We start from the raw sequence: 56,487 nt of genomic DNA on the forward strand, positions 1-56,487 counted from the left end.
GCGAGACCGGGGCCGGGACGCCAGGCCGGACGCGAGACCGGGGCCGGGACGCCAGGCCGGACGCGAGACCGGGGCCGGGACGCCAGGCCGGACGCGAGACCGGGGCCGGGACGCCAGGCCGGACGCGAGGCCGGGGCCGGGACGCCAGGCCGGACGCCAGGCCGGGGCCGGGACGCCAGGCCGGCGGCATCGCTGCGAGGCTGGTTTCGCCAAAGAGTTCGGGACTACGGGCCCGATGGCGGCTGCAGGCCGTGCATGGCTGGTCGCGCAGTTCCCCGCGCCCCTGAGGGGGCTGCAGCACCGGCATGGCAGCCGCTCCCTAGCCGACGTACACCCGCATCGTCCCGTCCTCCAAAGCCTCGACCCGCACCTCGCGCAAGTCCGGGACCAGCGCATCCGGTCCGTGGAACCCGGCACGGGGCCCCACCCCGACGACCCGCATCCCCGCGGCGCGCCCCGCCTCGATCCCCGCGCCCGAGTCCTCGAAGACGATGCAGTCCTGCGGCGCGATCCCGAGCTCGGCGGCGCCCTTCAGGAAGCCCTCCGGATCGGGCTTGCTGGCGCCCACCGACTCCGCGGTGACCCGCACGTCCGGCTGCTCCAGCCCGGCGGCAGCCATCCGCGCCGTGGAGAGCGGCACATCGGCAGACGTCACGAGCGCATGCGGAAGCCCCCGCAGGGAGGCCAGGAACTCCGGCGCCCCGGGAATCGGCACCACGCCCGCCACGTCCGCCGTCTCCTCGGCGAGCATGCGGGCGTTGTCGGCGTGGTTCTGCTCCATCGGCCGGTCGGGCAGCAGCAGGGCCATCGAGGCGTACCCCTGCCGCCCGTGGACGACCTTCATCACCTCGTCGCCGTCCAGCCCGTTGCGCTCGGCCCAGCGACGCCAGATCCGTTCCACGACGGCGTCGGAGTTCACGAGGGTGCCGTCCATGTCGAGCAGGAGGGCACGGGCGGTGAGCACGGTGGGCGTGGTGGGCGTGGTGGTGGCCGACATCGGCAGCTCCAGGGCGAGGGGCGCGGGGAACAGGGGTGGCCCCCGGAGGGACAAGGTGGTCCCCGGAGGGACAAGGTGGTCCCGCCCGCCGGTCAGGGAAAACAGGCGGGAACCACTTTGTTCCCCCACGGTACAAAACGTGACCCCCTCCGCGCCACCGCCTCCGTGAACCATTCACCGACAGTTCAGCCGGCGATCGCCTCCCACAGGCTCCACAGGCCCAGCCCGAGCATCAGCAGCGCCGCCACCTTGGTGATCAGCTTCAGCGGCACGCGCCGCATCAGGGCCTTCCCGCCGACGATGCCGATCGCCGCCACGCTCCACAGCGCCAGCACCGCACCGATCCCGACCGACAGCGGATCGTCGTAGCGGGCGGCCAGGTTCGCCGTCATGATCTGCGTCAGATCACCGAACTCGGCGACCAGGATGAGCATGAACCCGGCGCCGGACACCTTCCAGAAGGACTGGTTCTCCGGCTTGCGGACCTCCGTCTCGTCCTCGTCCTTCTTCATCAGCAGCACCGCGGCGCCACCGAGGAAGAGCACACCGGTGAGCGCCTGCACGAGCTGGTGCGGCAGCAGCGTCAGTACACTGCCGGCCGCCACGGCCAGCGCGACATGCACGGCGAACGCGGCGGCGACGCCGGCGAAGACGTACGAGGCGCGGTAGCGGGTGCCGAGGACGAGCCCGGCGAGCGCGGTCTTGTCGGGCAGTTCGGCGAGGAAGACGACGCCGAAGACGACCGCCGTCACGGTAAAGCTGATCAAGGTTCCTCAATCGGTCGGGCTGCCCCACCGAGAGCACTGTCACTGCGCTGCGACACCTCGGCACGGCAGCACACTCGGCACCCGTACCGAACGGCACGGGCGTGCACTGCTTGCCGAAGGTCTCGCTGGCCGACCTCGGATACGAGGTCCGCCTCCGGGCGCCGGCTCAGACGAGCTGAGCAGTATGTCGACGGTCCGGCGAAGAGCTACTCCCCTTCTGCGCCGCCCATCCTACGCGAGGCCGCTCACCGATTCAGAGAAAGAAAGTCCGGCACTCAACCTTGTCGTGTCATGAACGCGTCACTAACTTCTCACTCAACGCACACCTCCCCGAAATGTGGCGCGGCGAGCATTCCTTCGCTCGCACGCCAACACCCCCACCTCCCAAGGGAGTTAGCATGTCGAAGTTCTACGCGCGTCGACGGGTCAGCATACTCGCGGCCCTCAGCGGCCTCATAGCCTCCGTCGCGCTTTTCAACGCTCCGACCGCCTCTGCCGCGCTCCCCACCCCCGTCAGCGGCGCCACCGCCCGCAGCTACCTCGCCCAGCTCACCGTGGCCACCGAGGACCGCACCGGCTACGACCGCGACCTCTTCCCGCACTGGATCACCCAGTCCGGCGCCTGCAACACCCGTGAGACCGTCCTCAAGCGCGACGGCTCGGGCGTCGTCACCGACTCCTCCTGCGCCGCCACCAGCGGCAGCTGGTACTCCCCCTACGACGGCGCCACCTGGACCGCCGCCTCCGACGTCGACATCGACCACCTGGTCCCGCTGGCCGAGGCCTGGGACTCCGGCGCCGACAGCTGGACCACCTCGCGGCGCCAGTCCTTCGCCAACGACCTGACCCGCCCGCAGCTGATCGCCGTCACCGACAACGTCAACCAGGCCAAGGGCGACCAGGACCCGGCCACCTGGATGCCGTCGCGCACGGCCTACCGCTGCACCTACGTGCGCGCCTGGGTGCAGGTGAAGTACTACTACGGCCTGTCGGTCGACTCGGCCGAGAAGTCCGCCCTGACGAACTACCTCGCCGGCTGCTGACGGAGCACTGAGGCAGCACCGACGCGGTACCGCCGGAGTTCGGCAAACCGTGATCTGCGGAACCTCCCCGTTCCCCTCCGTCGTTCCGTACCGTACGGGGCGACGGAGGAGGGCGATCACGTGGCCGAACTGCAGCTTGGTCCACTGCTGAGGTACGCCGACGGCTCGTCCGCGACCGTGTGGGTCGAGGCGAGCCGTCCGTGCACGGCCGAGGTGCGCGGCGTGGACGGCGCACACGGCGCGTCCCACACCTTCCAGGTCGCAGGCCATCACTACGCCCTGATCCCGGTGACGGGCCTCACGCCCGGCACAGCGCAGTCCTACGAGGTCCTCCTCGACGGCGCCCGGGTGTGGCCGCTGCCCGACTCCCCCTTCCCGCCCTCCCTCATCCGCACCCCCGCCGACGGCGACCCCGTCCGCCTCGCCTTCGGCTCCTGCCGCTGGGCCGCGCCGCCCGCCGGTGAGCCGGACCCGGTCGGACCGGACGCCCTGGACACGCTGGCCGCGCGGATCGCCGCCGAGCCGGACGGTGAGCGGCCGGATGTGCTGGTGCTGCTGGGCGACCAGGTGTACGCCGACGAGACCTCCAAGGCGACCAGTCGCTGGCTGGCCGCGCGCCGCGACCTGAGCGAGCCGCCGGGCGACGAGGTCGCGGACTACGAGGAGTACACCCGGCTGTACTACGAGTCCTGGCTCGACCCCGAGGTGCGCTGGCTGCTGTCCACCGTGCCCAGCTGCATGATCTTCGACGACCACGACGTCATCGACGACTGGAACACCTCGGCCGCCTGGCTCGCCGACATGCGGGAGACGAGCTGGTGGCGTGAGCGGCTGCTCAGCGGTCTGATGTCGTACTGGGTCCATCAGCACCTCGGAAACCTGTCGCCGCACGAGCTGGCCACCGACCCGCTCTACGCCGCCGTACGCGAAACCGCCGACGGCACCGACCTGTTGCGTTCCTTCGCCTGCAAGGCGGACGCCGATCCTGCCTCCGTCCGCTGGAGCTACCGGCGCGACTTCGGCCGCGTCCGGCTGCTGATGGTGGACACCCGGGCGGCTCGTGTCCTCGACGAGGGTGCGCGCTCCATGCTCAATCCGGGCGAGGCGCGGTGGCTGCGGGAGCAGGCGCTCGACGACCGCGGTTCGTACGACCACCTCCTCATCGGTACGTCCCTGCCGTGGCTGCTCCCGCACCTGGTGCACGACGCCGAGGCGTGGAACGCCTCGCTGTGCCGGGGCGAGCGCGGCGAGCGCTGGGCGCGCTTCGGGGAGGATCTGCGGCGGCGGGCCGATCTGGAGCACTGGGCGGCCTTCCCGTCGTCCTTCGACGCGCTGACGGAGCTGATCGCCGAGGCGGGGTCGGGGGCACAGGCGCCGGCGACGGTGTGCGTGCTGTCGGGCGACGTGCACCACGCGTACGTCGCCGAGCCGACCTGGCCGGACGGCCGCGGGCCCGAAGCCCGTGTCCTGCAGCTGACCTGCTCGCCCGTGCACAACGCCATCCATGCGGCGATCCGGCTCGGCTTCCGCTTCGGCTGGAGCGGTGCGGGCCGCTGGCTCGGACGGAGGTTCGCGGGCCACGGCGGTTGTCCCCAGCCGCCGATCGACTGGCGCCGGACGGGCGGGCCCTGGTTCGGCAACCAGCTCATGACGCTGACCCTGCGGGGGCGTTCGGCCCGGCTGCGGCTGGAGCAGGCGCGGGCGGTGCGTGGGGCGGCGGGGGCCGAGGGTGCCGGGGCACCGGCGGGGGCGCAGGGTGCGCGGGCACGACTGCGGACGGTCTCGGAGTCCGAACTCGCCCCTTGAACAGCCGGTTTCACCGCATAGGGACCCTCACGTGACGTGACGCACGTGATGTTCGTGATGCATCCCACACTCACCCGCCCCAAGGCGCGGTTCACCCCGCTCCCGACGGCATGATGAGCCGGACCGTCCGCTTCCACCCGGCGGTTCGCTCCAATGCGCCCCACACGCCCGGGAGTCACCCTTTTGTCCGCACCGCCCTCCGCGCCGACCCCGGACTCCCCGACGGTCTCCGTCGCCCTGGTCGGCGCCGGCCCCCGCGGCACCAGCGTCCTGGAACGCCTGTGCGCCTCCGCTCCCGAACTCCTTTTGCCCGGGGCGCGTCTCACGGTCCATGTGATCGACCCGGCACCGCCCGGCCCGGGGCGGGTCTGGCGCACCGCCCAGTCGCCCGAGCTGCTGATGAACACGGTGTCCTCGCAGGTCACGCTGTTCACCGACGAGAGCGTGGACTGCTCGGGCCCGATCCGGCCCGGCCCAAGCCTGTACGACTGGGCGGCCGGCGCACTGGGCCCGGACGAGTACCCGACCCGCGCCCACTACGGCCGGTACCTGGAGTGGGTGTTCGCGACGGTCGTCCGCGAGGCGCCACCCACGGTGCACATCGAGACGTACGCGACCCGTGCCGTACGTCTCGACGACGCCCCTGACGGCAGCCAGGCCCTCACCCTCGACGACGGCCGTGTACTGGCCGGCCTGTCCGCCGTGGTCCTCGCCCAGGGGCACCTGCCGACGGCCGCCGACGCAACCCAGCACCACCTCGCCGGGTACGCCGAACGCCACGGCCTGCACTACGTGCCGCCCGCGAACCCGGCCGACGTCGACCTGTCCTGCGTATCGCCCGGCGAACCGGTGCTGTTGCGCGGGCTGGGCCTCAACTTCTTCGATCACATGGCCCTGTTGACGACAGGCCGTGGCGGCAGCTTCGTCCACGCCGAGGGTGGCCGGGGTCTGCGCTACGTCTCTTCCGGCAACGAGCCGCGCCTGTACGCCGGTTCGCGGCGCGGCATCCCGTACCAGGCACGCGGCGACAACGCGAAGGGGGCGTACGGCCGCCACCTCCCGCTCGTCCTGACGCCCGACGTGATCGCCGGCTTCCGCAAGCGGGCGGACTCGGGCGAGGCGCCGGACTTCCTCGCGGAGATATGGCCGCTGGTGGCGAAGGAGGTGGAGACCGTGTACTACGCGGCGCTGATAACGGAGACGCGGCAGCGGGCGGCCTTCACCGAACGCTTCCTCTCCGTCCCGCACCGAGACCCCCAGGAGGCTTTGCTGCTCGACGAGTTCGGCGTCCCGGAGCGTGAGCGCTGGAGCTGGGACCGGGTGTCCAGGCCGTACGCGGGATGCGGCTTCGCGGATCCTGGGCAGTGGCGCGACTGGCTGCTGGCGTATCTGCACGAGGACGCGGCCCAGGCCGCGCGGGGCAATGTGCACGGCCCGCTGAAGTCGGCCCTCGACGTGCTGCGCGACCTGCGCAACGAACTGCGGCTCGTCGTCGACCACGGCGGCCTCACCGGCACCTCCCGCCGGGACCACCTGGACCGCTGGTACACCCCGCTCAACGCCTTCCTCTCCATCGGCCCACCTCGGCGGCGCGTGGAGGAGCTGGCGGCCCTGATCGAGGCGGGTGTGGTGGAAGTGCTCGGCCCGCGGCTGGAGGTGCGGGAGGAGCAGGGTGCGTGGCTGGCGCACTCCCCCGAGGTGCCGGGCTCGGCGGTGCGGGTGACGACCCTCGTCGAGGCGCGGCTGCCGGAACCGGACCTGCGCCGCAGCGCCGACGAACTGCTGGCGCGGCTGCTGAAGACCGGGCAGTGCCGACCGCACGCCGTCGATGGTTACGAAACGGGTGGACTGGACGTAACAGAGCGGCCGTACTGTCTGATTGACCGTCAGGGCCGCGCGCACGAACGGCGGTTCGCGTTCGGGGTGCCCACGGAGGGCGTGCACTGGGTGACGGCGGCCGGGGCGCGGCCGGGTGTGGATTCGGTCACTCTTTCGGACGCGGATGCGGTGGCGAGAGCGGTGCTACGTGCGGCTGCTCCTGGGCCTGGAGGGGACGCCGAGGCTGCGGGATGGCCGAATGTTGAACTTGCAAGTGTTGATTAGGTCAACCTAACGTGGGGCCTACCGATCAGTATCCGTCCCCACACCGTCCGTCCCTCATCGGACCGGTAGACCTCAGACCGAGGGAGTCCCCCACATGACCGGACGCCTCAACCGCGCCCAGCCTTATGCCATCGGCCTGTTCCGCATCGTCGTCGGCCTGCTCTTCTCCTGCCACGGCGCCATGTCCCTCTTCGGCGCCTTCGGCGGCGTCGACGGCAAGGGCGGCACCGCCGCGACGGGCGCCTGGCCCAACTGGTACGCGGCCGTCATCGAGCTCGTCGGCGGCAGCCTGGTCCTGCTCGGCCTCGGCACCCGCATAGCCGCGTTGATCGCCTCCGGCGCCATGGCCTACGCGTACTTCAAGGTCCACCAGCCCGAGGGGCTGTGGCCCATCGAGAACAGCGGCGAGGGTGCCGCGATGTACTGCTGGGCCATGTTCCTGCTGATCTTCACCGGCTCCGGCGCTTTCGGCCTGGACCGCCTGTTCGCCAAGCGCTCCGGCACGCAGCGCAGGACGGCGCCGGACCAGACGCCGGTCACGGCCTGACAGCCCGACGGCCCGACGGTCACCGCTCGCGCGCTACGGCGCCTGCCCCGCGGCTCACGCGGCAGGCGCCGTCCGCTTCAGGCGCCGTCCGCTTCAGGCGCCGTCCGCTTCAGGCGCCGTTCGCTTCGGCCGCTCGGCTGCGATATCCGCTTCGCCGCAGCCGTGTGAACATGCTGTGCCGAACACACGCGCCCCCGATGAACCTCCCGTCACAGCCCCGGCGTACGCTGTATGGCTGTCATAGGCCGCCCCTGCCGCTCCCCCGCGACGTCGCGGCACGGTCTGGCCACGGGGGGAAACACGGGGAGTTGCGGTGCTCGAGGGTCTCGAGGACGTGGGTTCGCTGACAGCGAGCCCTTGGATCTATGCGGTGGTGGGCCTGTCGGTCCTGCTGGACGTGTTCGTACCGGTGCTGCCCAGCGGCGTGCTGGTGATCACGGCGGCGACGGCGGCGGCCGCCGGTTCGGGGGCGGCGACCGGCCAGGTCCCCGGCGAGGTCCCCGACATCCTGGCCCTGACGCTCTGCGCGGCGACGGCCTCCGTCCTTGGCGACCTGGTCGCCTACCGCCTCGCCTGGCGCGGCGGCGCCCGCCTCGACCGGGCGATCGCCCGCTCCAGCCGCCTGACATCGGCGCAGGAACGTCTCGGCACAGCCCTCGCCCGAGGCGGCGGCGCCCTGGTGGTACTGGCCCGCTTCGCCCCCGCCGGCCGCTCGGTCGTCTCGTTCGGCGCCGGCGCCACCCACCGCAGCCCGCGCGACTTCCTCCCCTGGTCCGCCCTGGCCGGCCTCGCCTGGGCCGTCTACAGCGTGGCCCTCGGCTACTTCGGCGCCCAGTGGCTGGGCGCGACGTGGCTGGCGACGGCGGTGTCGGTGGGGGCGCTGTTCGGTGCGGGAGCGGTGGCGACGTACCTGGTGCGGCGCAGGCCGGCGTAGAACTCCTTGACGTTGAGTGGCCACATGGGCACAGCACGTGCACGATGGATCCCACACAACTGGGGCAAACACCGCCTACTAGGTCGTCCACTTCGATTCAGGCCGATATCGATGTAGACATCAATCAGGTCGCTCGACCGGTTCGCGTCCGACTCGCCCCGCCGCCGCGAGGAAAGAGACCCCTGGCATGGCTGCCCGCGCACCGAAGGCGACGAGACCCTCCCGGCGCGCCCGCGTGCGCACCGCCTGGCCGGACTGCTCGTCGCGGCCACGGGTGCCGCGACGCTGGTCTCGTGCGGTGGGGACGACGGCGGCGGCGACGGCGCCGCCTCCCCCAGGCCGACCCCCACGCCCCCCGATACGGCCTCGTTCTCCGGCACGGCCGCCACCGCCCTCTCCTCGCTCGAGGCGTCCGCCCGCGAGCGGGCCTCCGCCGCAGCCTCCTCCGCCTCCGCCCGCGCCTCGGAGTTCGAGGCATCCGTGTCGGCGGAGATCATACGGGCCAACCAGGCCGCCCAGCGGGAACTCGAGGACGTCGACGGCCGCGGTAACGCCACCGCGGACGTGTCCCTCACCGGAAAGCCGCGCGCCGATACGGGCGGTCTGATGGCCGTCGTCGTGAACATCACCAACCGCACCGACGAGACCGCGTCCTACGCGGTGCAGGTCGACTTCCGCGACCCCGAGGGCGAGGTCGCCGAGACCCGGTTCGTCGGCGCGGAGGACCTCGAACCCGGCGAGAGGGCGCAGCCGCTCGCCATCAGCCGCAAGCCTCCCGAGCCACGCCTGACGGCCGAGATCGCCAAGGCACAGCGGTACTGACGCTCACGCTCACCCCCCGGGGTCCGCCAGGAGGAACCGATCCTCGCAGCCGAGCTGATCCAAACGAACAGGGCCTAGCTCGCCCGGCGGGCGGCCTGTCCCCGGATCTCCAGGCCGGCCAGCAGGTCGGCCGTGGCTTCGGCGATCACATCGACGGCACGGTCGAAGACCTCCTGGTTGTGCGCGGCGGGGGCGCGGAAGCCGGAGACCTTGCGGACGTACTGCAGGGCGGCGGCGCGGATGTCTTCATCCGTCGCCTCCTCGGGCAACGCGGGCGGACGAAGTGTCTTGATGCTGCGGCACATGTCCAACAGTCTCCCTCGGACAGGGCCCTCTCTGCCATGATCACGTCCGAGGCGGCCACCACTGAGGGGCCGACCGACGAGAGGAGCCGCATGACGGCGCATCGCACGACGGCGAACGACCGACTCACGGTGGCGATACTGGGCCCGGGCGGCATAGGCGGCCTGCTCGCCGCGCTGCTGTCCAGGGCCGGGCACCGTGTCATCTGCCTGGCCGGCGACGAAACGGCCAAGGCGCTGCGTACGACCGGAATCCAGGTCCGCAGCGGCCGTTTCGGGGACTTCACGGCTCAGGTGGAGGCGGACACCGAACTCGGTGAACCCGTCGACGCCTGCCTGATCACGGTCAAGGCCACCGCCCTTGCCGCGGCCCTGGCCCGCGCCCCGCGCACAGCGCTCGGCGACGCCCTGATCGTCCCCTTCCTGAACGGCGTCGAACACCCGGAGACCCTCCGCGCCCACTACCGCCCGGACCGCGTCGCCCCCGCCGTCATCCGCGTCGAGTCGACCCGCGTGGCGCCCGGGAAGATCGAGCACACGAGCCCCTTCGCGGAGATCGACCTGACGGGCGACGCCGTCCCCCGCGACCGCCTCGAAGCCCTCGCGCACGCTCTGGACGCGGCCGGCCCCACCACCCGCGTCCTCCCGGACGAGACGGCGGCCCTCTGGGCGAAGATGTCCTTCCTGGCCCCGTTCGCCCTCCTCACCACCCGCCACGCCCTCCCCCTCGGCGACGTACGCACGCACCACCGCGAGGAGTTGACGTCCCTGGTCGAGGAGACGGCAGCCGTCAGCCGCGCCTGCGGCGGCCCCGCCGACCCGACCGCGGCCCTCGCGCGCTACGACGCCTTCCCGCCCGCCACCAAGTCGTCCATGCAACGCGACGCCGAGGCCGGCCGGCCCCTCGAACTGGACGCGATCGGCGGAGCGTTGCTCCGAGCCGCCGAACGCCACGCGGTACCGGCACCCGCAACAGCGCGCCTGGTCGGCGAGTTGAGGGACGCGGGCCACTAGTCACCGCACACCCGTTGTGAACTGAGCGCTCTGGTCGACCAGTTCGGCCGACCAGAGCGCTCAGAGACATTGCCGGCCGGTCAGCCGGCGGCGAGGAACTCGAGCGTGTCGATCACGCGGTTCGAGAACCCCCACTCGTTGTCGTACCACGCGACCACCTTGACGTGGCGGCCGTCGACGCGGGTGAGGGCCGAGTCGAAGATCGACGAGGCGGGGTTGCCCACGATGTCGGAGGAGACGAGCGGGTCCTCCGAGTACTCCAGAACGCCGGCGAGCGGCCCCTGGGCCGCGGCGCGGTACGCCGCCAGCACGTCGTCGCGCGTCACGTCGCGGGCGACGGTCGTGTTGAGTTCGACGATCGAGCCCACCGGCACCGGTACGCGGATCGAGTCACCCGACAGCTTGCCGTCGAGGTTCGGCAGCACCAGGCCGATCGCCTTGGCGGCGCCGGTCGTGGTCGGCACGATGTTGACGCCGGCGGCCCGGGCGCGACGGGCGTCGCGGTGCGGACCGTCCTGCAGGTTCTGCTCCTGCGTGTAGGCGTGCACCGTGGTCATGAACCCGTGCTCGATACCGGCGAGTTCGTCGAGCACCTTGGCCAGCGGCGCGAGCGCGTTGGTGGTGCAGGACGCGTTCGAGACGATCGTGTGCAGGTCCGGGTCGTACGCGTCGGTGTTGACGCCGTACGCGAGCGTGACGTCGGCGCCGTCCGACGGCGCGCTGACGAGCACCTTCCTCGCGCCCGCGTCGAGGTGGCCCCGGGCGGCCTTGGCCGAGGTGAAGCGGCCGGTGGCTTCCAGGACGATGTCGACGCCGAGTTCGGCCCACGGCAGCTGCGCCGGCTCACGCTCGGCCAGCACCCTGATCCGGCGTCCGTCGACGACGAGGGCGCCCCCGTCGACGGTCACCGGGCGCCCGAGCCGGCCGGCCGTGCTGTCGTAGGCGAGCAGCCGGGCGAGAGTGGCGGGCTCCGTCAGGTCGTTGACGGCGACGATCTCGAGGGTGCTGTCGCGCTCCAGCAGGGCGCGCAGCACATTGCGTCCGATGCGGCCGAATCCGTTGATGGCGATGCGAGTCATGAGTGATGTCCCTTCCGTTCGCCACCAGGGTCGCCCGCGGCTCGCGCCGCTGACAGTGGCGGGATCGCCATGGTTCAAAAGGATCCCGCCACCCGCCACACCCCGCCCCCGCCCCCGCCCGCCACGCGGTGCCGGGCGGGTCACTCGCCCCGGGTGAAGGTGCGCCGGTACTCGCTCGGTGTGGTGCCGAGGATGCGCTGGAAGTGCAGGCGCAGGTTCGCGCCGGTGCCGAGCCCGATGTCGGCGGCGATCTGTTCGACGCTGCGCTGTGAGCGCTCGAGCAGTTCGCGGGCCAGATCGATGCGGGCGCGCATCACCCACTGCATCGGCGTGTAGCCGGTCTCCTCGACGAAGCGCCGGGAGAACGTGCGCGGCGAGACCTCGGCCTGGCGCGCCAGTGTGTCGAGGGTGAGGGGCTCGCCGAGCCGGTGCAGCGCCCACTCGCGGGTGGCGGCGAACCGCTCGCCGAGTGGCTCGGGGACACTGCGCGGCACGTACTGGGCCTGGCCGCCGCTTCGGTAGGGGGCGGCAACCAGACGCCGGGCGGCGTGGTTGGACGCGGCCACCCCGAGGTCGCCGCGCAGGATGTGCAGGCACAGATCGATGCCGGAGGCGGCACCGGCCGAGGTGAGCACGCTGCCCTCGTCGACGAACAGCACGTTCTCGTCGACCTGGACGAGCGGGTGCCTGGACATGAGGGCCCGCGTGTAGTGCCAGTGCGTCGTGGCGCGCCGGCCGTCGAGCAGGCCCGTGGCGGCGAGCGCGAAGGCGCCCGTCGAGATGGCGGCGAGCCGCGCGCCCCGTGCGTGGGCGGCGATCAGCGCGTCGACGACGGCCTGCGGCGGGTCGTCGCGGTCCGGGAACCGGTAGCCGGGGACGAAGACGATGTCGGCCCAGGCGAGCGCGTCGAGGCCGTGAGCGACGTAGTACGCGAGGCCGTCGCCGCCCGCCACGAGACCGGGTGTCGCCCCGCACACCCGCACCTCGTACGGCATGCTCGCGCGGGTCGTGAACACCTGCGCGGGAATCCCGACATCGAGCGGCTTCGCACCCTCGAGCACGAGGACGGCGACGCGACGCAGGGGTGAGGCTGACACAGGAAGAGGTTACGTGGGGCGTGACTTCGACACGCCCCTTGCGTGGGCCGGGCGAACGGTGCTGCGTGGGCCGGGCGAACGGTGCTGCGTGGCCAACTCACGCGCTCCGGCACACCCGTTCGCATGAACCCCCCGAAGACGCTCGCCACCCAAAATCGAACAGGCGTAGCATTGGGCTGTGGCTACGTCCTATGACTTTCCGAGTGACCTTCTCGCCGGTCAGGAGGAGCTGCATCAGGTCCGGGCCGAGCTGTCGGCCCTCCTGAAGCGGCTTCCCTGGTCGGTCGTACCCCTGGACGGCTTCAGCGACGACAGCGGCTGGCGCAGGGTCGAGCGCCCCGCCTCCCCCGGCTGGACCCAGGACGAGCAGGCCGAGGTGGAGAAGCTCCGGCAGCGCGAGCGCGAACTGGCGGTCTTCGTCAGCGGCCACCGCTTCTGGTCGGAAATCACCGGGGCAGAGCGCGTGGACGCGCGCACCAGGCTGAAGCACGCCCAAGCGCGGTCGGCCGACGAGCACTGAAACGCAGAGGACCCCGACCACGAAGGCCGGGGTCCTCTACCGCGGTGGGCGCGGACGGTTTCGAACCGCCGACATCCTGCTTGTAAGGCAGGCGCTCTACCCCTGAGCTACGCACCCGAGAACGAGTCGACAGCCTACCTTGCCAGGGGCCATGCCCCGCAAACCCGTATCGGGGCCGCCCGGGGAGGCGGGAAGACCGGGAAGACCCGGCCGACCGGGACGACCGGGAAGACCGGGAAGACCCTGGGGTTATCCCCACCACCGATCCGGGAGCGGCCCGGATCCCGCGGCAGGGCCCGGCTCCGTACGGTCGAAGCATCACCGCAACCCTGGGCCGTCAAGGTCGGCCTCAGGGAAGTCCCGAGGAAGTCCAGGGGGAGATCGTCATGGCCCGTACCGTTCCCGTCCGCGCTGTCGTAGTTGCCGGGGCCGTCGTGGCGCTTCTCGGTGGGGTCACCGCCTGTGGGGCGTCCGCCGGGGACGACAAGGAGCCTGAGCGGCGGTCCTTCGCGTTGGAGGGGCGGACGCTGACCATCGACTCCGACGATTCCGCGTTGGAGATCGTCGCCGCCGACAAGAACAAGGCCGGCGCCGTGGAGGTGACCCGGTGGTTCCAGGGGTCGGTCGCGATCGGGTCGGATCCGAAGGTGACGTGGGCGATGGAGGACGACCGGCTCGTACTGCGGGAGAAGTGCTCGGGCATGATCGCGAACTGCTCGACCAAGCACCGTATCGAGGTGCCGCGCGGCGTCACCGTGAAGGTCGAGGACGGGGACGGGAGCGTGCGGGCGCGGGGGTTCCGGGATGCGTTGAGCGTTCGTACGGGGGACGGGTCCGTGCGTGTCACCGACTCCAGTGGGCCGCTGGACCTGAGGACGGGAGACGGGTCGGTGCGGGTCTCCGACGTGTCCTCGCGGCAGGTCAAGGCGCAGACCGGTGACGGCTCGGTCAAACTCGAACTCGGCACCGTGCCGGACCTGGTGGAGACCCGCAGCGGCGACGGTTCGGTGACGATCGAGCTGCCTCGGGCCACGTACCGCGTGTCCACCGAGACCGGTGACGGCGCGGTGGATGTGTCCGTGCCCCGGGACAACACCAGCTCCCATGTCGTCTCCGCCCGCACCGGCGACGGAAAAGTCACTGTCCGAACCGCGAACTAACCGGCCCGTGTGTTCGTCCTAAACCGGTGGGAGAATGACACCGGGCAGGGTGAATGACAGCACGGGAGAGGGATGTGACGGCGACACCTCCGCAGCCGAACTCGCCGTCAGTGCCGGGCGCGCAGGGGCATCCCGCGCGGCGGGCCGCGTTTCCCGAGGTCCGTGTCGCCGGGGGCGTGCGCCGCACCGTCCGCGACACCGTCGCCCTGATCGCGCTCCCCCTCGTCGCCGCCCTCGTCCTGCCCGCCGCGTTCGCCGGTGGCGGCACGCGACGGTGGTTCGGTGGGCGGGCCGAGAGTCAGCGGGCCGAGGCGCAGGCCGCGAAGGACGCCGCGGCGGCCGCGTTCTACGAGCTGGACACCGCCCAGCGGGATCTGCGGATCTCGATCGAGACGATCACGGCGGTGGACGCCTCGCCGGCCGCCCGCCGGGCGATCACCGACTTCGAGGCGCTCGGGCGGCGCATCGACGAGGTCAGTCACCAGTACATCCAGGCCGTCGACGCCCATGACCTCGACCGTGACGACCTGGAGGCGTCGGCCGCCTCCCATGCCCGTACGGAACTGACGAAGGCCAAGGACGAGCTCGACAACGCCAAGCGCGAGCTGGATCGGTTCACGGACGGGCTCGGGCCGCTGCTCGGCAAGGCCGAGACACAGCTGGCCCGCCTCGCCCCGGCCGTCGAGCGCGCCCGCCAGGGCCTGCTCTCCGCGTCGAACGCCCTGGATGCCGTACGCGGATCGGGGCTCAGGGCGGACGACCTGGCGGCCCGGCTCGCCGCCCTCGCCCCGGAGCTGACCAAGCTGAACCAGGGCGCCGGGCAGCATGGCGTCCCGCAGACGCTGGAGCGCGCCGAGCGGGTCGCGCGGGAGGCGGAATCGGTCCGCGTGGAGGCCGAGCGGCTGCCGGAGAAGGCAGCCGAGATCGATCACCGGCTGGTCTCCCTGCGGACGCGGGCACAGGCGCTGACCACGCGTGCCGGGCAGGTGGAGCCGGTCCTGAGCGAGCTGCGGCGGCGGTTCACGGTGGCCTGCTGGCAGGACCTGCAGAGCGTCCCGGACCGCGCCGGGGAGAACGTACGGCAGGCCGAGCTGAAGCTGAAGGAGGCCCAGGCCGCGCGCGACGAGCAGCGCTGGCCCGACGCCACCGCGCTGCTGTCGACGGTGCGTGCGCTACTGAACAGCACCGACGAGTCGGTGTCCGCCGCCGGTGACCGGCTGCGGCAGCTGAACGCCGTGCAGAAGGATCCGCAGCAGGAGATCGACCGGACCCGTTTCGCGATCCGGGACGCCCAGCGGCTCGCCATGACGGGGCGCAACACGCCCGATCCGCGGCACGCGCGCCCCCTGGACGACTCCGTCGCCCGGCTGGAGCGGGCCATCGGCACGCTGGAGGGCCGTCACCCGGACTACTGGCACTTCCTTACCGAGACGGAAGCGGTACGGCAGACGGTGGCCCGGGTCGTCACCCAGATCCGCGAGGAGCGCGGGGCCGGCCACTGACGGGGCTAACCTGTGCGCATGCCTCGCTACGAGTACCGCTGCCGCAGCTGCGGCGACACGTTCGAACTGAGCCGCCCGATGGCGGAGTCCTCCGCCCCAGCCGCGTGCCCTGCGGGGCATGACGACACGGTGAAGCTGCTGTCGACGGTGGCTGTGGGAGGCACGGCCTCGGCCACCGCCCCCGCGCCGAAGTCGGGCGGAGGCGGTGGCGGCTGCTGCGGCGGAGGCTGCTGCGGCTAAGAGGCGGCAGGCGAGACGCCCTGAGGGGCGTCTCGGGCTGTATCAATGTGCGGCTCCGCCACGTGGGCGCGATCAACCACACGCGACCCACCCGCAGCCGCCCAGACCGCCGATCACCCCGAGCTCTTGGGCGCAACAGCCTTCAAGAACTCCCTCAGGATCCGCTCCCCCGCCAGCACCCCCCGCTCCGGCAGCGCGCTGATCGCCGGGGCGGTGAAGTCGGTGTCGGCCAGCTCGCCGTGCCCCGGGCGCCATCCCTTGTCGGCGGCCAGCAGCAGGTCGGCGTCCAGCAGGGAGTCACCAGCCGCCAGCGTCAGTTCCGCGCCGGTGCGGCGGGCGACCTCGCGCATGGCGGCGCTCTTGGTGAGGGGCTTCGGGACGGCGTAGAGCTTGCGGCCCTGCAGGGACACCGTCCAGCCCCGGTTCTCCGCCCACACCGCGAGCTCCTTCACCCACTCCTCGGGCAGCAGCTCGCGCTCGACGACGAGGTAGGCGAAGAGGTCCTCGGCGATCCGGTGCTTGCGTACCCACGCCGGGGACGCCGACGCCATCAGGTGGTCCTGCACCTCCGCGAGCGGCGCGCACTGCTCGCCCAGCCGGGCCGTGACCTGTGCGTTCCAGTCGGGATCGGAAACGCCGTCGACGAGCAGGTGGCCGCCGTTGGCGCAGATCGCGTACTTCGGAGCGGGGCCCGGCAGGTTGATGCGCTCGTACTGCTTACGGGTCCGGGTCGTGGTCGGCACGAAGACCGCCGCGTCGCCGAGGTCGGTCAGCAGCTGGGCCGCGGTCTCGGTCATGTACGACAGCGGCTTGCTCTCGTGCACCTCCACGCACAGCAGCCTGGGCGCCCGCGCGTCCGGCATGGTCAGCGCGAGGGCCGCGGCGGAGTAGATGAGCGTACGGTCGAGGTCGCTCGCCACCAGTACCGGCATCAGACGTTCACCGCCTTGCCGTCGGCACCCGTCGCGCCCCGCGTGTACTTGGGGTGGATCAACCCCACGCAGGTGTACGGCAGTTCGGTGACCTCTTCCACCGGGACCCCTCTCTGTTCGGCCAGCAGTCGTACGTGGTCCAGGTCGGCGCCGGCGCCGGACCGGGCCAGGATCTTCCAGGGCACCCGGCGCAGCAGCACGCGCGTGGTCTCGCCGACGCCGGGCTTGACGAGGTTCACGTCGTGGATGCCGTGCTCCTCGCTGATGCGCTCGACGGCGGCCCAGCCCTCCCAGGTCGGCGCGCGGTCGCCGGACAGCAGCTCCTTGGCCGTTGCCTCGACCGCGTCGACGACCTCCGGGAAGCGCGCCGCCACGGCGTCCAGGAAGGCGACGGAGACGTCGGCGCCGGCGAGTTCGCGGTAGAACTTCGCGCCGTGGTAGTCATGCGGGCCGACCAGGTCCGCGCGCAGGACCGTACGCGAAATCAGGCCGGACACCGTGGAGTTGAGGCAGGCGGACGGGATGAGGAAGTCCTCGCGGGTGCCGTACGTCCGCACGCACGAGCCCGGGTCGGCCAGTACGGCGATCTCGGGGTCGAAGCCGGTGACGCCGTCGGACTTCTCGAACTCCTCCAGGGCCACGGCGAGTTCGCGGGTGATGGCGCCCTTGCCGGTCCAGCCGTCGACGAAGACGACGTCACGGGGGTCGTGGTGCCGTGCCAGCCAGCGCAGGGCGTTGGCGTCGATGCCCCGGCCGCGCACGATCGACACGGCGTAGTGCGGGAGTTCGAGGCCGTGCCGGAACTGGGCCCAGCGGCGCATGAGTACGCCCACGGGAGTGCCGGCGCGGGCGAGCGAGACGAGCACGGGGCGCGGCGACCGCTCGGCGAGCACGAGCTCGGTGACGGCGCCCACGGCCTGCGCCAGTCGCGCCGCCGACTCCTCCAGCGCCGTGTGGAACAGCGCCTGGTACTGCTCGCTCGGCTGGTACTCCACCGGCAGCGACTCGGCGTAGTGCGCGCCACCGCTCTGGATGGCCTCCTCGCGTTCCTCGGTCGGCGCCTCCAGCGTCACGTCCGAGAGGTCCTGGAGCAGCCAGCCGACCTCCTGAGGGGCGTACGAGGAGAAGGCGGGGCCGCGCAGGGGCTCGGGCAGCATGGTGGATGTGTCTCCAGGAGAAACGGACAGGTGCGGCGGCTTGGGGACGTACGACGGCACGACCGCGAGCAGGACGTGCGGGGTGTGGGCGGCGAGCTGCGCCAACAGGCCTTCGGGCGCGTGCAGTTCGGGAGTGTCGGCCACCGAGTCGACGACGGCGATCACGGCGTCGAAGCCGGCGCCCGCGACGTTGTAGGCGTAGCGCTCGCCGGGGCCGTCGGCGGGGTCGTCGTGGGCCGGGAAGACGAGGCGGGTGCGTATCGCGTAGCCGGGGTCGTCGACGGCGAGGACGGGTGAGCGGGTGGTGGTCGAGTAGCGGACCTCCGCGTCGGCGACCTGCTCCAGCTCGCGGGCGAGCCTGAGGGGCGCGTACATCAGCTCCTCGAAGCCGAGCACGAGGACGCTCCGCGCGTCAGCCGGGAGCGCCTCTGCCAGGCCGGCGGCCATGGCGGGGAGGGCGGCTTCGAGGCGGGTGCGGTGCGCGGGCGTGAAGCCGTGGCGGCCGCCGTCGGGGAGACCGGGGGGCCAGCGAAGTTCGACGCGGGTGGCGTGGGGGGCGGTTCGGTCGCGTTCCGGGTGCGGGCCGGTGGGGGCTGGTCGCGCAGTTCCCCGCGCCCCTGGGGGGTTGGCCCTCTGGTCCGCTTCAACGGCAACGCCGCTGTCCGGGGGCGCGGGGAACGGCGCGACCGGCCGCGACGGCGCCGCGGACGACACACGACCCCCCGCGGCACTCTCCGCCTCGTACCGCGCCACCAACTCCTGCCCCTTCTCCAGCACCCCCTCAGGCAGCCGTACGGTCCCCGAAGCCGCCGCGACCAGGTCCACCCGGGCCCCGATCTCCCGCGCGAACTCCTCCAGCCGCCCGGCGTCAGCGGCCGACCGCATGTCGACCAGGGCGACGACCACGTACCTCCGCCGCGGATACCGCGAATGCAGATCCCGGACGGTGTTCAGCACCGTGTTCCCCGTGGAGAACTCGTCGTCCACCAGCACCAGCGGCCCGTCGCCGGCCAGCAGCGCCGGGTCCTTCGGCAGCAGCAGGTGGGACGTGGCGTGCGAGTGGGACTCCTCGAAGCCGCCCGCACGGGCGACCCCGGCGACCGGGCGGCGCGTGGAGTGCAGATACGGGGCGAGACCCACACCGTCGGCGACGGAGTGACCGAGCCCGGTCGCCGTCTCCGCGTAGCCGAGGACGACCGCCCTGGCGGCCTCCTCCGGGCCCAGCAGGTCCCGTACCCGGCGGCCGAGGGCGAAGCCGGCGCCGTACACCACGGAGGGTGACTGCGGTACGTGTTTGCCGAGCACGTTGGAGACGAGCAGATGCGCCCGCTTGGGGTTGCGGCGCAGGGCGAGCCCCAGCATCTGCGTGAGCCCGTCGTCGCCCACGAGCTGGACTCCGAGCCGCTCGGCGACCCAGCTCCCGGACCAGACCCCGTCGTTCACTGCGTTGTTCATGCGTCCCTTGGTCAGTAGCCGTCCGGCCGGTGGATTGTGGCCGTTCGGCCTGGTCAGGCCGGGATTCCGGCGGCGAGCAGTTCTACGAAGCCGATGTCCTCGTTGGCCACACCGAACACCTCGGCCCGCAGCATGGTCCGCTCGGCCCACGCCCGGTGCGGCTTCACCTCGTTCATCTTGTTCGTGTACTGCGACCTCAGTACACCCCCGCCGCAGCGCTCGGGCTTCAGGATGTCCTTGGCATCGCTGAACTCCTCGTGACTGACCACGGACAGTGCGTGCACGGGCAGCACGTGGGAGGGGTGGATGCAGGTCTTGCCGAGCAGGCCGTTGGCGTGGTCGAGCGTGATCTCGCGCAGCAGGCCGTCCATGGAGTGCTCGAGGAGGGCCTCGCGCAGCTCCTCGGCCTGCCCTTCGAGGAAGGGGCTGCGGCGCAGCTGCGGCTTGAACATACGTTCCTGCACGCGGAAGTACTCCCATACCGGCCCGGTCACCGTGAACCCGGTGCCGTCGGCGCGCCCCAGCATGTTCACCACGTCGGCGATCACGGAGGCGACGATCTGGACGTCGTACGCGGTCATGTCCGGGGCCCGGCGCAGTCCGTACGACGAACAGAAGTCGGTGACACCCAGGCGCAGCGCCAGCACCCGCTCCCGGTACTTGTCGACGGCGCGGAAGATGCCCTCGAGGGTCTCCACGCGCGACTCGCGGTAGAGCAGCGCGGGCGATTCCAGCACCGGCATGGCGAACAGCCGTCGCCCGCTCTCGGCCTCGGCGAGGGCGAGAGCCTCCAGGAAGGGCATGCCCCGCTCTTCGGTGAACTTCGGCAGCACGAATCCGGACAGCAGCGCTACGGCGGGACCGAGCCGGCGTACGAGATCGGGGATCTGCTCGGGCGTACGGACCCGGATGAAGAGCAGCGGGAGATCCACCGCGCCCTCGTGCGCGGCGAGGTCGGCGAACTGGCGGGCCAGGTTCTCCTCGCCCTCCGCCACGTCCTCGTCCCGGATGGAGTCCTCCAGGCACAGCACCATCGACACCACGCCGCGTCCGGCCTGCTTGACGATGTCGTCGGCGAGCTGCGGCCGGGTGGCCGGACTGTAGAGCGTGGCGCCCAGGGCCGCGGAGAGCAGCCGTGCCGGGGAGCCGGCGGAGAACTCGCACGGCTCCCGGTGGAAGAGGCGCTGCCGCACCTCCGGGGCGATGTGCCCGAAATGACGCATAGAGCTCCCCCGTGGTGACTCTGTGGCCCCTGCGACCGGTTCACAGGTGGCCGGTAATAGTACGTAGATACCCATGTCAGGGGTTCCCGACGGGCATGAATTTCTGGTAACGCGGACAAACACGGGCGCGCACGGCCTGTGCACCCCCGCGTTGTCGTGACCAGGACGGAGAGGGCAGGATGACCGCATGACGCACGCGATGTTGAAGGGGTCGAACGTCCCGCTCGAAGCCACGACGGTACGCGCCGTGCTGCGCTGGACGCCCGGGCAGGGGGTCCCGGATGTCGATGCCTCGGCACTCCTCCTCGGCCCCGACGGTCGTGTGCGCTCCGACGAGGACTTTGTCTTCTACAACCAGCCCCGGCACCCCTCCGGGCAGGTCTGGCGACTCGGCAAGAAGCGGGGCACCGAGGGCCTCACCGACACGATCCAGACAGATCTGTCCGGTGTCGAGCCGAGCGTCGGCCAGATTCTTCTGGTCGCCTCGGCGGACGGCGTCACCTTCAACCGCGTACGGGATCTGCGCATCCTGCTGTACGACGCGGCGGCCGCCGACGGCGATCCGCTGGCGTACTTCGACATCAAGCCGGAGACGGGCGAGGAGACGGCCCTGATCTGCGGCGAGCTGTACCGCCGCGGCGAGGTCTGGAAGTTCCGCGCGCTGGGTGAGGGCTACTCGGACGGCCTCAGGGGCCTGGCCACGGACTTCGGCATCTCGGTGGACGAGTCGGAGATGGCCGACGAGCCTTCGCCGGCCGCCACGCCGGAGATCTCCCAGCCCCTGCCCCCGGAGCAGCCGACGACGACGCTCCCGCCCCAGCCGTCGTACGGCTATCCCCAGCAGCCCCCGCCGACCCAGCCCGCCTACGGCTACCCCCAGCCGACGAGCCAGCCGGCGACGGCCCAGTCGGGCTACGGCTACCCGCCGCCGGTGACGGCACCTGCGGCCCAGGGCTTCAGCCTGCCGCCGCAGGGCCCGCAGTTCATCGGACGGTGACGGCAGCGCCCCGTCAGGGGCGCGGGGCTGCATCGATATGCGGCTCCGCCGCGCGGGCGCGACCAGCCACAACAAACCCGCAGCCGCGACACGACGGTGAGCCCCGAGCTACTGGGCGCACCGGCCGAGTCCCAGCGTCAGCGCTCCGCCTTCGTCTTGTAGCCGCGTCCCCACTGCAACCCCCACCCGAACAACCGGTCGAGCTCGGCCTGGAAGCCGTAGACGAACTTGACCTCCCGGCGAACCCAGATCTCCCCCTTCACGTTCTCGATCATCACCACCGCGCAGGACCGGGCCTGCGGATGCCGCTCGTCGAGGCCTATCTCGATACGAGGCCCGTTGCTCGGGTACAGGGTGACGATCGCGTGCGTACGGTCGAACGCCGGCGTCTGGTCGTAGATGTACACGAAGACCAGCAGCCGCTTGATGTTCTCCCGGTGATCGAGGTTGACGTAGATCGTCTCGCCGGACGCCGACCCGAACCGGTCGTCCCCGCTGAGCTTCACGTACGGCGGCCCGTTGGCGTCCCCCAGGAACCCGCCCAGGGGCTGGACCACGCCCTTCGTCCCGTCGGTGAGCTCGTACAGCGCCCCGAGGTCGAGGTCGACGTTGACCATGCTCTGGCTGTGTCCGACCACCTCCGGCGGCTTGAGCGCCCTGAACGGATGCCGCAGCAGGCTCTCCCGCGCCGACCCGCCGATGTCGGACGTGCGCATGCGCCACGTCAGGTTGATCCGCAGGTGCCCCGTGGCGGCGCCCTGCTTGGTGAGCGAGACGCGGTCGTGCCGCTTCGTCAGCTCGATCGAGTTCGATGACGCGCTGCCCGAGTCGAACTCGGCCGCCCGGCCCCGCCAGAGTCCGTCCAAGAAGCCCATTCCGCCCCCACGTCCCACTAAGCCCCGCGTCCACTGGAAAAACCGGCGGGGCGGCCGGACGTCCGGCCGCCCCGTCGAGAGCGTTCCTCACCCGCAGGGGTGTCACACCCCGGACGAGACCTCAGTCTTCTCGTCCGAGCCCTCGGCTTTTCCCTCCGCTGCCGCCAGCGCGCGGTTGCGGCGGACGGAGGACCAGAAGGAGGCACCGATCAGGACGACACCGATCAGGCCGGTGATGATCTCGTTGATCTCGTACTGGATGGTGACCAGCAGGATCATGGCGAGCGCGCCGATGGCGTAGTGCGCGCCGTGCTCCAGGTAGACGTAGTCGTCGAGGGTGCCCTGTCGCACGAGGTACACGGTCAGCGACCGGACGTACATCGCGCCGATACCGAGGCCCAGCGCCATCAGGACGATGTCGTTGGTGATGGCGAAGGCGCCGATCACGCCGTCGAAGGAGAAGGACGCGTCCAGGACCTCGAGGTAGAGGAACATGAAGAAGGCGGCCTTGCCGGCCAGGGCGACCGCGGAGCGCGGCTTGCCCGTGCGCTCGGCCTCTTCCTCAGCCTCGTGCTCGCGTTCCTCCTCCTCTTCGAGCTTGTCCTCGAAGAAGCCGGAGAGACCGCCCACGATCATGTAGGTGATCAGGCCGCCGATGCCGGAGAGCAGGACCGTCTCCGCCTTGTCGACGTGCGCGCCGCCGTGCTGGTGGGCGTTGGCCGCGAAGGTCAGTGCGGAGATCAGCAGGACGATCAGCGCGATGCAGACCGACAGCATGTCGACCTTGCCGAGCTTGGCCAGCGGGCGCTCCAGCCAGCCGAGCCACTTGATGTCCCGGTCCTCGAAGATGAAGTCCAGGAAGATCATCAGCAGGAACATGCCACCGAACGCGGCGATCGCCGGGTGGGCGTCGGTGACGAGCTGCTGGTACTGGTCCTTGTCGTTGAGGGCAAGGTTGACGGCCTCGATCGGGCCGAGCGATGCGCTGATCGCGACGATCACGACGGGGAAGACCAGTCGCATACCGAAGACGGCGATCAGGATGCCGATGGTGAGGAAGATCTTCTGCCAGAAGGCATTCATCTTCTTCAGAATTCCGGCGTTGACCACCGCGTTGTCGAAGGACAGCGAGATCTCGAGGACGGAGAGGATCGCCACGACGCCGAGGGCGGTCCACCCCCCGAAGAGGACCGCTGCAACGAGGCCGAGCGCGGTGACCGCGAACGACCAGCCGAAGGTTTTCAGAACCACTGGCTACCCAATCCCTGTGTGTACGGGGCTGCCCCGCGCACTCGGCTTTACGAAACTTTGAACCGAAGTCTAGTCGGCCACCCTTCGCACCCCACCGGGGCCCGGCTTTTGCTCATATCGCGTTACGAGACGTCGACCCCGAAGTCGAGCGCGATGCCCCGGAGTCCCGACGCGTACCCCTGTCCCACCGCTCGGAACTTCCACTCTCCCTGATAGCGATAGACCTCGCCGAAGATCATCGCGGTTTCGGTGGAGGCGTCCTCGCTCAGGTCGTAGCGAGCGAGTTCCTGGCCGTCCGCCTGGTTCACCACGCGGATGAAGGCATTGCTGACCTGGCCGAAGGTCTGGCCGCGCTCGTCGGCCATATGGATCGAGACAGGAAAGACGATCTTGTCGCAGTGGGCCGGCACCTTGGAGAGGTCGATCAGGAGCGACTCGTCGTCGCCGTCACCCTCACCGGTGAGGTTGTCCCCGGTGTGTTCCACCGAGCCGTCCGGGCTCTTGAGCTGGTTGTAGAAGACGAACCACTCATCGCCCAGGACTCGTCCGCTGCTGCACACCAGTGCGCTGGCGTCGAGGTCGAAGGGGGCTCCGGTGGTGGAGCGCGCGTCCCAGCCGAGCCCGATCATCACCTGGGTGAGATTGGGTGCGGCCTTGGACAGGGAGACGTTTCCTCCCTTGGCGAGCGTGACGCCCATGTTGCTGGTCCTCCCCGCGTGATGCTTCTTTGGTTGTCCTGCGCATCCGGCGCCGCACCCAAACGGATGCGGCGCCGGACTCAGCCAGTGGTGTCCTGAACGGTCACCTCCGATGTCAAGCTCAGACGTTCACACCGAAGTCCTGCGCGATACCGCGCAGACCCGACGCGTAGCCCTGGCCGATGGCGCGGAACTTCCACTCCGCACCGTGCCGGTACAGCTCGCCGAAGACCATCGCGGTCTCGGTGGACGCGTCCTCCGAGAGGTCGTAGCGCGCGATCTCGGCGCCGCCGGCCTGGTTGACGACGCGGATGAACGCGTTGCGCACCTGACCGAAGGACTGCTGGCGGTTCTCGGCGTCGTAGATCGACACCGGGAAGACGATCTTCTCGACGTCCGCCGGGACGCCGGCGAGGTTGATCTTGATCTGCTCGTCGTCGCCCTCGCCCTCACCGGTGAGGTTGTCACCGGTGTGCTCGACCGAGCCGTCGGGGCTCTTCAGGTTGTTGAAGAACACGAAGTTCGCGTCGCTGGCGACCTTGCCCTCCGCGTTCGTCAGCATCGCGCTGGCGTCGAGGTCGAAGTCGGTGCCGGTCGTGGTGCGGATGTCCCACCCCAGACCGACGATGACCGCGGTGAGGCCAGGGGCCTCCTTGGACAGTGATACGTTGCCGCCCTTGCTGAGGCTGACTCCCACGAGTCCTCCATTGGTGTTCAGGGGCGGGGGGCCCCGCCGTGCGTTTGATATCGGATCAACGAGTCGATCCTAGTAACGGGTTCCCGAGGCTTGCATGCCTTGGTACCGAAGAATCACGGGTGTCGGTCACCAGAGGGACCGGGCGGGATCAGAGGGTGTCGAGCGCCTTGACGTACTCGCTCAGGTCGCGCGCGTCCGGCAGGGCGTTGACGACGGTCCAGCGGACCACGCCCTCCTTGTCGATGACGAAGGTGCCGCGCACCGCGCAGCCCTTGTCCTCGGCGAACACGCCATAGGCGCGGCTGACCTCGCCGTGCGGCCAGAAGTCGCTGAGCAGCGGGTACTCCAGGCCCTCCTGCTCGGCGAAGACGCGCAGGGTGTGGATGGAGTCGTTGGAGACGGCGAGGACCTGCGTGTCGCGGTCGGCGAACTGCGGCAGGTTGTCGCGCACCTCGCACAGCTCGCCGGTGCACACGCCGGTGAAGGCGAAGGGGTAGAAGAGCAGGACGACGTTCTTGGAACCGCGGAAGTCGGAGAGCTTCACGGTCGCGCCGTGGTTGTCCTTGAGCTCGAAGTCGGGGGCCTTGTCGCCGACCTGGATCGCCATCGTCGTGAATGTCCCTTCGGTGAGGCTGTTCGGGTGGCATCCACCCTACGCAGCGATCACCGGGGCACACGCATGAGCCGGGCTGGACTTTGCAGTCCAGCCCGGCAGGGTGGGCCCGTACGGCGATCGTCTCAGCCGTGGGTCACTTCGATTCGGCTACTTCTTGGACTTCGCGGCCTTGGGCGTCACCAGCCGGCTGCCGCTCCAGTCCTTGCCGACGCTGACGCTCTTGGACGCCGACAGACCCGCTGTGGTCGACGCTTCAGAGATGTCGCTGGGCTCCACGTAGCCGTCACGGCCGGTCTTGGGCGTGAGGAGCAGGATCGAGCCGCCTTCTTCGATGTACGTGGTGGCGTCCACCAGCGCATCCGTCAGGTCGCCGTCCTCGTCGCGGAACCACAGCACCACGGCATCGGCTACGTCGTCGTAGTCCTCGTCCACGAGTTCGCTGCCGACGACTTCCTCAATGGACTCGCGGAGTTCCTGGTCTACGTCCTCGTCGTAGCCGATCTCCTGGACCACCTGCTCGGGCTGGAACCCCAGCCTGACGGCAGGGTTAGTCCGCTCCTCCGCGTGGTCCGCGGTCGCGCTCACGGGTTGCCTCCTGATCATGTCTTGGGAATAACTCAGCCACGCGCGTGCGCGAAGCATTGGCCGTAGTCCACACGGGCGGGGCGGATCGCGCAAGTACCCGGCCGTTCAGACCGCCGAAACGGTGACGTTCCTGAACGTGTCACCGCAACTCCAGGCACGCCACCATCGTCTCAAGGTGACGCGCACCACACCAATCTGCCCCCTTTGTGCGTTTGGGAACCATCCATGGTCACTCCGCCGTTCACCAGGCCTCGGGTTACCTCACAGTAGAGATGACGTTTGGCCCCCCGAGGTACACGATGGGGAGCGGTGCAGACCCTCAGAAACACGGCCCTCTGACAGGTAAGGAACAGCGTGGCTTCCGGATCAGATCGCAACCCGATCATCATTGGCGGCCTTCCGAGTCAGGTTCCTGACTTCGATCCCGAGGAAACCCAGGAGTGGCTCGACTCCCTCGACGCCGCCGTGGATGAGCGCGGCCGGGAGCGGGCCCGCTATCTGATGCTGCGGCTGATCGAGCGGGCCCGCGAGAAGCGCGTGGCCGTGCCCGAGATGCGCAGCACGGACTACGTCAACACGATCGCCACCAAGGACGAGCCGTTCTTCCCGGGCAACGAGGAGATCGAGCGCAAGATCCTCAACGCGACCCGGTGGAACGCCGCGGTCATGGTGTCCAGGGCCCAGCGCCCCGGCATCGGCGTCGGCGGTCACATCGCCACGTTCGCCTCCTCGGCCTCCCTCTACGACGTGGGCTTCAACCACTTCTTCCGCGGCAAGGACGAGGGCGACGGCGGTGACCAGGTCTTCTTCCAGGGGCACGCCTCCCCGGGCATCTACGCACGGGCGTTCCTGCTGGACCGCCTCAGTGAGCAGAACCTCGACGCGTTCCGGCAGGAGAAGTCGAAGGCGCGGTACGGCCTGTCCAGCTACCCGCACCCGCGGTCGATGCCGGACTTCTGGGAGTTCCCGACCGTGTCGATGGGCCTCGGCCCGATCGGCGCGATCTACCAGGCGCGGATGAACCGCTACATGGAGGCGCGCGGCATCGCGGACACCTCCAAGTCGCAGGTGTGGGCGTTCCTGGGCGACGGCGAGATGGACGAGCCGGAGTCGCTCGGCCAACTGTCGATCGCCGCGCGCGAGGGCCTGGACAACCTCACCTTCGTGGTCAACTGCAACCTCCAGCGCCTCGACGGCCCGGTGCGGGGCAACGGCAAGGTCATCCAGGAGCTTGAATCGATCTTCCGGGGCGCCGGCTGGAACGTGATCAAGCTGATCTGGGACCGCTCCTGGGACCCGCTGCTCGCGCAGGACCGCGACGGCCTCCTGGTCAACCGGATGAACACCACGCCGGACGGCCAGTTCCAGACGTACGCCACCGAGACCGGCGCCTACATCCGCGACCACTTCTTCGGCGACGACCAGCGGCTGCGCACGATGGTCGAGGGCATGACCGACGACCAGATCCTGCACCTGGGCCGCGGCGGTCACGACCACAAGAAGATCTTCGCGGCGTTCTCGGCGGCCAAGGCGCACAAGGGCCAGCCGACGGTGATCCTGGCCAAGACGATCAAGGGCTGGACGCTCGGTCCCAACTTCGAGGGCCGCAACGCCACGCACCAGATGAAGAAGCTGACGGTCGACGACCTCAAGCGCTTCCGCGACCGGCTGCACCTGCCGATCGCCGACAAGGACCTGGAGAGCGGGCTCCCGCCGTACTACCACCCGGGGCGGGACTCCGAGGAGATCCAGTACATGCACGACCGCCGCAAGGGGCTCGGCGGGTACGTCCCGACGCGTGTCGTGCGGTCGAAGCCGCTGGCGCTGCCCGACGACAAGACGTACGCGACAGTGAAGAAGGGCTCGGGCCATCAGTCGATCGCGACGACCATGGCCTTTGTCCGTCTCCTCAAGGACCTCATGCGGGACAAGGAGATCGGCAAGCGATTCGTGCTGATCGCGCCGGACGAGTACCGCACGTTCGGCATGGACTCGTTCTTCCCGAGCGCGAAGATCTACAACCCGCTGGGTCAGCAGTACGAGGCGGTCGACCGCGATCTGCTGCTCGCCTACAAGGAGTCGCCGCAGGGCCAGATGCTGCACGACGGCATCTCCGAGGCGGGCTGCACGGCCTCGCTGATCGCCGCGGGTTCGGCGTACGCCACGCACGGCGAACCGCTGATCCCGGTGTACGTCTTCTACTCGATGTTCGGATTCCAGCGCACCGGCGACCAGTTCTGGCAGATGGCCGACCAGCTGGCGCGCGGTTTCGTGCTGGGTGCGACCGCCGGCCGTACGACCCTGACCGGTGAGGGCCTCCAGCACGCCGACGGCCACTCGCAGCTGCTCGCCTCGACGAACCCGGGCTGTGTCGCGTACGACCCGGCTTACTCGTACGAGATCGCGCACATCGTGCAGGACGGTCTGCGCCGGATGTACGGCGGGGACGCCGAACACCCGCACGGCGAGGACGTCTTCTACTACCTGACCGTCTACAACGAGCCGATCCAGCACCCGGCCGAGCCGGAGGACGTGGACGTCGAGGGCATCCTCAAGGGCGTCCACCGCATCAGCGAGGGCACTTCCGGGTCGGTCCCGGCGCAGATCATGGCGTCCGGGGTGGCGGTCCCCTGGGCGGTCGAGGCGCAGAAGCTCCTGGCCGAGGACTGGAACGTGAAGGCCGACGTGTGGTCGGCGACCTCCTGGAACGAGCTGCGGCGCGAGGCCGTGGAGTGCGAGGAGCACAACCTGCTGCACCCGGAGGAGGAACAGCGGGTGCCGTGGGTGACGCGGAAGCTGAGCGGCGCCGAGGGGCCGTTCGTGGCCGTGTCCGACTGGATGCGGTCGGTGCCGGACCAGATCGCGCGGTGGGTGCCGGGGACGTACCAGTCGCTGGGCGCGGACGGCTTCGGCTTCGCGGACACCCGCGGTGCGGCGCGCCGCTTCTTCCACATCGACGCGCAGTCGATCGTGGTGGGGGTGCTGACGGAGCTGGCGAAGGAGGGGAAGGTGGACCGGTCGGTGCTGAAGCAGGCGATCGACCGTTACCAGCTGCTCGATGTGTCGGCGGCGGATCCGGGAGCCGCGGGCGGCGACGCGTAGCGTCCGTCAACTGCTCGATGGGGTGGTGTTCCCGTGGGTGACCCGCGGGCACACCACCCCTTCACATTTCCTACGATGCGGCCATGAAGCGACCGCTCGCGCAAGTCCGTTGGGAACGGTTCACCCAGCGCCCCCTTTTCGCCCTCGCCCTGGCGTTTGCCGTGGCCTATGCCGTGCCGATCGTCTCGCCCGACGCGGGGCGGGGCGTGGTGGAGGTGTGCCTCGCGGTGGAGTGGGTGGTGTGGGGCGCCTTCGCCGTGGACTACGTGGTCCGGCTCGGACTCGCGGAGCGGCGCGGGGAGTTCGTGCGGTCGCACTGGCTGGATCTGTGCGCGGTGCTGCTGCCGCTGATACAGCCCATTCGGTTGCTGCGGCTCGTGTCGACGCTGCTGTTGGTGGGGCAGCGGGCGCGGATGGCTTCCCAGATACGGCTGACCACGTATGTCGCCGGGGCGGTGGTCGGGCTGCTGATGTTCGGGTCGCTGGCGGTGCTGTCCGTCGAACGGGACTCGCCGAACGGGAACATCAAGACGCTGGGTGACGCGGTGTGGTGGTCGTTCACGACCATGACGACGGTCGGGTACGGGGATCATGCGCCGACCACCGGGGTGGGGCGGATGCTCGCGGTGGGGCTGATGCTGTCCGGGATCGCCCTGCTGGGTGTCGTGACCGCGAACATCGCCGCGTGGTTCATAGCGCGGTTCGAGATGGACGACGTGGAGGAGCGGCGGCAGACGGAGGCGATACGGGTGCTGACGGAGGAGGTCCGGGCACTGCGCGCGGAGGTTGCTCTGCTGTCGGGGGCGACCGTGCCGGGGCAGGTTGCGCAGGAGCGGCCACGTTGATCGGGGGGCTGGGCCGCGAGGCCCTCGCCTCCGGTTGCGCGGGAGCAGCCTCGTTCGCCCCGTGGCCCGGCGCTCAATCTGAGGCAGGGTCGCCCCACTCACCCGCGCCGGCGAGGTGCCGCTGCACCCACCGCACCGCCCCAGCGGCACGACCGCCCGCAGGCTGGGGCGACTCAGGCAGAGCACAGGCTCAGCCGCTTGGTCTACCCGCAGGCTGGGGGGTCGGGCTGAGCGCGGGCGGGGCGCCCCGGGTGAGCGCGCGCTGAGCGGCTCGGGCTACCCGCAGGCTCCAGGCTCGGCCTGAGGGCGGGCGGGGCAGCCCGGAGAGAGCGCAGGCCCAGCGACTCGGGCTACCCGCAGACTCGGGACTCGGCCTGAGCGCGGGCGGGGCGGCCCGGAGAGAGCGCAGGCCCGGCGACTCGGGCTACCCGCAGACTCGGGACTCGGCCTGAGCGCGGGCGGGGCGGCCCTGAGCGCAGGTGGGCGGCCCAGGTGAGCGCAGGATCGGCGGCTCGGGCTACCCGCAGGCTCCAGGCTCGGCCTGAGCGCAAGCCGGGCGGGCCGGAGTGGGCGCAGGCTGGGGCCCCGGGTGGGCGGCTCAGGCGGCCGTGCGGCAGCCGACCTGAGGGGCGCGGGGAACTGCGCGATCAGCCACACGCGACCCGCAGGCGCCGTAGCACCCAAGGCCCCGAGCTGCTGGGCGCTAGTACAAACCGGTGCCCGGGGTTGCCACACCCGCCAGCCAGATGATCGCCAGCAGGGTGTCGATCGCGCCCAGGACGACGGCGATCAACGCCGGGACGGGGCGGGCTCCTGACCAGGTTCGGTTCATGGCCAGCCAGCCGCAGACGATCGCCACCGGGCCGAGGATGATGCCCAGTACGAAGAATCCGGCGACCGCGCAGACGGCTCCGATGATCCCCAGGGTCGCGCGATCCGGCCCGGTCCGTGACCACGTCCGGCCACGTGAGCGAGGGTGCCTGCGCGTTCCGTGCGAGAAGCCCGCCATCGTCAACTCCCTGATTCGGCGTTCGACTTGGCGAGTACCCACGGTGCGCGGCTCATGCCTGCGCGTCCGGGCCGGTGGCGCGCTGACCCCCTCCGGCAGCGCGCCACAGGCCCTGGCTTGACCCACTGTGACCTGCACGCTTGCCGGAGGGGAGGGATCTTCGACGGAGTCACCCTGATAGGCGAACTCCGTCGCAATCCCGTCAGATGTGGGCCGCGCCCGCACCCGCTTCCGCGTTCTCGCCCCGCTTGGTGAGGAACGCCACGAAGACCGCGACGACCGCCACGCCCGCGGCGACCAGGGACGCCAGGCTCATGCCCGAGATGAACGTGTCGTGCGCGACGTCCGTGATCTTCGCGGCGATGGCGTCCGGCGTCCCGGGAGCCAGCGGTGCCACGCCGACCTGGACCGCCTCGGAGGCCTGGGCCTCCTGCGCGGCGGTGAGGGGCGGCAGGCCCGCGGACGTCCAGTTGCCGGCGAGGTCGCTGTCGACCTTGGAGGCCATGACGGCGCCCAGGACCGCGGTGCCGAGGCTGCCGCCGATCTGCATCGCGGCCTGCTGGAGACCGCCGGCCACCCCGGACAGCTCCATGGGCGCGTTGCCGACGATGACCTCCGTGGCACCGACCATGACCGGCGCGAGGCCGAGGCCGAGCAGGGCGAACCAGACCGACATGATGCCGCTGCCGGTGTCCGTCTCCAGCGTGGACATGCCGTACATGGCGATCGCGGTCAGCGCCATACCGCCCGCCAGCGGGACACGCGGGCCGAACTTGGTGATCATCGCGCCCGCGAGCGGCGAGCCGACGATCATCATGCCGGTGAGCGGCAGCAGGTGCAGGCCGGCGTCGATCGGGCTCATGCCATGGACGTTCTGCAGGTAGAACGTCACGAAGAACAGGCCGCCCATGAACGCGATGGCCATCAGGACCATCAGCACGACACCCGCGGAGAGCGGGACCGAGCGGAACAGGGCCAGCGGGATCAGCGGCTCCTTGACCCGTGTCTCCCAGAACGCGAAGAGCACGAAGCCCACGACCGACCCGGCGATGAACAGCCACGTCTTGCCGTCGCCCCAGCCCCACTCCGGGGCCTTGATCAGGGCCCAGACCAGGCAGAACATCGCCGCCGAGAGAAGGGCGATGCCGAGGATGTCGAAGGAGCGCGGGGCGTTCTCGGCGCGGTGGTCCAGGAGGATCACGACGCCCAGCACGACGGCGAGGATGCCCACCGGCACGTTGATGAAGAACACCGACTGCCAGTTGACGTGCTCGACGAGGACGCCGCCGAGGATCGGGCCACCGGCGGTGGAGGCGCCGATGACCATGCCCCAGATGCCGATGGCCATGTTGAGCTTCTCGGCCGGGAACGTCGCCCGCAGCAGGCCGAGCGCGGCCGGCATCAGCAGCGCGCCGAACAGGCCCTGCAGGACACGGAACGTGACGACCGCCGCGATGCTGCTGGACAGGCCGATCGCACCGGAGGCGGCGGCGAAGCCGACCACGCCGATCAGGAAGGTCTGCCGGTGCCCGAACCGGTCACCGAGCTTGCCGGCGGTGATCAGGGCGACCGCGAGGGCGAGGAAGTAGCCGTTGGTGATCCACTGGACCTCGGCGAAGGTGGCGCCGAGGTCCTTCTGGATGGCCGGGTTGGCGATGGCCACGATGGTGCCGTCCAGGGCCACCATCATGACCCCGACCGCGACGGTGATGAGGGTGAACCAAGGGTGGCCTCGCAGCCCCTTGGCCGGCGTCGCATCCGACGGGGCTGCTGGCGCCCGGTCCCCCGGCCCCGTCGTCTTGATGGTGGTCTGACTAGTCATACGTTCGAGGCTAATGACAGCCACTGACAATTGACAAACCAATTCACAAGTCGGTAACTGACACATATGGAAACACTGCGCGAACGCAAGAAGCAGCGCACCCGGGAAGCACTGCTGCGTACCGCGCTGGAGCTCTTCACCACCCAGGGTTACGAACACACCACCGTCGACGACATCGCGGCGGCCGTCGACGTGTCGCAGCGCACGTTCTTCCGCTACTTCGCCGGCAAGGAGGAGGCCGCCCTCGCCCTTCAGGACATGACGGTGGCGCACTTCCTGGAGGCCGTGCGCGAGCGTCCGCGGCACGAGGCCCCCATGGCGGCGCTGCGCCAGGCCGTGCTGGAGGGCTGGGACACGATCAACGAGGTGATCCAGGCCGTCGTACCCGTCGAGCTGTATCTGCGGATGTACCAGGTGATCGAGTCGACGCCCGTCCTGCTCGCCGCACATCTGCGCCGTTCGGCGGAGATCGAGGAGGCGATCGCGCGCATCCTCGCCGAGCGCGAGGGGGTCGACCTCGACACCGATCCGCGACCGCGGCTGGCGGTGGCCGTGTTCGGCGGCGTGATGCGGCTGACGGAGCGTCAGTGGAGCACCGGGGAGGACTTCAGCGTGGACGCCATGCGGGCACTGACCGTCTCATATCTCGAACAGGTCGGCCCGGCACTCAGCGAGAGCTGGCGAACACGCTGAGGTCATCGGCCCGTTAACGTCGTCTTGATCGAAACGTGATACCTATCACTTGGTTAACGCGAGACCCTCTCGTTCTCCTAGTGTGTCCTCCCAGTGACTTCCTTCGACACGACCCCGCAACTCAACGTCTGGCGCGCTCTGCTCGCACTGGCCGTCGTGTTCGTGATGCTGGCGACCACCGGCTGGACCGCCCTGCAGCACCAGCGCAGCGCCGCACCGCTGCAGGCCTCGCTCAGCGCCTGGGGGCACGGCAGCATCGCCGGACACCCCCTGCCGGACGCCGGCTCCGCCCCCACGAAGCTCGCCCGGTTCTTCGCCTCGCTCACCGATGCGCAGCGCGCCGGCCTCGTCGAGCGCTATCCGCTCGCGGTCGGCAACATGAACGGCGCACCGGTCGAGCTGCGCTACGACGCCAACCGCGTCGCGCTCGACCAGGCCCGCAAGGTCGAGCGCAAACGCATGCACGACCAACGGCTCACGCCCGCCGGTCAGCGTGAGGCGGGCCGCCGTATGCACCGCTTCGAGGCGATGATGGAGCCGGACCGGCACATCCTCGCCTTCGACCCGGACGGCGCGGGGCGTGTCGCGGAGGTGTTCGGCGATCTGAACCGAGCCGAGCGGATCTCGGTCGTCGTCCCCGGCGTCGACACCGACGTGCTCACCTTCCAGCGCACCAACGCCGGCCGCAAGTACTCCGCACCGGCCGGCATGGCGCAGTCCCTGTACGCGACCGAGCGCGAGGTCAGCCCCTCGACACGCACGGCCGTGATCGCCTGGGCCGACTACACCTCCCCCGGCGGACTCGGCATCGAGTCGGCGACCGCGATGCGGGCGCAGAGCGGGGCCGTACGTCTGAACGCGCTGGTGCGCGGTCTGCCCGGCAGCTCGCCGGTCTCCCTCTTCTGCCACAGCTACGGCTCGGTGCTGTGCGGCCTCGCCGCGCCCGAGCTGCCGGATCGGGTGGCCGACATAGCGGTGGCCGGCAGCCCCGGCATGCGGGTCGCGAAGGCATCCCACCTGCGCACGTCCGCGCATGTGTGGGCGATGCGGGACGCGGACGACTGGGTCCAGGACGTGCCGTATCTCGAGGTCGGCGGGCTGGGGCACGGTGAGGACCCGGTGTCGTCGGGGTTCGGGGCGCGCGTGCTGTCGGCGCGCGAGGCGAAGGGACACGGCGGCTATTTCGAGCCGGGTACGGACAGTGTGGCGAACTTCGCCGGGATCGGAGTTGGCGCATACCACTCCGTGCAGTGCGCGGACGACGCCGAGGCCTGTCGGGTGGGTTTGTCCGACACGGCGTCGGCCGGACGCGCGTAGAAGCACAGGAATTGCGGTCTGCGCGGGGTGGCGACGGAGGAGCACGTGCCGCATACGATGAGCCGCATGGGTGACGTACTGGCCGGATTTCATGCCGCCTGGGAGTTCGAGTCCGACTCCGTGCTCATCCGTTACGAACGAGGGATTCGAACACCCAAGCTGTTCCAGGCGCTTGGGGAACGCCGGGTGCCGCTCGAGGCGATCGCCGGGGTGACGCTGACGCCGGGCCGGCGCGGGACGGTCGTGCTGCGCGTCGAACTGCGGCCCGGTGCCGATCCGTTGATGGAGGCGGCCGCCGGGCAGCTGAAGGAAGGCGGCGATCCGTATCGGCTGGTGCTGCCTGCCGAGCGGGAGACGCTGGCCGAGTACTACGCCGACGAGTTGCGGGCGCAGCTGAAGGCGTCGGGCGCGGCGGACGAGTTCCTCGTGGGCGCACCGGACGTGCCGTTGTCGTTCAAGGCGTACGACGGGAAGGCGTCCTTCGACGGTGAGAACGTGCGCTTCCGGTGGTTCTGGACGGGGGCCTCGTCGGCGAAGTGGAAGGCGGGGGACCAGAGCTTTGCCGTCGCCGAGTTGAGCGGGGTCGAGTGGCGGTCGCCGGAAGTCTTCGAGGGGCACCTGCGGTTGCTGCGGCGGGACGCCGTGGACGCGGACCAGCCCGCGCAGGTCGATCATGATCCGGCGGCTGTGGTGTTCGGGTTGGGGTATGGGCCGGTGCACGAGTCGTTGCCGTTCGCTGCGGCGGTGTTGTCGGCGGTGCGGGATCGCTCCGCTGGGGGTGCGGCTGTCCCGGCGGCGGCTGTGCCGCGCCGGGATCCTGCCGATATCGCCGAGCGGATTCGTCACCTCGGGGAGTTGCATCAGGCCGGGTTGGTGACGGATGAGGAGTTCTCGTCCAAGAAGGCCGAGTTGTTGGCGGAGTTGTAGGGCTGCCTCGTCTGCCGGGTTCTGTTGTTCGGCGGGTGCGGGTCCGATGTGGCTGGTCGCGCAGTTCCCCGCGCCCCTTACGGCGTTGCGGCTCCCGGCCCCTTCAAAGGCACACTCACTCCCTGCCGACCAAGGACGTACTCACTCCCTGCCTGCCGACGTGAAGGTCATGTCCGCGTACCTGTTGCCCGCCACCTGTGCCGCGATCGGCTCCAGCACAGCCAGATCCTCCTCGCTCAGCACGATCCGAGTCGCCGCGACGTTCTCCTCGACACGCGTCGGCCTGCGGGTGCCCGGGATCGGGACGATCGGCAGGCCGTGGACCGAGGCTCGCTGCTGTACCCAGGCCAGCGCGATCTGGCCGAGGGTGGCGCCGTGGGCCTCGGCGACCGTGCGGATCGGGTCCAGGAGGGCGGCGTTGGCCGCCGCGTTCTCGCCCGTGTAGCGGGGCTGTTGGCGGCGGAAGTCGCCGGCCGTCAGATCCTCGGCCTTGGCGAACGAGCCGGTGAGGAAGCCGCGGCCCAGCGGCGAGTACGGGACCAGGGTCACTCCCAGGTCGCGGGCTGCCGGGACCACGCTCGTCTCGATGTCCCGGCTGAACAGGGACCACTCGGACTGCACGGCCGCGATCGGGTGGATGGCGTACGCGTCCCGCAGTTCGGCCGCCGTCACCTCGCTCAGGCCCAGATGCCTGACCTTGCCCTCGCGGACCAGCTCCGCCATGACGGCGACGGTCTCCTCCAGCGGGACGTCCACAGCGCGGCGGTGCATGTAGTAGAGGTCGATCGCCTCGACGTCGAGGCGTTTCAGGCTCGCCTCGACGCACTGGCGGATGTAGGGCGTGTCGTTGCGGATGATCCGCTTCGTCGGGTCGTCCGGGTGGATCGCCAGGCCGAACTTGGTGGCGATGACGACATCGTCGCGGTGCGCCTTGAAGAAGGGGGAGAGGAACTTCTCGTTCTCTCCCGCGCCGTACGCGTCCGCCGTGTCGTACAGCGTCACGCCCAGCTCCAGTGCCCGCTCCAGGGTCGCCCTCGACTCGCCCGCGTCGGAGGGGCCGTACCCGAAGTTCATGCCCATGCACCCGAGGCCCTGGACACCCACCTCGGGGCCGTGCTCGCCGAGTCGTGCGGTCGCGATCCTGCTGTCCGTCATCCAGCCTTCTCCGTCTTCTCCTGCTGGTACTTGTCCTGCTCGTACAGGCGCCCGGCGTCCGCGTAGAAGCTGATCTTCCGGTCGAGCACGGCCAGCGTGTCCTGGAGCTCGGCGATCCGGGCGAGGACGTCGCGGCGGGTGGTCTCCAGCAGCTCGAAGCGCTCGCCGAACGTGTGGTCGCCCTCGCGCACCAGCTCGGCGTACCGGACCATGTCGGCGACGGGCATGCCGGTCAGCCGCAGCTTGCCGACGAGGTCGAGCCAGTCCAGGTCGCGGTTGCTGTAGCGGCGCTGGCCCGTGTGCGAGCGGTCGATGTGCGGCATCAGGCCGATCCGCTCGTACCAGCGCAGGGTGTGGGCCGTCAGGCCGGTGAAGGCGACGACCTCGCTGATCGTGTAACTGTCCTGGCCCGCCGGCCGCCGGTGCGGGTGCGGCGGGGCGGCACAGCTGTCGGTCCTGGTGCTCGTGGTCTCCATCACCGTCATGCGTTCCACGCTATGGCCTTGGAGTGCGCTCCAAGCAAGCGGAAACGGTAAGAAAACCGCGGGACATGGCGTGATCGCCGTGGTTAGCGTGCGGGGCATGAGTCTCGTACGCCGTGCCCTGCCCGACGACGCCGCCGAAGTGCTGCGGCTGCGTCAGGTGATGATCGACTCGCTGGCCGAAGTGCCTGGTTCGACGGAGTGGCACCGGGAGTCGCTGCCGACGCTGCGTGCCAGGCTCGCGGAGCCCCAGAGCGACTTCGCGGCCTTCGTCGTCGATCACCCCGAGCGGCCGGGAACGCTCGCCGCGCTGGTGGCGGGGACGCTGGAGTACCGGATCGGGCGGGCCGGCCATCCGCACGGGATGATCGGGTACGTCTTCAGCGTCGCCACCGACCCGGACGCCCGGCGCCGCGGATACGCGCGCGCGTGCATGGAGGAGCTGCTGGCCTGGTGCCGCGAGCGGGGTGCCGGCCACGTCATGCTCACCGCGTCCCCCGACGCCGAGCCGATGTACACGGCGCTCGGCTTCACCCGGGACACGGACCCCTCGATGCGGCTGTACCTGTGAGCGACATAGGCTCGACGGCATGTCGCTGAGCAGCCTCGCACTGATCGAGAACTGGCCGGTTCCCTCCGCCGCGGCGGGTGTCGTACGGGCGGACGGCACGGTCCTGGGTACGCACGGTCCCGTCGCGCACCGCTTCCCGCTGGCCTCGGTCACCAAGCCGCTGGCCGCCTACGCGGTCCTCGTCGCGTACGAGGAGGGGGCCGTCGAACTCGACGAGCCGGCCGGGCCGCAGGGCTCGACGGTGCGGCATCTGCTCGCGCACACCTCGGGGCTGGCCTTCGACGAGCACCGGGTGACGGCCCCGCCCGGGGATCGGCGGCTGTACTCGAACGCCGGTTTCGAGCAGCTCGGGGACCACGTGGCCAAGGCGACGGACATCCCGTTCGGGGAGTATCTGCGGCAGGCGGTGCTGGAGCCGCTGGGCATGACGGCCACGTCGCTGGAGGGGTCTCCGGCGAAGGACGGGGTGTCGACGGTCGAGGATCTGCTGCGGTTCGCGGCGGAGGTGCAGGCGCCGCGGCTGCTGGACCCGCGGACGGTCGCGGCGGCGATGACCGTGCAGTACCCGGGGACGAAGGGTGTGCTTCCGGGGTACGGGCACCAGAACCCCAACGACTGGGGGCTCGGCTTCGAGATCCGTGACGGCAAGTCGCCGCACTGGACGGGTTCGGCGTCCTCGCCGCGCGCCTTCGGGCACTTCGGGCAGTCGGGTACGTTCCTGTGGATCGACCCGGACGCCGGGGCGGCCTGTGTGGCGCTGACGGACCGGGCGTTCGGGCCCTGGGCGGTCGAGGCGTGGCCGCCGTTCACGGACGCGGTGCTCGCCGAGGTCGGGCGGTAGGGCGCGGTCACCTGTGCCGGGGTGACCCGGGCTCCGGCAGGGCACCGAGTTCCTCGCCCGTCCCCTCGGTGTCGATGTGCGGCAGGATCTTGTCCAGCCAGCGGGGTGTCCACCAGGCGTGCTTGCCCAGCAGCGTCATCACGGCGGGCACCATCAGCAGCCGGACCACCGTGGCGTCGATGAGCACACTGACCGCGAGCCCCAGGCCCAGCATCTTGACCACGATGTTGTCGCTGATGATGAAGGCCGCGAACACGCTCACCATGATCAGCGCCGCGCAGGTGATCACGCGCGCGGTGATCTCCAACGCATGGGCGACCGAGTCCTCCGCGTTCCCGGTGCGCAGCCATGCCTCGTGCACCCGGGACAGCAGGAAGATCTCGTAGTCCATGCTGAGCCCGAAGATGATCGCGAACATCATCATCGGCACATAGCTCTCGATGGGCACCTTGCCGTGGACGCCCAGCGCGGGCCCGCCCCAGCCCCACTGGAACACGGCGACGACGACGCCGTACGAGGCCGCGATCGACAGGACGTTGAGGACGGCCGCCTTCACGGCGACGAGCAGGCCGCGGAAGACCGCGAGGACGATCAGGAAGGCGAGGCCGACCACGACTGCGATGATCACCGGCAGCCGTGCCGCGACGATGTTGCGGAAGTCGACCTGGGCGGCCGTGGTCCCGGTGACATAGCCCTTGGCGTCGGTGCCGGAGGCCGCGTCGGGGAGCGTGTGGTCGTAGAGGCTGTTGACGAGGTTGGTGGTGTCCTTGTTCTGCGGGGACACCGACGAGTAGACCGTGCCGACCAGGACGTCGCCGTCCTGCGTCGGCATCAGCGGGCTGACGAAGGAGGTCCCGGACGCGTCGTTCAGGGCCTGCTGGGTCTTCGAGGCCAGGTCGGAGCGCTGTGAGTCGGGTACGGAGGTCTGGTCGACGACGACGGTGAGCGGCCCGTTGGAGCCGGCCCCGAACGCGTCGGTCATCAGGTCGAAGGCCCGCCGGTCGGTGAAGGACGTGGGGTCGGCGCCGTCGCCGATGTGGCCGAGCTGGATCGAGAAGACGGGGATGGCCAGCACCGCGACGGTGACCACGCCGGCCGACAGGTACCGCCACGGATGGTGCTCGACGCGCTTGGCGTAGCGGTGCCAGGTGCCCTGGGAGATGTCGCCCCCGGCCTCGGTCTCGGCGATGGGCCTGCGCACGTGCCAGCGGTCGACGTTGCGGCCGACCAGTCCCAGCAGGGCCGGGACCAGGGTCAGCGCGCCCAGGACGGCGGAGACGACCGTGACGGCCGCGGCGACGCCGAGCAGGCCGATGAAGCTGACACCGGACACCCACAGGCCCATCAGGGCGACGATCACCGTCGTGCCGGAGACCAGCACCGCACGTCCGGAGGTGGCGGCGGCGTGGCCGGCGGCGCGCACCGGATCGGCGCCGTCCATGAGGCCCTGCCGGTGCCTGGTGAGCAGGAAGAGGGCGTAGTCGATACCGACGCCGAGGCCGATCATCGTGGCCAGGGTGGGCGAGACCGTGGCGAAGGTGAACGCGATGGCGAGCAGCCCGAGGCAGGCCAGCCCGCCGACCACGGCGATCAGGGCGGAGATCAGCGGCAGGAAGGCGGCGATCACGCTGCCGAAGCCGATCAGCAGGACGACGATGGCGACGCCGAAGCCGATCGCCTCACTGATCCGGTCGTTGCCGGCGGGCCGCTCCAGCTCGCCGAGCGATCCGCCGTACTCGACGTCGACGCCGGCCTGTCTGAGCGGCTCCACGGCGTTGTCGACGCCGTTGAGGTAGCTGTCGCCGAGCAGGGAGGGCTGCTCATTGAAGCGGATGGTGATGTAGCCGGTCTGCCCGTCCGAGGACAGCGGGCCGACCTTCGAGGAGGTGGCCTCCAGGGGGTTCTGCACGGACAGCACGTGCGGCAGCTTCTGGAGGTCGGCGACGACGGTCGACATCTGCGAGCTGACCGAGGTGAGCGGCTTGTCGGCGTCGTGCATGACGATCTGGCTGCTGTAGCCGCCGGCCTGCGGATCATGCGCCTTGAGGACGTCCAGGCCCTTCTCGGACTGCACGTCGGACAGGGCGAAGTTGTCCGAGTACTCCCCGCCGTGGATGTGGTTGAGGGCCTGGAGCACCCCCAGGGCCACGACCCACGCCACGATCACGATCACGAAGTGATGTGCGCACCACTCACCGAGCCGTCGCAGTCCCCCGGTCCGGGTCTTGTCCTGTTCCCCTGCTGCTCTGCCTTTGGCCATGGGCCCCGGCTCTTCTCTGCCGAGCGAGTGTCCGACCCCATCATTTGAAGTCCCTGGGATCACTCCGGCATCTCGAGCCCCACGTCTACTGGGCCATTGGGGCCATCTCCCACACCAGCAGTTCGGCCGTGGTCACGGCGACCGCCTCCACGTCCTTGGCGTCCGTGATGCGCACCGCGTCGCCGGCGCCCAGCTCCTCGCCGTCCAGGCGCACGTCGCCGCGCACGACATGCACGTACAGGAACGCCCCGTCCGGCACCGCTGTCCGCTCCCCCGCCACAAGTCGCCGCACATGGAGCATCGCGCCCGCCTCCGGGACGGCGTACGGCGTCGAGTCCGCGATGCCACGGACGATCTCGTACGCCGGGTCGCCGCCCGGCGTCAGCGGGGCCAGCCAGGCCTGGATGAAGGTGAGGGGGGTGCCGGCGTCGTTGCGCTCAACGTGCCGTACACCGGCCGCCGAGCTGAGCCGCTGGACGTCCCCCGGACCGACCCGGGTCTCGTGGCCCGTGGAGTCGCGGTGGGTCAGTTCGCCGTCCACGACCCACGTGACGATCTCGGTGTGGCTGTGGGGGTGCTCGTCGAAGCCGGCGCCGGGGGCGAGCCGCTCCTCGTTGCACGCGATCAGCGCGCCGAAGCGGAGGTTGTCGGGGTCGTAGTGCGGGCCGAAGGAGAAGGCGTGGCGTGACTCGATGCCCGCTGCCGGGTCCCCTCCCGGATAGCGCCCCGCGGCGCGCCGTACGTCCATCACGGGAACCACGGTAGCCGTGCCGGGCGGCCGGACACGGCAAGTGCCCACCAAGCAGCCGGACACGGCAAGTGCCCACCGAGCGCGCCTGGTCCGACGACACCGGCCGTGAGGGAGCCGTAGGGGCGCGCCGGCCTCGAGGGGGCTGGGGGTGGCCCCCTCGTGGGAGCGCGGAGGCCCGAAGGGTCGAGCACGATCGCCCTCTCGACACCGGCTGAGGCGCCCCGAAGGCGACCGAGCCAGCAAGCACCGCCCCCTCTGGCACGCACTCGCGTCCGGATAAGGCAGTCTTGTCCCCGTGCCCGAACCCGTAACCCGTAAGTCCCAAGCCGCCGCGCACGACGTCCACCAGCACGCCGCGACCCTGAAGCGGCTAGAGAAGTCCGCCGGTTCGCTCGCCGCGCAGGCCATCGCGCGGATGGACGAGACGCTGCCGTGGTACCGGGCCATGCCCCCGGAGAACCGTTCCTGGATCGGCCTCGTGGCCCAGGCCGGTATCGCCGCCTTCACCGAGTGGTTCCGGCATCCCGACGCGCCCCAGGCCATCTCCACCGACGTCTTCGGGACCGCCCCTCGCGAGCTGACCCGCGCGATCACCCTGCGCCAGACCGTCGAGATGGTGCGCACGACCATCGAGGTCATGGAGTCGGCCATCGACGAAGTCGCCGCTCCGGGCGACGAGAGCGTGCTGCGGGAGGCGCTGCTCGTCTATGCCCGTGAGATCGCCTTCGCGACCGCCCAGGTCTATGCCCAGGCCGCCGAGGCACGCGGTGCCTGGGACGCGCGCCTCGAGTCGCTCGTCGTGAACGCCGTGCTCAGTGGCGAGGCCGACGAGGGGGCCGTGTCGCGGGCCGCCGCGCTCGGGTGGAACTCGCCCGAGCATGTGTGCGTGGTGCTCGGGACGGCGCCCGACGGCGACAGTGAGCTGACGGTCGAGGCCATCCGGCGGGCCGCCCGGCACGCCAAGCTGCAGGTGCTGACCGGGGTCCTCGGGGACCGGCTGGTCGTGATCGCGGGCGGCAGTGACAGCCCGCTGGCGGTCGCCAAGTCGCTGATCGGGCCCTATGCCGCAGGTCCGGTCGTCGCGGGACCCGTGGTGCCCGATCTGCTGGCCGCCACCCGGTCCGCGCAGGCCGCGGCCGCCGGGCTGAAGGCCTGTACCGCCTGGCAGGACGCCCCACGGCCGGTGCTGGCGGACGATCTGCTTCCGGAGCGCGCCATAGCGGGCGATCCCGGTGCGCGCGAGCAGTTGGTGGAGGAGATCTACAGACCGCTGGAGGAGGCCGGGTCGGCCCTTCTGGAGACGCTCGCCGTCTATCTCGAACAGGCGAGCAGTCTGGAAGGTGCCGCGCGGATGCTGTTCGTGCATCCCAACACCGTGCGCTACCGGCTTCGACGTGTGACTGACGTCACCGGCTGGTCGCCGTCCGATGTACGCTCCGCATTCACTTTGCGGATCGCGCTGATCCTGGGACGTCTGGTCGACGGCGATCTCCAGCTCTAGGCTTTTGTCGGGGGCCCACAAAACCCCCTCGTGTTCTTCGTCCTTGTCCCCACGGGCGGCCGTGCCCGTCCCCAAGAGAGAGTGTGAGAGTGCTCGTACTCGTCGCTCCCGGCCAGGGTGCCCAGACGCCCGGCTTCCTGACCCCCTGGCTCGAACTCCCCGGTGTCCGCGGTGCCCTCGAGGCATGGTCCGACGCCGTGCAGCTCGACCTCGTCCGCTACGGCACCGAGGGCGACGCGGAGGAGATCCGTGACACCTCGGTCGCCCAGCCGCTGCTGGTGGCTGCCGGGCTGGCCTCCGCTTACATGCTCTTCGACGACCCCGCCGAGCTGCCCCGCAAGGTCGGAGCGATCGCCGGGCACAGCGTCGGCGAGCTCACCGCCGCCGCGCTCGCCGGAGTGCTCCCCGACGAGGAGACCGTCCGGCTCGTCCGCGCCCGTGGCCTGGCCATGGCCGAGGCCGCCGCGATCACCGAGACCGGCATGTCGGCGCTGCTCGGCGGCGACCCCGACGTCAGCGTCGCGCACCTGGAGAAGCTGGGCCTGACCCCGGCGAACATCAACGGCGCCGGGCAGATCGTGGCCGCCGGCACCATGGAGCAGCTCGCGGCGCTGAACGAGGACAAGCCCGAGGGCGTACGCAAGGTCGTGCCGCTGAAGGTGGCCGGTGCCTTCCACACGCACCACATGGGCCCCGCCGTCGAGAAGCTGGCCGAGGCCGCCAAGGAGCTCGTGCCCGGCGACCCGAGGCTGACCTACGTGTCCAACAAGGACGGCAAGGCGGTCGCCACCGGCGCCGAGGTGCTGGAGCGTCTCGTCGGGCAGGTCGCCAACCCGGTCCGCTGGGACCTGTGCATGGAGACCTTCAAGGAGCTCGGCGTCACGGCCCTGATCGAGGTGTGCCCGGGCGGCACGCTGACCGGTCTGGCCAAGCGCGCGCTGCCGGGTGTGCAGACCCTGGCACTCAAGACCCCCGACGACCTGGACGCTGCTCGCGAGCTCATCGCAGAGCACGCCTGACAAGGAGCCCGGAGCATGGCGAAGCTGAAGCCCAGCAAGGGCGCCCCGTATGCGCGCATCCTCGGGGTCGGCGGGTACCGCCCGACCCGGGTCGTGCCCAACGAGGTGATCCTGGAGAAGATCGACTCGTCCGACGAGTGGATCCGTTCGCGCTCCGGCATCGAGACGCGGCACTGGGCGAACGACGAGGAGACCGTCGCCGCGATGTCGATCGAGGCGTCCGGCAAGGCGATCGCGGACGCCGGGATCACCGCCGAGCAGATCGGCGGCGTCATCGTCTCGACGGTCTCGAACTTCCGGCAGACCCCGGCCGTCGCCACCGAGATCGCCGACAAGCTCGGCACTAACAAGGCCGCCGCCTTCGACATCTCGGCCGGCTGCGCGGGCTTCGGCTACGGCCTGACCCTCGCCAAGGGCATGATCGTCGAGGGTTCCGCCGAGTACGTCCTCGTCATCGGCGTGGAGCGGCTGAGCGACCTCACCGACCTGGAGGACCGCGCGACGGCCTTCCTGTTCGGCGACGGCGCCGGCGCGGTCGTGGTGGGTCCCGCCCAGGAGCCGCACATCGGCCCGACCGTGTGGGGCTCGGAGGGCGACAAGTCCGAGACGATCAAGCAGACGGTGCCGTGGGACCAGTTCCGCGTCGGTGATGTCTCCAAGCTGCCGCTGGACAGCGAGGGCAACGTCAAGTTCCCCGCGATCACGCAGGAGGGCCAGGCGGTCTTTCGCTGGGCCGTGTTCGAGATGGCGAAGGTCGCCCAGCAGGCGCTGGACGCGGCCGGAATCACCTCGGACGACCTGGACGTCTTCATCCCGCACCAGGCCAACGAGCGGATCATCGACTCGATGGTGAAGACACTGAAGCTGCCGGAGCACGTCACGGTCGCCCGCGACGTGCGCACCACCGGCAACACCTCGGCCGCCTCGATTCCGCTCGCGATGGAGCGGCTCCTGGCGACCGGCGAGGCGAAGAGCGGCGACACCGCACTAGTCATCGGATTCGGGGCGGGTCTCGTTTACGCCGCCACGGTCGTTACTCTCCCCTAGGCACTCCGTGCCGGATCATGCGAACCGGCACGGGAAAAAGCACCACCTGCCGCTGCCGCGGCGGGCGCGCCAAACCCTCTGAAGAACCTGAACAACAACGAAGGAGCGCCAAGATGGCCGCCACTCAGGAAGAGATCGTCGCCGGTCTCGCCGACATCGTGAACGAGATCGCCGGCATCCCGGTTGAGGACGTCCAGCTGGACAAGTCCTTCACCGACGACCTGGACGTCGACTCGCTGTCCATGGTCGAGGTCGTCGTCGCCGCCGAAGAGCGCTTCGACGTGAAGATCCCGGACGAGGACGTCAAGAACCTCAAGACCGTGGGCGACGCGACCGACTACATCCTCAAGCACCAGGCCTGATCACTGATCAGGCCCCTGGGCTGACTGCCCCGCCACCCGGCGGTGGCGCCGCTGAATCCTCGTATCCGTTGGAGAAAGAATTCCCGTGAGCTCGACCAATCGCACCGTGGTCGTCACCGGTATCGGCGCAACCACACCGCTGGGTGGCGACGCAGCCTCTACCTGGGAGGGCCTGATCGCCGGACGTTCCGGCGTCAAGCCCCTGGAGCAGGACTGGGCCGCCGACCAGGCGGTCCGTATCGCCGCGCCGGTCGCCGTTGAGCCGACCGAGGTCATCCCGCGGCCGCAGGCCCGCCGACTGGACCGCTCGGCGCAGTTCGCGCTGATCGCGGCCCAGGAGGCCTGGAAGGACGCCGGCTTCGAGGCGAAGGCCGGGGAGGACTCCTCTGTCGACCCGGACCGCCTCGGTGCGGTCATCGCCTCCGGCATCGGTGGCGTGACGACCCTGCTCGACCAGTACGACGTGCTCAAGGAGAAGGGCGTCCGCCGCGTCTCCCCGCACACCGTCCCCATGCTGATGCCGAACAGCCCCTCGGCGAACGTGGGTCTGGCCGTGGGCGCCCGGGCGGGCGTGCACACGCCGGTCTCCGCGTGCGCGTCGGGCGCCGAGGCCATCGGCTACGCCATCGAGATGATCCGCACGGGCCGCGCCGACATCGTCGTCGCGGGTGGCACGGAGGCGGCGATCCACCCGCTGCCGATCGCCGCGTTCGGCAACATGATGGCGATGTCCAAGAACAACGAGAACCCGCAGGGTGCCTCGCGTCCCTACGACGTCGGCCGCGACGGCTTCGTCCTCGGTGAGGGCGCCGGCGTGATCGTCCTGGAGTCCGCCGAGCACGCGGCCAAGCGCGGTGCCCGGGTGTACGCCGAGGCGGTCGGGCAGGGCATCTCCGCCGACGCCCACGACATCGTGCAGCCCGAGCCCGAGGGCCGCGGCATCTCGCACGCGCTGCAGAACCTGCTGGACCGCAACGACCTGGACCCGGCGGAGATCGTGCACGTCAACGCGCACGCGACGTCGACGCCGGCCGGTGACATCGCCGAGCTCAAGGCGCTGCGGAAGGTGTTCGGCGACGACGCCGACCATATGGCGGTGTCCGCGACGAAGTCGATGACCGGGCATCTGCTGGGTGGCGCCGGTGGCGTCGAGACGGTGGCGACGGTGCTCGCGCTGTACCACCGGGTCGCTCCGCCGACCATCAACGTCGAGAACCTCGACCCGGAGGCCGAGGCGAACGCCGACGTGGTCCGCGGTGAGGCGCGCAAGCTGCCCATCGAGGGCCGGATCGCCGCGCTGAACGACTCGTTCGGCTTCGGCGGCCACAACGTGGTGCTGGCGTTCAGGACGGTCTGAGCAGCAGCCGTACGTACGTGAAGGGGCCCCACCTTTCGAGGTGGGGCCCCTTCACGTGTCCAAGCCTCAGACCACCTGGTGCAACCAGCGCACCGGCGCTCCCTCACCGGCGTACCTGAACGGCTCCAACTCGTCGTCCCACGGCTTCCCGAGCAGCTTGGCGATCTCTGCCTCCAGGTCCGTCTCGCCGTGCTGGGAGCGGGTCAGGGCGGCGCGCAGGCGGTCCTCCGGGATGAGGATGTCGCCGTGGATGCCGGTGACGGCGTGGAAGATACCCAGGTCGGGGGTGCAGCTGTAGCGCTCACCCTCGGCGGTGGGGCAGGGCTCGGCCGTGACCTCGAAGCGCAGGAGGTGCCAGCCGCGCAGGGCGGAGGCCAGCTTGGAGGCGGTGCCCGCCTCGGCCTGCCAGGAGAACTCCGACCGCCAGGTGCCGGGCGCGGCCGGCTGCCGGATCCAGTCGAGGTTGACGCGCGTGCCGAGCACCCCGGCGACGGCCCACTCGACATGCGGGCAGAGCGCGCGCGGCGCGGAGTGCACGTACAGAACTCCACGTGTCGTCACCGGGACCTCCGGGCAGAGCGGACATCTTGCGAACTGGCGGACGATAGTGGCCGGGCAGCCACGTTGATGGCGAGGCTACCGTGCGGCGGCGCAAGGAGTGTGACGTACCGTCGGTCCAGGTGCCGCGAAACGCCCGCCATTCACCCGGCAGGACGCTTGTACGGGTGTGAGCCGTTGCATGAGACGGGCGGGAACCGTCGTGCGTTGTTATTGGTTGTGAACCATGACAGGGCCGATTGAGGGGATGGACCGGGGTATGCGGAAGCGACAGCACCTCTCGCGCGCTGTCCTCGCCGCCGTGACCGCGGCCGTCCTGGGCGTGGCCGGTTGTGACGCCGTGGGCGGCAATTCGCCGGAGCCGTCCGGCAGCGACGCACGCAGCGCGCGGCCGAAGCCGACCCCGACGTGGGACCGCAGCCCCGCCTCACTCGCGGCCGTGGGTGACTCCATCACGACCGGTTTCGACGCCTGTTCGGTCCTGTCGGACTGCCCCGAGGTCTCCTGGGCCACCGGCAGCAGCCCCCGCGTCGACAGTCTCGCCGTGCGGCTGCTGGGCAGAGCGAAGGCGGCGGAGCGGAGCTGGAACTACGCGGTGACCGGGGCGCGGATGGCTGACGTCACCGGGCAGATGGCGCAGGCGGTGAAGCGCAGGCCGGAGTTGGTGGCGGTGATGGCGGGGGCGAACGACGCCTGCCGGGACACGACCGCAGCGATGACCTCGGTGGCCGACTTCCGGACGCAGTTCGAGGACGCGATGGGCACGCTGCGCGACGCCCTGCCGAAGGCTCAGGTCTATGTCGCGAGCGTGCCGAATCTGATGCGCCTGTGGGAGCAGGGCCGTACGAGCCCGATGGGCAAGCAGGTGTGGAAGCTCGGTATCTGCCCGTCGATGCTGGGTGACGCCGACTCCCTCAGCGCGGCGGCGAACCAGCGGCGCGCCACGGTGCAGGAGCGTGTCGAGGCGTACAACGACGTGCTGGAGCAGGTCTGTGCGAAGGACCGCCGGTGCCGGTTCGACGACGGCGCGGTGTACGAGTTCCGCTTCGGCGGCAAGCAGCTGAGCCAGTGGGACTGGTTCCATCCGAGTGTCAACGGTCAGGCACGTCTGGCCGAGATCGCTTACCGGACGGTCACGAACTAGTGTTTCGCTCATGAGCGAACACTTCGGCACACTTTCCGACGGCACCCCGGTCCACCGCTGGACGCTGGAGCGCGCGGGCCTGCGGGTACGTGTGTTGTCGTACGGCGGGATCGTGCAGTCGCTGGAGGTGCCGGACCGCGAGGGACACGCGGCGAGCGTGGTGCTGGGGTTCGCCGACCTGGACGGCTATCTGTCCCACCCGGAGCCGTACCTCGGCGCCCTGATCGGCCGGTACGCCAACCGGATCGCGCACGGCCGCTTCCCGCTGGACGGCCTGACGTACGCGCTCGACCCCAACGACCCGCCCAACTCCCTGCACGGCGGCGAACGCGGTTTCGACAAGCGGGTGTGGGAGGTGACGCCGGTCGAGCACGGTGTGCGCCTGAGCCGGGTCAGCCCGCATGGCGAGGAGGGCTTCCCGGGGCGGCTGGAGGTCTCGGCGACCTACACCCTGTCGTCGGACGGGGCGCTGCGGATCGCGTACGAGGCGGTGACGGACGCGCCGACCGTGGTGAACCTGACCAACCACAGCTACTTCAACCTCGCCGGGGCGGGTTCGGGCAACGCGGACGGTCATGAACTGCGGCTCGCCGCCTCCCGGTATACCCCGGTCGACGCGGACCTGATCCCGACCGGCTCCCTGGACGAGGTCGCGGGCACCCGCTTCGACTTCCGTCAGCCGCGCAAGGCCGGCGCCGGGTACGACCACAACTTCGCGCTGGACAAGGGGGTGACGGACGCTGCGGAGGAGGTCGCCGAGCTGTACGACCCGTCGACCGGGCGGGCGCTGAGGGTGGCGACCACCGAGCCCGGGCTCCAGCTGTACACCGCCGAGCACCTGACCGAGCCCTTCGCCCCGGGCGACGGCATCGCGCTGGAGACCCAGCACTTCCCCGACTCCCCCAACCGGCCGGAGTTCCCGAGCACGGTGCTGCGGCCCGGCGAGGTGTTCCGGTCGGAGACGGTGTACGGCTTCTCCGTCCGGTAGCGGGAGTGCGGGCCCCGGCCTGCTCGGGGACGAGCCCCGGCCCGGGCGTCAGGACCCGGACCGGGGCTGTTCCTGGGGCACTTCTCCCGCCTCAGACGTTAATCGCCGCCGTCACCCGACGGTCGGCGATCGAGCGGCTCACCTGGATCTCGTACGAACCCTTCACAAACGTCCACGAATTGGTCTGCTCGTCCCACATCTCGAAAGCGCGGCGCGGAAGTTCGATCACAGCTTCCGCCGTCTCACCCGGACCCGCGGCCACGCCCGCGAATCCGGCCAGCCAGCGCGCCGGGCGGTCGGTGCCGGGCTCGGCCGGCGCCAGGTAGACCTGCACGACCTCGCGGCCCGCACGCTCCCCGGAGTTGCGGACGCGGACCGTGACCGTGGTCCCCTCGACCTTGACGGACTCGTAACTCCACTCGGTGTAGCCGAGGCCGTGCCCGAAGGGGTACGACGGGACCCGGCCCTCCTTCTCCCAGGCGCGGTATCCGATGAAGACACCCTCGCTGTACGGGAGTTCACCGGCCGAGGGGACTACCTGGGTGACGGGGGCATCGGTCAGGGAGCCCCAGGTGGTGGGCAGGCGGCCGCCCGGCTCGTGGGCGCCGGTGAGGACGTCCGCGAGTGCCGCGCCGGCCTCCTGGCCGGGGAACCAGCCGAGCAGCACGGCGGCGACGTCCTCGCGCCACGGCAGCTCCACCGGGGAGCCGGAGTTGACGACCACGACGGTGTCCGGATTGGCGGCGGCGACGGCGCGGACCAGGTCGTCCTGGCGGCCCGGCAGGGTGAGGTCCGTGCGGTCGAAGCCCTCGGACTCGACGCGGTCGGTGGTGGCGACCACGACGACGGCCGTGTCGGCGTTGCGGGCGGCCTCGACGGCCTCGGCGATCAGCTCGTCGGGATCACGCTGCGGCTCCTGGTGCGCGAGGGTGAAGCCGACGACCCTCAGCGGGACACCCTCGGGGAACTCGACGACGTGGGTGAGGGAGACCTCGACCGGTGCGCCGGCGGTGAGTTCGGGCTGGGCGCGGGGGACGGGAGCGCCGAAGAAGGTGGCGAAGGGGTCCTTCTTGGCGGGGCGATGGACGTCGTCGTAGTACGTCGTGCCGTCGATCGTGAGCTTGAAGGCGCCGATGCCCCTGATGCCGAAGGTGTGCGGGCCGGTGGCGCGCGGGGTGAAGGTACCGGTCAGCTCGACGGAGCGCAGGGCCTCGTGGGTCACGCCCTCGGGGAGGTCGCTGCCCATCCACTGGATGTGGCCGTTGGGGGCGGAGCCGGTGCCGATCACGTTCCCGTCGGCGTCCCGGCACACGGCCCGCAGCTCGAAGCCCTTGTCGGCGATGCCGAGTTCGGTGTTCGGGTCGGCGCCGACGGCGTAGGTGAGGGTGCCGTCGGGCAGGGCGGCGGTGAGGCCGTCGAGCGGGGAGACGATCCGGTCGGGGAAGACGGTGGCGGAGCCGCCGCCCAGTACGCGGGCGTCCCGGGCAGCCGCGCCGATCAGCGCGACGGTGCCGTTCGGCCGCAACGGCAGGGCGCCGCCCTGGTTGCGGACCAGGACGAAGGAGCGGCGGGCGATCTCGCGGGCGAGTTCGGGGCCGTCGACGGTCGCGGGAAGCTCGGTGACGACGGGCTCGGCACCGTCGAGGATCCCGACGCGGGCGGCGAGCCGCAGCACGTTGCGCACGGCGTCGTCGACCTTGGCCTCGGCCACCTTCCCGTCCCGTACGGCCTGGGCGAGGGGCTCGCCGTACACGGTCCGCGGGCCGGGCATGGCGACGTCGAGGCCGCCCTCGATGGCGCCGACGGTGGACCGGGCGGCCATCCAGTCGGAGACGTTGTAGCCGTCGAAGCCCCATTCCCCGCGCAGGACTTCGTTCACGAGGTGGTGGTGCTCGCTCATCGTCGTGCCGTTGACGGTGTTGTAGGCGGTCATGATGCCCCAGGGGTGGGCGTTCTCGAAGATGATCTCGAAGGGCGCCAGATACAGCTCGCGCAGGGCGCGTTCGGAGACGAGGTTGTTGACGGTGAAGCGCTCGGTCTCGGCGTCGTTGGCGACGAAGTGCTTCACGGTGGTGCCGACGCCGCCGGACTGGACGCCGTTCACATAGCCCGTGCCGATGCTCCCCGTCAGGTACGGGTCCTCGCTGTACGCCTCGAAGTGGCGGCCGCCCAGTGGGGAGCGGTGGAGGTTGACGGTGGGGGCGAGCAGCACGTGGACGCCCTTGCGGCGGGCCTCCTGGGCGAGGAGGGTGCCGGCGCGGCGGGCGAGGTCCGGGTCCCAGGTGGCGGCGAGGGCGGTGGGCGAGGGCAGCGCGACGGACGGGTCGTCGGCGCTCCAGTGCACGCCCCGGACGCCGATCGGGCCGTCGGACATGACGAGGGACTTCAGGCCGATCTCGGGCAGTGCGGGCAGGGTCCAGGTGTCCTGGCCGGAGAGCAGCCGCGCCTTCGCGTCGAGGTCGAGCGCGGCAAGGGCGGCCTCGACGGCCGCCTCGCGCGCTTCGTCGGCCTGGGTACGGGTTCCCGCCATCGCGGTGCCTCCTCGTTGAGTCCCTGCACGTACCCATCCTTCCTCGGCCACCTGCGAAGGATTCGAAACCGCGACCATCAATTACACCGAGCGGTACACACGCGTGCGGGCCGGCATGGCGGAGGTACTGCGCGCCGAGTACGGCGACCGCCTGCCGAACGGGCTGGCCCCGCAGCGTACGGCGCCCCTGCCGGTGTCCGTCATGGACGGGCCGCAGTACCACTGCGTAGTCCACACCATGGCGTAGTCCCACACCATGGCGTAGCTCCCTCCCGCCACGCGATACTTCCGGCGTCCCGCACGACGCACGCTCTCACCCCCCACCGTGACGGAAGGACCGTAATTCCCTTGAATTCCATACGCGTTCGGATCGGCGTCCTCTCAGTGGCCGTGCTGGCCGGGCTCGCGGCTCCCACGACCGGGGCCGCCGCCGCCCGGTCCGCCCCCGCGCCGACCGTCGAGGAACAGCGCCTCGACAAGACCGTCCCCCAGGAGATCCTGCGACGCTCCGGATTCGATGCCGCGGCGGCGGAGTTCGCCGACGACCTGGCCGACACGCGCTCCTACGCGCAGGCCCACTGGGTCGTCACACGCGAGGGGACGGCGCTGTGGCGCAGGGCCGTGGACCGGGCGCAGGGGCGGGGTCCGGCCGGAGGTGACCTGAGCCGGGACGACGACCGGCCGTTGTACTGGGCGAGGTTGTCGATGACGCGGGACGTGCGGACGTGGGTGCCGGAGTTCGGGCTGAGCGACGCCCGGCGGAATGCTCTCATCGGCGCGTTGGAGCGGGTCTCGCGTGGCCAGACCGACATTCGCCATACGGCCGGTTCGGCCGGCTCGGGCATGAAGCGGATCCTCGTCACCGGGTTCGACCCGTTCACGCTCGACCGGGACATCCGAATCTCCAACCCGTCCGGCGCCACCGCGCTCGCCCTGGACGGTGCGGTGATCGAGACGGCGGAGGGCCCGGCCCGGGTGGAGACCGCCGTGTTCCCGGTGCGTTGGCAGGACTTCGCGGAAGGCACGGTGGAGCGGGCGCTGCGGCCGTATCTGAAGCAGGTCGATCTGTTCACGACCGTGAGTCAGGGGCGCGTCGGGCGGTTCGACGTCGAGCGGACCAACGGGGCGTGGCGGGGCGGCTTCCAGGACAACGACAACATCGGGCGGACCGAGACCATCCCCGTCGCCGATCCGGCCTCGCAGCCGCAGTGGACCACGACGACGCTGCCGTACCGGGAGATCGTCGCCGCGGACACCGGGCGGTTCCCCGTGTACGACAACACGAGCGTGACCGAGATTCCGGCGGGCGGCACGACGGCGGTCGTACGGCCGGACGGGCCGACGCCGGGCTCCACCGCGCGGGCCGGAGGCGGTGGGGACTACCTCTCCAACGAGATCGCCTACCGGGCGACGCTGCTGCGTGACCGGCTCGGGCTGCACGACTCGCTGCCGGGCGGGCATGTGCACACGCCGGTGCTGCAGTTCGGGGCGGGCAACACGGATCCGGCGACCGGGGCGGTGACGGATCCGGAGTTCGTACGGAACCGGCTGGACATCATCGCGCAGGTGCGGGGGATTCTGACGGCCGCGGTGGAGGCGACGGCGGGTTCGTAGGCACCCGGCGTCGGGGCGGACGTCCCGGGGGGCCTGCGGCCCCCAGACCCCCGCTTTCGGCCCCGAGCGGGCCTCGCCCTCAAACGCCGGACAGGCTGAAAATGCCTGGACCGGCGTCGGGATGTGGCCGTCCGCCTGTTTCGCCCGGCCTCAACCGCCGAGCTGCCCCGAATGCGCCCCCTGGCCCTTGGACAGCGCGACGTCATCCCCGCTCTCCTCCTCCGTCTCCTCCCCCATCAGCTCCCGAGCCATCAGCGTCGCCCCCGCCACGGCGCCCGGCATCAGGAACACCGCGACGAAGGGCACCAGGAAGGCTGCTGCGAGGGGGGCTCCGAAGCCCCAGATAAGGGGCTTGCGGGAGCGGAGCATCGTGAGGCGGTCACGGAGGTCCACGCGGCGGCGCTGGAGGGCTACCGCCGTGAGTTCCTCGGTGAGGAAGAAGCCGGTGACGAAGACGCCGATCACCGGGACGGCCGTCTGGCCGATGACCGGGATGAAGCCGAGGGCGAAGAGCAGGACACCCCAGAGGGCGGCGCGCAGGACGATCCGCAGGCTGTCGCGACCCGAGATCCACAGCTCGCGCCAGAGCGGCAGGCCGGACTCGGGGGCCGTGCCGTCGGGGGAGACGTCCCGGTCGACCTTCTCGGAGAGGTTCTCGTAGAAGGGCTGGCCGATCAGCAGGGTGACCGCCGTGAAGGTGATCACCGACAGGAGCAGGCCCAGCGCGAACAGGACGGCGGTGAGGAAGCCTCGGAACAGGCCCTGCCACGGGCTCGACCAGTCGTCGGCGAACGGCGTCGACCAGGACACGAAGTCCTCGCCCCAGAGCGCGAGCCCGACCAGCGCGGCCACGTAGAGCACCAGGGTGATCAGGCCGGGGATCAGCCCGAAGCCGTACTGCTTGCCGTGCCGGGCCACCCACCGCTGGCCCCGTAGGAGATACCTGAACCCGGTCCCAAGATCGCGCATGGTTCGCACTCTAGTCGGGCCGTGTCACACGGCAGTCACGGTCGCTTCGGGGACCGGTCACGGCAGCCCCCGGACGCCGCTCACCCCGGCGTCACCGCCACCACGACCCCCCGGTCGGCCGCCGGGCTCACCGCCGCCGACACCCGTACCGCCACCGCCCGTGCCACCCGCCCCGCGCCCGACGCCCCGGACAGCAGCAGGGGCTGTATCCGTTCCAGCCCGGCGACGAGGAACTCCTCACCGGCGATCAGTGCCGGACGCGCCGCCTTCGTCGTGGCCGCCGCTGCCTCGGTGAGGTCGGCGAGGGGTGGCAGCGTCGCCCGGACGACGTTCGCGCCGGCGGCGGCCGCGCGTTCGGCCAGGGCCACCTGGAGCGGCATCAGGGGCGCGAGCGCGGCCGTCAACGCGTCGGCGATGCGGTGGAGTTCGGGGGACGTCTCGCGCAGGACGTCGGCCGCGGCACGGAGCAGCGGAGTCAGCGCGAGCAGCACGCCCGCGGCCAGGCCCGCGGTCGCCGGCAACAGCGGCGACGTCGCCTCGACCAGTTCGCCCAGCGCCGCCGCGAACTCCTCCACCGCCGGCTCCACCGCGTCCAGCACCGGCAGCAGGCTGTCGCCCAGGGCCGCCAGCAGGGCCTGCGCCGGCTCGCTGACGGGGTGGACCGCGAGGGGCGCTCCGCTCGTGCCGAGACGGGTGAGGGTCTCGACGATGCGGTAGAAGGCCTCCTGGGCCTGCGGCGAGGCACTCGCCTCGGCCAGTTCGGCGGTGGTCTGCCGCAGCACCCGCAGGACTTCGGCGCCCGATCCGTCCCGCGGGTCGAAGGTGTTGATCGCGATACGGGTGAGGTTCCCGGCCGTGTCGAGGAGTTGGCCGGTGATGTCGGTCGTGCTGCGTGCCATGCGGAGTACGTCGTCCCTGCTGGGGATCGAAGGGATCGTTGCCATGGGCTCTGCTCGCCTCCTGCCGCCGCCGGTGCGCTCTCAGCATGCCCCGCCCGGCGGCCCCCGGATGGGCCATCCGGGGCATCCGTGACACCAACTCCCTCTTGTTGCGGTTGAGTCGAACAGGTACACCTCGCCGTACCGATCTCAGGAAGTCCCGAGGAGGTACGCGTGCGCACAAGGAGAACCGTTCCCGCGAGACCCGTTGCCGCCAGGCCCGTTCCCGCCCGACCCGTTCTGATCACCGCCCTCGCCCTCACCAC

At 70.7% G+C, this 56,487-nt stretch carries 52 protein-coding genes, 1 tRNA gene and 2 pseudogenes (1 of these 55 only partly in view); 29 read left to right on the plus strand and 26 right to left on the minus strand.

Annotation, left to right across the window (positions count from 1 at the left end):
- Window positions 1-319: 319 nt before the first annotated feature.
- Window positions 320-997: an HAD family hydrolase gene (locus ACFY5C_RS11830; protein ID WP_389443398.1), complete on the minus strand. Its 678-nt coding sequence runs from the start codon at window positions 995-997 to the stop codon at window positions 320-322.
- Between the two features lie 185 nt (window positions 998-1,182).
- Window positions 1,183-1,764, minus strand: coding sequence for a TMEM165/GDT1 family protein (locus ACFY5C_RS11835; RefSeq protein WP_389443400.1), 582 nt, complete (start codon window positions 1,762-1,764; stop codon window positions 1,183-1,185).
- A gap of 398 nt (window positions 1,765-2,162) precedes the next feature.
- Between ACFY5C_RS11835 and ACFY5C_RS11840 the strand changes: the two genes are divergently transcribed.
- The 6 genes from ACFY5C_RS11840 (at window position 2,163) to ACFY5C_RS11865 (ending at window position 9,019) form a co-directional block, all read left to right on the plus strand.
- Window positions 2,163-2,807 carry an HNH endonuclease family protein gene (locus ACFY5C_RS11840; protein WP_389443401.1) on the plus strand — a complete coding sequence of 215 codons (645 nt, stop codon included), beginning with the start codon at window positions 2,163-2,165 and terminating at the stop codon, window positions 2,805-2,807.
- Between the two features lie 120 nt (window positions 2,808-2,927).
- Complete coding sequence (locus ACFY5C_RS11845; RefSeq protein WP_389443403.1) at window positions 2,928-4,613, plus strand: alkaline phosphatase D family protein; 1,686 nt, start codon at window positions 2,928-2,930, stop codon at window positions 4,611-4,613.
- Between the two features lie 153 nt (window positions 4,614-4,766).
- Window positions 4,767-6,716, plus strand: a complete 1,950-nt coding sequence (locus ACFY5C_RS11850) for an FAD/NAD(P)-binding protein (protein WP_389443405.1) — start codon at window positions 4,767-4,769, stop codon at window positions 6,714-6,716.
- A 94-nt stretch (window positions 6,717-6,810) separates the two neighbouring features.
- Window positions 6,811-7,263, plus strand: coding sequence for a DoxX family protein (locus tag ACFY5C_RS11855; protein WP_389443407.1), 453 nt, complete (start codon window positions 6,811-6,813; stop codon window positions 7,261-7,263).
- 313 nt (window positions 7,264-7,576) lie between these two features.
- Entirely contained in the window at window positions 7,577-8,197 is a 621-nt protein-coding gene (locus tag ACFY5C_RS11860; RefSeq protein WP_389443409.1) for a DedA family protein, read from the plus strand.
- A gap of 480 nt (window positions 8,198-8,677) precedes the next feature.
- The gene (locus ACFY5C_RS11865) at window positions 8,678-9,019 is read left to right on the plus strand and encodes a hypothetical protein (protein ID WP_389443411.1); all 342 of its coding nucleotides are present in this window, start codon (window positions 8,678-8,680) and stop codon (window positions 9,017-9,019) included.
- A 74-nt stretch (window positions 9,020-9,093) separates the two neighbouring features.
- Here ACFY5C_RS11865 and ACFY5C_RS11870 read toward each other — a convergent pair whose 3' ends face one another.
- Complete coding sequence (locus ACFY5C_RS11870; RefSeq protein ID WP_389443413.1) at window positions 9,094-9,324, minus strand: DUF2277 domain-containing protein; 231 nt, start codon at window positions 9,322-9,324, stop codon at window positions 9,094-9,096.
- Window positions 9,325-9,414: 90 nt separating this feature from the next.
- On the opposite strand from ACFY5C_RS11870, the gene ACFY5C_RS11875 reads away from it, so the two are divergent.
- Window positions 9,415-10,335, plus strand: coding sequence for a ketopantoate reductase family protein (locus tag ACFY5C_RS11875; RefSeq protein WP_389443415.1), 921 nt, complete (start codon window positions 9,415-9,417; stop codon window positions 10,333-10,335).
- Window positions 10,336-10,415: 80 nt separating this feature from the next.
- Here the strand turns inward: ACFY5C_RS11875 and gap are convergent, their stop codons facing one another.
- Together gap and ACFY5C_RS11885 are read right to left on the minus strand one after the other, a co-directional pair.
- Entirely contained in the window at window positions 10,416-11,414 is a 999-nt protein-coding gene (gene gap, locus ACFY5C_RS11880) for a type I glyceraldehyde-3-phosphate dehydrogenase (protein WP_389443417.1), read from the minus strand.
- Window positions 11,415-11,554: 140 nt separating this feature from the next.
- Window positions 11,555-12,511, minus strand: coding sequence for a GlxA family transcriptional regulator (locus ACFY5C_RS11885; protein WP_389443419.1), 957 nt, complete (start codon window positions 12,509-12,511; stop codon window positions 11,555-11,557).
- Between the two features lie 178 nt (window positions 12,512-12,689).
- Here ACFY5C_RS11885 and ACFY5C_RS11890 point away from each other — a divergent pair, with 178 nt between their 5' ends.
- Complete coding sequence (locus tag ACFY5C_RS11890) at window positions 12,690-13,031, plus strand: hypothetical protein (RefSeq protein WP_389443421.1); 342 nt, start codon at window positions 12,690-12,692, stop codon at window positions 13,029-13,031.
- Between the two features lie 45 nt (window positions 13,032-13,076).
- Here the strand turns inward: ACFY5C_RS11890 and ACFY5C_RS11895 are convergent.
- A tRNA-Val gene (locus tag ACFY5C_RS11895) sits at window positions 13,077-13,148 on the minus strand.
- A 269-nt stretch (window positions 13,149-13,417) separates the two neighbouring features.
- On the opposite strand from ACFY5C_RS11895, the gene ACFY5C_RS11900 reads away from it, so the two are divergent.
- The 3 genes from ACFY5C_RS11900 (at window position 13,418) to ACFY5C_RS11910 (ending at window position 15,933) form a co-directional block, all read left to right on the plus strand.
- Entirely contained in the window at window positions 13,418-14,191 is a 774-nt protein-coding gene (locus tag ACFY5C_RS11900) for a DUF4097 family beta strand repeat-containing protein (protein WP_389443423.1), read from the plus strand.
- A 74-nt stretch (window positions 14,192-14,265) separates the two neighbouring features.
- The gene (locus tag ACFY5C_RS11905) at window positions 14,266-15,693 is read left to right on the plus strand and encodes a hypothetical protein (protein WP_389443425.1); all 1,428 of its coding nucleotides are present in this window, start codon (window positions 14,266-14,268) and stop codon (window positions 15,691-15,693) included.
- Window positions 15,694-15,711: 18 nt separating this feature from the next.
- A complete protein-coding gene (locus ACFY5C_RS11910) occupies window positions 15,712-15,933 on the plus strand; it encodes a zinc ribbon domain-containing protein (protein ID WP_389443427.1) in 222 nt (73 codons plus the stop codon).
- Between the two features lie 113 nt (window positions 15,934-16,046).
- Here the strand turns inward: ACFY5C_RS11910 and ACFY5C_RS11915 are convergent, their stop codons facing one another.
- From ACFY5C_RS11915 to ACFY5C_RS11925, 3 genes are read right to left on the minus strand one after another with little or no spacing between them, the layout of a single operon-like run.
- Complete coding sequence (locus tag ACFY5C_RS11915; RefSeq protein ID WP_389443429.1) at window positions 16,047-16,865, minus strand: HAD family hydrolase; 819 nt, start codon at window positions 16,863-16,865, stop codon at window positions 16,047-16,049.
- Entirely contained in the window at window positions 16,865-19,477 is a 2,613-nt protein-coding gene (locus ACFY5C_RS11920) for a phosphoribosyltransferase domain-containing protein (protein WP_389443431.1), read from the minus strand. The genes ACFY5C_RS11915 and ACFY5C_RS11920 overlap by 1 nt, the downstream gene beginning before the upstream one ends.
- 53 nt (window positions 19,478-19,530) lie before the next feature.
- Window positions 19,531-20,700 (minus strand): HpcH/HpaI aldolase/citrate lyase family protein, encoded by a 1,170-nt coding sequence (locus ACFY5C_RS11925; RefSeq protein ID WP_389443433.1) that lies wholly within the window; start codon window positions 20,698-20,700, stop codon window positions 19,531-19,533.
- A 187-nt stretch (window positions 20,701-20,887) separates the two neighbouring features.
- Here ACFY5C_RS11925 and ACFY5C_RS11930 point away from each other — a divergent pair, with 187 nt between their 5' ends.
- Window positions 20,888-21,697: a TerD family protein gene (locus ACFY5C_RS11930; RefSeq protein WP_389443435.1), complete on the plus strand. Its 810-nt coding sequence runs from the start codon at window positions 20,888-20,890 to the stop codon at window positions 21,695-21,697.
- A gap of 137 nt (window positions 21,698-21,834) precedes the next feature.
- On the opposite strand, the gene ACFY5C_RS11935 is transcribed toward ACFY5C_RS11930, so the two are convergent.
- The 6 genes from ACFY5C_RS11935 to ACFY5C_RS11960 form a co-directional block, all read right to left on the minus strand.
- Complete coding sequence (locus ACFY5C_RS11935; RefSeq protein WP_389443437.1) at window positions 21,835-22,572, minus strand: Tellurium resistance; 738 nt, start codon at window positions 22,570-22,572, stop codon at window positions 21,835-21,837.
- Window positions 22,573-22,674: 102 nt separating this feature from the next.
- The gene (locus tag ACFY5C_RS11940) at window positions 22,675-23,823 is read right to left on the minus strand and encodes a DUF475 domain-containing protein (protein WP_389443439.1); all 1,149 of its coding nucleotides are present in this window, start codon (window positions 23,821-23,823) and stop codon (window positions 22,675-22,677) included.
- Window positions 23,824-23,945: 122 nt separating this feature from the next.
- Window positions 23,946-24,521, minus strand: a complete 576-nt coding sequence (locus tag ACFY5C_RS11945; RefSeq protein ID WP_389443441.1) for a TerD family protein — start codon at window positions 24,519-24,521, stop codon at window positions 23,946-23,948.
- A 121-nt stretch (window positions 24,522-24,642) separates the two neighbouring features.
- The gene (locus ACFY5C_RS11950; protein WP_389443443.1) at window positions 24,643-25,218 is read right to left on the minus strand and encodes a calcium homeostasis/redox stress adaptation protein; all 576 of its coding nucleotides are present in this window, start codon (window positions 25,216-25,218) and stop codon (window positions 24,643-24,645) included.
- Window positions 25,219-25,366: 148 nt separating this feature from the next.
- Window positions 25,367-25,825, minus strand: a complete 459-nt coding sequence (locus ACFY5C_RS11955) for a peroxiredoxin (RefSeq protein WP_328428044.1) — start codon at window positions 25,823-25,825, stop codon at window positions 25,367-25,369.
- 156 nt (window positions 25,826-25,981) lie between these two features.
- On the minus strand, window positions 25,982-26,419 hold the full coding sequence (locus tag ACFY5C_RS11960) for a DUF3052 domain-containing protein (RefSeq protein ID WP_328428043.1): 438 nt from the start codon (window positions 26,417-26,419) through the stop codon (window positions 25,982-25,984).
- A 354-nt stretch (window positions 26,420-26,773) separates the two neighbouring features.
- Between ACFY5C_RS11960 and aceE the strand changes: the two genes are divergently transcribed.
- On the plus strand, window positions 26,774-29,521 hold the full coding sequence (gene aceE, locus ACFY5C_RS11965; protein WP_389443445.1) for a pyruvate dehydrogenase (acetyl-transferring), homodimeric type: 2,748 nt from the start codon (window positions 26,774-26,776) through the stop codon (window positions 29,519-29,521).
- Between the two features lie 83 nt (window positions 29,522-29,604).
- On the plus strand, window positions 29,605-30,366 hold the full coding sequence (locus tag ACFY5C_RS11970; RefSeq protein WP_389443447.1) for a potassium channel family protein: 762 nt from the start codon (window positions 29,605-29,607) through the stop codon (window positions 30,364-30,366).
- Window positions 30,367-31,069: 703 nt separating this feature from the next.
- On the opposite strand, the gene ACFY5C_RS11975 is transcribed toward ACFY5C_RS11970, so the two are convergent.
- Window positions 31,070-31,375, minus strand: a complete 306-nt coding sequence (locus ACFY5C_RS11975) for a small hydrophobic protein (protein WP_389443449.1) — start codon at window positions 31,373-31,375, stop codon at window positions 31,070-31,072.
- A gap of 202 nt (window positions 31,376-31,577) precedes the next feature.
- Window positions 31,578-33,197 carry an MFS transporter gene (locus ACFY5C_RS11980; RefSeq protein WP_389443451.1) on the minus strand — a complete coding sequence of 540 codons (1,620 nt, stop codon included), beginning with the start codon at window positions 33,195-33,197 and terminating at the stop codon, window positions 31,578-31,580.
- A 66-nt stretch (window positions 33,198-33,263) separates the two neighbouring features.
- Here ACFY5C_RS11980 and ACFY5C_RS11985 point away from each other — a divergent pair, with 66 nt between their 5' ends.
- The 3 genes from ACFY5C_RS11985 to ACFY5C_RS11995 all read left to right on the plus strand — a co-directional run bounded on the left by ACFY5C_RS11985 (window position 33,264) and on the right by ACFY5C_RS11995 (window position 36,134).
- Window positions 33,264-33,890 (plus strand): TetR family transcriptional regulator, encoded by a 627-nt coding sequence (locus ACFY5C_RS11985; RefSeq protein ID WP_389443453.1) that lies wholly within the window; start codon window positions 33,264-33,266, stop codon window positions 33,888-33,890.
- A gap of 93 nt (window positions 33,891-33,983) precedes the next feature.
- A complete protein-coding gene (locus ACFY5C_RS11990; RefSeq protein WP_389443455.1) occupies window positions 33,984-35,207 on the plus strand; it encodes an alpha/beta hydrolase in 1,224 nt (407 codons plus the stop codon).
- A gap of 66 nt (window positions 35,208-35,273) precedes the next feature.
- Window positions 35,274-36,134, plus strand: a complete 861-nt coding sequence (locus tag ACFY5C_RS11995) for a DUF4429 domain-containing protein (protein ID WP_389443457.1) — start codon at window positions 35,274-35,276, stop codon at window positions 36,132-36,134.
- A gap of 141 nt (window positions 36,135-36,275) precedes the next feature.
- On the opposite strand, the gene ACFY5C_RS12000 is transcribed toward ACFY5C_RS11995, so the two are convergent.
- A complete protein-coding gene (locus ACFY5C_RS12000; protein WP_389443459.1) occupies window positions 36,276-37,289 on the minus strand; it encodes an aldo/keto reductase in 1,014 nt (337 codons plus the stop codon).
- Window positions 37,286-37,774, minus strand: coding sequence for a MerR family transcriptional regulator (locus ACFY5C_RS12005; protein ID WP_389443461.1), 489 nt, complete (start codon window positions 37,772-37,774; stop codon window positions 37,286-37,288). Before ACFY5C_RS12005 ends, ACFY5C_RS12000 begins: the two co-directional genes overlap by 4 nt.
- A gap of 97 nt (window positions 37,775-37,871) precedes the next feature.
- Between ACFY5C_RS12005 and ACFY5C_RS12010 the strand changes: the two genes are divergently transcribed.
- Together ACFY5C_RS12010 and ACFY5C_RS12015 are read left to right on the plus strand one after the other, a co-directional pair.
- On the plus strand, window positions 37,872-38,342 hold the full coding sequence (locus ACFY5C_RS12010) for a GNAT family N-acetyltransferase (protein ID WP_389443463.1): 471 nt from the start codon (window positions 37,872-37,874) through the stop codon (window positions 38,340-38,342).
- 19 nt (window positions 38,343-38,361) lie between these two features.
- Window positions 38,362-39,183, plus strand: a complete 822-nt coding sequence (locus ACFY5C_RS12015; protein ID WP_389443465.1) for a serine hydrolase domain-containing protein — start codon at window positions 38,362-38,364, stop codon at window positions 39,181-39,183.
- 7 nt (window positions 39,184-39,190) lie between these two features.
- Here ACFY5C_RS12015 and ACFY5C_RS12020 read toward each other — a convergent pair whose 3' ends face one another.
- From ACFY5C_RS12020 to ACFY5C_RS12030, 3 genes and pseudogenes are all read right to left on the minus strand, one after another.
- A complete protein-coding gene (locus ACFY5C_RS12020; RefSeq protein WP_389444113.1) occupies window positions 39,191-40,165 on the minus strand; it encodes an MMPL family transporter in 975 nt (324 codons plus the stop codon).
- A gap of 141 nt (window positions 40,166-40,306) precedes the next feature.
- Window positions 40,307-41,443: pseudogene (locus ACFY5C_RS12025) on the minus strand (MMPL family transporter); the annotation flags it as partial.
- Between the two features lie 85 nt (window positions 41,444-41,528).
- Complete coding sequence (locus ACFY5C_RS12030; RefSeq protein ID WP_389444115.1) at window positions 41,529-42,191, minus strand: pirin family protein; 663 nt, start codon at window positions 42,189-42,191, stop codon at window positions 41,529-41,531.
- 298 nt (window positions 42,192-42,489) lie between these two features.
- Between ACFY5C_RS12030 and fasR the strand changes: the two genes are divergently transcribed.
- The 5 genes from fasR (at window position 42,490) to fabF (ending at window position 47,480) form a co-directional block, all read left to right on the plus strand.
- Window positions 42,490-43,695, plus strand: a complete 1,206-nt coding sequence (fasR, locus tag ACFY5C_RS12035; RefSeq protein WP_389443467.1) for a fatty acid biosynthesis transcriptional regulator FasR — start codon at window positions 42,490-42,492, stop codon at window positions 43,693-43,695.
- Window positions 43,696-43,784: 89 nt separating this feature from the next.
- A complete protein-coding gene (locus tag ACFY5C_RS12040; RefSeq protein WP_389443469.1) occupies window positions 43,785-44,714 on the plus strand; it encodes an ACP S-malonyltransferase in 930 nt (309 codons plus the stop codon).
- Window positions 44,715-44,729: 15 nt separating this feature from the next.
- Complete coding sequence (locus tag ACFY5C_RS12045) at window positions 44,730-45,761, plus strand: ketoacyl-ACP synthase III (protein ID WP_389443471.1); 1,032 nt, start codon at window positions 44,730-44,732, stop codon at window positions 45,759-45,761.
- 113 nt (window positions 45,762-45,874) lie between these two features.
- A complete protein-coding gene (locus ACFY5C_RS12050; RefSeq protein WP_015660680.1) occupies window positions 45,875-46,123 on the plus strand; it encodes an acyl carrier protein in 249 nt (82 codons plus the stop codon).
- 85 nt (window positions 46,124-46,208) lie between these two features.
- Window positions 46,209-47,480, plus strand: a complete 1,272-nt coding sequence (fabF, locus tag ACFY5C_RS12055) for a beta-ketoacyl-ACP synthase II (protein WP_389443473.1) — start codon at window positions 46,209-46,211, stop codon at window positions 47,478-47,480.
- Between the two features lie 66 nt (window positions 47,481-47,546).
- Here fabF and ACFY5C_RS12060 read toward each other — a convergent pair whose 3' ends face one another.
- The gene (locus tag ACFY5C_RS12060) at window positions 47,547-48,041 is read right to left on the minus strand and encodes a DUF3145 domain-containing protein (RefSeq protein ID WP_328881941.1); all 495 of its coding nucleotides are present in this window, start codon (window positions 48,039-48,041) and stop codon (window positions 47,547-47,549) included.
- Between the two features lie 256 nt (window positions 48,042-48,297).
- Between ACFY5C_RS12060 and ACFY5C_RS12065 the strand changes: the two genes are divergently transcribed.
- Together ACFY5C_RS12065 and ACFY5C_RS12070 are read left to right on the plus strand one after the other, a co-directional pair.
- The gene (locus ACFY5C_RS12065; RefSeq protein ID WP_389443474.1) at window positions 48,298-49,182 is read left to right on the plus strand and encodes an SGNH/GDSL hydrolase family protein; all 885 of its coding nucleotides are present in this window, start codon (window positions 48,298-48,300) and stop codon (window positions 49,180-49,182) included.
- A 10-nt stretch (window positions 49,183-49,192) separates the two neighbouring features.
- A complete protein-coding gene (locus ACFY5C_RS12070; RefSeq protein ID WP_389443476.1) occupies window positions 49,193-50,170 on the plus strand; it encodes an aldose epimerase family protein in 978 nt (325 codons plus the stop codon).
- A 91-nt stretch (window positions 50,171-50,261) separates the two neighbouring features.
- Here the strand turns inward: ACFY5C_RS12070 and ACFY5C_RS12075 are convergent, their stop codons facing one another.
- Complete coding sequence (locus tag ACFY5C_RS12075) at window positions 50,262-52,700, minus strand: glycoside hydrolase family 3 C-terminal domain-containing protein (protein WP_389443478.1); 2,439 nt, start codon at window positions 52,698-52,700, stop codon at window positions 50,262-50,264.
- Between the two features lie 82 nt (window positions 52,701-52,782).
- Between ACFY5C_RS12075 and ACFY5C_RS12080 the strand changes: the two are divergent.
- Window positions 52,783-52,920: pseudogene (locus ACFY5C_RS12080) on the plus strand (TetR family transcriptional regulator); the annotation flags it as partial.
- A 128-nt stretch (window positions 52,921-53,048) separates the two neighbouring features.
- Window positions 53,049-54,314, plus strand: coding sequence for a pyroglutamyl peptidase (locus tag ACFY5C_RS12085; protein WP_389443480.1), 1,266 nt, complete (start codon window positions 53,049-53,051; stop codon window positions 54,312-54,314).
- Window positions 54,315-54,464: 150 nt separating this feature from the next.
- Here the strand turns inward: ACFY5C_RS12085 and ACFY5C_RS12090 are convergent, their stop codons facing one another.
- Both ACFY5C_RS12090 and ACFY5C_RS12095 read right to left on the minus strand, forming a co-directional pair.
- Window positions 54,465-55,283, minus strand: a complete 819-nt coding sequence (locus tag ACFY5C_RS12090) for an EI24 domain-containing protein (RefSeq protein WP_389443482.1) — start codon at window positions 55,281-55,283, stop codon at window positions 54,465-54,467.
- An 80-nt stretch (window positions 55,284-55,363) separates the two neighbouring features.
- Entirely contained in the window at window positions 55,364-56,182 is an 819-nt protein-coding gene (locus ACFY5C_RS12095; RefSeq protein WP_389443484.1) for a hypothetical protein, read from the minus strand.
- Between the two features lie 213 nt (window positions 56,183-56,395).
- Here ACFY5C_RS12095 and ACFY5C_RS12100 point away from each other — a divergent pair, with 213 nt between their 5' ends.
- Window positions 56,396-56,487 carry the 5' end (the start) of a M14 family zinc carboxypeptidase gene (locus tag ACFY5C_RS12100; protein WP_389443486.1) on the plus strand. It continues 2,518 nt past the right edge of the window, so the window shows 92 of its 2,610 coding nt (coding positions 1-92); it begins with the start codon at window positions 56,396-56,398; its stop codon lies off the right edge, out of view.

Origin of the sequence: Streptomyces sp. NPDC012935, from assembly GCF_042900345.1 — a bacterium.
Lineage (GTDB): Bacteria > Actinomycetota > Actinomycetes > Streptomycetales > Streptomycetaceae > Streptomyces.

Coding starts and splice junctions, on each gene's coding strand:
- ACFY5C_RS11870 (WP_389443413.1), bottom strand. CDS start 9,324: ATGTGCCGCAGCATCAAGACACTTCGTCCGCCCGCGTTGCCCGAGGAG.
- ACFY5C_RS12000 (WP_389443459.1), bottom strand. CDS start 37,289: ATGACGGACAGCAGGATCGCGACCGCACGACTCGGCGAGCACGGCCCC.
- ACFY5C_RS11840 (WP_389443401.1), top strand. CDS start 2,163: ATGTCGAAGTTCTACGCGCGTCGACGGGTCAGCATACTCGCGGCCCTC.
- ACFY5C_RS11850 (WP_389443405.1), top strand. CDS start 4,767: ATGCGCCCCACACGCCCGGGAGTCACCCTTTTGTCCGCACCGCCCTCC.
- ACFY5C_RS11920 (WP_389443431.1), bottom strand. CDS start 19,477: ATGAACAACGCAGTGAACGACGGGGTCTGGTCCGGGAGCTGGGTCGCC.
- ACFY5C_RS11970 (WP_389443447.1), top strand. CDS start 29,605: ATGAAGCGACCGCTCGCGCAAGTCCGTTGGGAACGGTTCACCCAGCGC.
- ACFY5C_RS11910 (WP_389443427.1), top strand. CDS start 15,712: ATGCCTCGCTACGAGTACCGCTGCCGCAGCTGCGGCGACACGTTCGAA.
- ACFY5C_RS11915 (WP_389443429.1), bottom strand. CDS start 16,865: ATGCCGGTACTGGTGGCGAGCGACCTCGACCGTACGCTCATCTACTCC.
- ACFY5C_RS12020 (WP_389444113.1), bottom strand. CDS start 40,165: ATGACCGACGCGTTCGGGGCCGGCTCCAACGGGCCGCTCACCGTCGTC.
- ACFY5C_RS11955 (WP_328428044.1), bottom strand. CDS start 25,825: ATGGCGATCCAGGTCGGCGACAAGGCCCCCGACTTCGAGCTCAAGGAC.
- ACFY5C_RS11995 (WP_389443457.1), top strand. CDS start 35,274: ATGGGTGACGTACTGGCCGGATTTCATGCCGCCTGGGAGTTCGAGTCC.
- ACFY5C_RS12075 (WP_389443478.1), bottom strand. CDS start 52,700: ATGGCGGGAACCCGTACCCAGGCCGACGAAGCGCGCGAGGCGGCCGTC.
- ACFY5C_RS12030 (WP_389444115.1), bottom strand. CDS start 42,191: ATGGACGTACGGCGCGCCGCGGGGCGCTATCCGGGAGGGGACCCGGCA.
- ACFY5C_RS11985 (WP_389443453.1), top strand. CDS start 33,264: ATGGAAACACTGCGCGAACGCAAGAAGCAGCGCACCCGGGAAGCACTG.
- ACFY5C_RS11980 (WP_389443451.1), bottom strand. CDS start 33,197: ATGACTAGTCAGACCACCATCAAGACGACGGGGCCGGGGGACCGGGCG.
- ACFY5C_RS11975 (WP_389443449.1), bottom strand. CDS start 31,375: ATGGCGGGCTTCTCGCACGGAACGCGCAGGCACCCTCGCTCACGTGGC.
- ACFY5C_RS12090 (WP_389443482.1), bottom strand. CDS start 55,283: ATGCGCGATCTTGGGACCGGGTTCAGGTATCTCCTACGGGGCCAGCGG.
- ACFY5C_RS12070 (WP_389443476.1), top strand. CDS start 49,193: ATGAGCGAACACTTCGGCACACTTTCCGACGGCACCCCGGTCCACCGC.
- ACFY5C_RS12010 (WP_389443463.1), top strand. CDS start 37,872: ATGAGTCTCGTACGCCGTGCCCTGCCCGACGACGCCGCCGAAGTGCTG.
- gap (WP_389443417.1), bottom strand. CDS start 11,414: ATGACTCGCATCGCCATCAACGGATTCGGCCGCATCGGACGCAATGTG.
- ACFY5C_RS11930 (WP_389443435.1), top strand. CDS start 20,888: ATGACGCACGCGATGTTGAAGGGGTCGAACGTCCCGCTCGAAGCCACG.
- ACFY5C_RS12065 (WP_389443474.1), top strand. CDS start 48,298: ATGCGGAAGCGACAGCACCTCTCGCGCGCTGTCCTCGCCGCCGTGACC.
- ACFY5C_RS11855 (WP_389443407.1), top strand. CDS start 6,811: ATGACCGGACGCCTCAACCGCGCCCAGCCTTATGCCATCGGCCTGTTC.
- ACFY5C_RS12015 (WP_389443465.1), top strand. CDS start 38,362: ATGTCGCTGAGCAGCCTCGCACTGATCGAGAACTGGCCGGTTCCCTCC.
- ACFY5C_RS12045 (WP_389443471.1), top strand. CDS start 44,730: ATGGCGAAGCTGAAGCCCAGCAAGGGCGCCCCGTATGCGCGCATCCTC.
- ACFY5C_RS12005 (WP_389443461.1), bottom strand. CDS start 37,774: ATGACGGTGATGGAGACCACGAGCACCAGGACCGACAGCTGTGCCGCC.
- ACFY5C_RS12095 (WP_389443484.1), bottom strand. CDS start 56,182: ATGGCACGCAGCACGACCGACATCACCGGCCAACTCCTCGACACGGCC.
- ACFY5C_RS11830 (WP_389443398.1), bottom strand. CDS start 997: ATGTCGGCCACCACCACGCCCACCACGCCCACCGTGCTCACCGCCCGT.
- ACFY5C_RS11945 (WP_389443441.1), bottom strand. CDS start 24,521: ATGGGCGTCACGCTCGCCAAGGGAGGAAACGTCTCCCTGTCCAAGGCC.
- ACFY5C_RS11935 (WP_389443437.1), bottom strand. CDS start 22,572: ATGGGCTTCTTGGACGGACTCTGGCGGGGCCGGGCGGCCGAGTTCGAC.
- ACFY5C_RS11875 (WP_389443415.1), top strand. CDS start 9,415: ATGACGGCGCATCGCACGACGGCGAACGACCGACTCACGGTGGCGATA.
- ACFY5C_RS12050 (WP_015660680.1), top strand. CDS start 45,875: ATGGCCGCCACTCAGGAAGAGATCGTCGCCGGTCTCGCCGACATCGTG.
- ACFY5C_RS11900 (WP_389443423.1), top strand. CDS start 13,418: ATGGCCCGTACCGTTCCCGTCCGCGCTGTCGTAGTTGCCGGGGCCGTC.
- ACFY5C_RS11925 (WP_389443433.1), bottom strand. CDS start 20,700: ATGCGTCATTTCGGGCACATCGCCCCGGAGGTGCGGCAGCGCCTCTTC.